Source organism: Burkholderia sp. Ax-1724 (assembly GCF_011752995.1).
Taxonomy (GTDB): Bacteria; Pseudomonadota; Gammaproteobacteria; order Burkholderiales; family Burkholderiaceae; genus Paraburkholderia.
The window spans coordinates 1-57,671 of sequence record NZ_VWWL01000020.1 but is presented as its reverse complement, the minus strand read 5'-3'; the positions used below and the strand labels follow the sequence as shown (position 1 = coordinate 57,671).

51 protein-coding genes, 3 tRNA genes and 2 pseudogenes (1 of these 56 running past the window's edge) are annotated in these 57,671 nt (G+C 63.1%); 38 read left to right on the top strand and 18 right to left on the bottom strand.

Annotation, left to right across the window (positions count from 1 at the left end):
• On the bottom strand, window positions 1–898 hold the 5' portion of the coding sequence (locus F3J19_RS22990; RefSeq protein ID WP_167046516.1) for a YicC/YloC family endoribonuclease. 26 nt of this gene lie to the left of the window's left edge; 898 of the gene's 924 nt are visible here — the first part of the coding sequence; it begins with the start codon at window positions 896–898; its stop codon lies beyond the left edge, outside the window.
• Between the two features lie 485 nt (window positions 899–1,383).
• On the opposite strand from F3J19_RS22990, the gene rph reads away from it, so the two are divergent.
• The 5 genes from rph (at window position 1,384) to F3J19_RS22965 (ending at window position 5,065) form a co-directional block, all read left to right on the top strand.
• Entirely contained in the window at window positions 1,384–2,121 is a 738-nt protein-coding gene (gene rph, locus F3J19_RS22985; RefSeq protein ID WP_167046513.1) for a ribonuclease PH, read from the top strand.
• Window positions 2,118–2,795, top strand: coding sequence for an RdgB/HAM1 family non-canonical purine NTP pyrophosphatase (gene rdgB, locus F3J19_RS22980; RefSeq protein ID WP_167046510.1), 678 nt, complete (start codon window positions 2,118–2,120; stop codon window positions 2,793–2,795). The genes rph and rdgB overlap by 4 nt, the downstream gene beginning before the upstream one ends.
• Window positions 2,792–4,021, top strand: coding sequence for a radical SAM family heme chaperone HemW (gene hemW / locus F3J19_RS22975; RefSeq protein ID WP_167046507.1), 1,230 nt, complete (start codon window positions 2,792–2,794; stop codon window positions 4,019–4,021). Before rdgB ends, hemW begins: the two co-directional genes overlap by 4 nt.
• A gap of 65 nt (window positions 4,022–4,086) precedes the next feature.
• Window positions 4,087–4,176: transfer RNA gene (locus F3J19_RS22970), tRNA-Ser, on the top strand.
• Window positions 4,177–4,762: 586 nt separating this feature from the next.
• Window positions 4,763–5,065, top strand: a complete 303-nt coding sequence (locus tag F3J19_RS22965; RefSeq protein ID WP_167046504.1) for a hypothetical protein — start codon at window positions 4,763–4,765, stop codon at window positions 5,063–5,065.
• 61 nt (window positions 5,066–5,126) lie between these two features.
• Here F3J19_RS22965 and F3J19_RS22960 read toward each other — a convergent pair whose 3' ends face one another.
• Window positions 5,127–5,357: a hypothetical protein gene (locus F3J19_RS22960; RefSeq protein ID WP_167046837.1), complete on the bottom strand. Its 231-nt coding sequence runs from the start codon at window positions 5,355–5,357 to the stop codon at window positions 5,127–5,129.
• 256 nt (window positions 5,358–5,613) lie between these two features.
• Complete coding sequence (locus tag F3J19_RS22955) at window positions 5,614–6,834, bottom strand: Bcr/CflA family multidrug efflux MFS transporter (protein WP_167046501.1); 1,221 nt, start codon at window positions 6,832–6,834, stop codon at window positions 5,614–5,616.
• 341 nt (window positions 6,835–7,175) lie between these two features.
• Here F3J19_RS22955 and F3J19_RS32740 point away from each other — a divergent pair.
• Window positions 7,176–7,688: pseudogene (locus F3J19_RS32740) on the top strand (hypothetical protein); the annotation flags it as partial.
• A gap of 130 nt (window positions 7,689–7,818) precedes the next feature.
• On the opposite strand, the gene F3J19_RS22945 reads toward F3J19_RS32740, so the two are convergent.
• Complete coding sequence (locus tag F3J19_RS22945; RefSeq protein ID WP_167046379.1) at window positions 7,819–8,208, bottom strand: hypothetical protein; 390 nt, start codon at window positions 8,206–8,208, stop codon at window positions 7,819–7,821.
• A gap of 129 nt (window positions 8,209–8,337) precedes the next feature.
• Between F3J19_RS22945 and hemL the strand changes: the two genes are divergently transcribed.
• From hemL to F3J19_RS22910, 7 genes are all read left to right on the top strand, one after another.
• Window positions 8,338–9,621: a glutamate-1-semialdehyde 2,1-aminomutase gene (gene hemL, locus F3J19_RS22940; protein WP_167046498.1), complete on the top strand. Its 1,284-nt coding sequence runs from the start codon at window positions 8,338–8,340 to the stop codon at window positions 9,619–9,621.
• Window positions 9,622–9,692: 71 nt separating this feature from the next.
• Entirely contained in the window at window positions 9,693–10,844 is a 1,152-nt protein-coding gene (gene ribD, locus F3J19_RS22935) for a bifunctional diaminohydroxyphosphoribosylaminopyrimidine deaminase/5-amino-6-(5-phosphoribosylamino)uracil reductase RibD (RefSeq protein ID WP_167046495.1), read from the top strand.
• 15 nt (window positions 10,845–10,859) lie between these two features.
• Window positions 10,860–11,492 (top strand): riboflavin synthase, encoded by a 633-nt coding sequence (locus F3J19_RS22930; RefSeq protein ID WP_167046492.1) that lies wholly within the window; start codon window positions 10,860–10,862, stop codon window positions 11,490–11,492.
• 605 nt (window positions 11,493–12,097) lie between these two features.
• Window positions 12,098–14,332, top strand: coding sequence for an alkaline phosphatase family protein (locus F3J19_RS22925; protein WP_167046489.1), 2,235 nt, complete (start codon window positions 12,098–12,100; stop codon window positions 14,330–14,332).
• A 136-nt stretch (window positions 14,333–14,468) separates the two neighbouring features.
• Complete coding sequence (locus F3J19_RS22920) at window positions 14,469–16,799, top strand: hypothetical protein (protein WP_167046486.1); 2,331 nt, start codon at window positions 14,469–14,471, stop codon at window positions 16,797–16,799.
• A 12-nt stretch (window positions 16,800–16,811) separates the two neighbouring features.
• Entirely contained in the window at window positions 16,812–17,081 is a 270-nt protein-coding gene (locus F3J19_RS22915) for a hypothetical protein (protein ID WP_240159170.1), read from the top strand.
• 90 nt (window positions 17,082–17,171) lie between these two features.
• The gene (locus F3J19_RS22910; RefSeq protein ID WP_167046484.1) at window positions 17,172–19,340 is read left to right on the top strand and encodes a phospholipase C, phosphocholine-specific; all 2,169 of its coding nucleotides are present in this window, start codon (window positions 17,172–17,174) and stop codon (window positions 19,338–19,340) included.
• Window positions 19,341–19,455: 115 nt separating this feature from the next.
• Here the strand turns inward: F3J19_RS22910 and F3J19_RS22905 are convergent, their stop codons facing one another.
• Window positions 19,456–20,619 (bottom strand): mandelate racemase/muconate lactonizing enzyme family protein, encoded by a 1,164-nt coding sequence (locus F3J19_RS22905; RefSeq protein WP_167046481.1) that lies wholly within the window; start codon window positions 20,617–20,619, stop codon window positions 19,456–19,458.
• 85 nt (window positions 20,620–20,704) lie between these two features.
• On the bottom strand, window positions 20,705–22,042 hold the full coding sequence (locus tag F3J19_RS22900; protein ID WP_167046478.1) for an MFS transporter: 1,338 nt from the start codon (window positions 22,040–22,042) through the stop codon (window positions 20,705–20,707).
• 201 nt (window positions 22,043–22,243) lie between these two features.
• Between F3J19_RS22900 and F3J19_RS22895 the strand changes: the two genes are divergently transcribed.
• The 5 genes from F3J19_RS22895 to F3J19_RS22875 all read left to right on the top strand — a co-directional run bounded on the left by F3J19_RS22895 (window position 22,244) and on the right by F3J19_RS22875 (window position 26,944).
• Window positions 22,244–23,311, top strand: a complete 1,068-nt coding sequence (locus tag F3J19_RS22895; protein WP_167046475.1) for a LacI family DNA-binding transcriptional regulator — start codon at window positions 22,244–22,246, stop codon at window positions 23,309–23,311.
• 147 nt (window positions 23,312–23,458) lie between these two features.
• A complete protein-coding gene (ribBA, locus tag F3J19_RS22890; protein WP_167046472.1) occupies window positions 23,459–24,592 on the top strand; it encodes a bifunctional 3,4-dihydroxy-2-butanone-4-phosphate synthase/GTP cyclohydrolase II in 1,134 nt (377 codons plus the stop codon).
• Window positions 24,593–24,633: 41 nt separating this feature from the next.
• Window positions 24,634–25,143: a 6,7-dimethyl-8-ribityllumazine synthase gene (gene ribH, locus F3J19_RS22885; RefSeq protein WP_167046470.1), complete on the top strand. Its 510-nt coding sequence runs from the start codon at window positions 24,634–24,636 to the stop codon at window positions 25,141–25,143.
• Entirely contained in the window at window positions 25,140–25,574 is a 435-nt protein-coding gene (gene nusB, locus F3J19_RS22880; RefSeq protein ID WP_167046467.1) for a transcription antitermination factor NusB, read from the top strand. Before ribH ends, nusB begins: the two co-directional genes overlap by 4 nt.
• Window positions 25,575–25,747: 173 nt before the next feature.
• Window positions 25,748–26,944: a pyridoxal phosphate-dependent aminotransferase gene (locus tag F3J19_RS22875; protein ID WP_167046465.1), complete on the top strand. Its 1,197-nt coding sequence runs from the start codon at window positions 25,748–25,750 to the stop codon at window positions 26,942–26,944.
• Window positions 26,945–27,090: 146 nt separating this feature from the next.
• Here the strand turns inward: F3J19_RS22875 and F3J19_RS22870 are convergent, their stop codons facing one another.
• Entirely contained in the window at window positions 27,091–28,266 is a 1,176-nt protein-coding gene (locus tag F3J19_RS22870) for a lytic transglycosylase domain-containing protein (protein ID WP_167046462.1), read from the bottom strand.
• A gap of 630 nt (window positions 28,267–28,896) precedes the next feature.
• On the opposite strand from F3J19_RS22870, the gene F3J19_RS22865 reads away from it, so the two are divergent.
• Together F3J19_RS22865 and F3J19_RS22860 are read left to right on the top strand one after the other, a co-directional pair.
• Window positions 28,897–30,465, top strand: a complete 1,569-nt coding sequence (locus F3J19_RS22865) for a UbiD family decarboxylase (RefSeq protein ID WP_167046459.1) — start codon at window positions 28,897–28,899, stop codon at window positions 30,463–30,465.
• A gap of 76 nt (window positions 30,466–30,541) precedes the next feature.
• Window positions 30,542–31,222, top strand: a complete 681-nt coding sequence (locus F3J19_RS22860) for a LysE family transporter (protein ID WP_167046457.1) — start codon at window positions 30,542–30,544, stop codon at window positions 31,220–31,222.
• Window positions 31,223–31,324: 102 nt separating this feature from the next.
• Here the strand turns inward: F3J19_RS22860 and F3J19_RS22855 are convergent, their stop codons facing one another.
• The 3 genes from F3J19_RS22855 to F3J19_RS22845 form a co-directional block, all read right to left on the bottom strand.
• On the bottom strand, window positions 31,325–32,290 hold the full coding sequence (locus F3J19_RS22855) for a threo-3-hydroxy-L-aspartate ammonia-lyase (protein WP_167046454.1): 966 nt from the start codon (window positions 32,288–32,290) through the stop codon (window positions 31,325–31,327).
• A gap of 187 nt (window positions 32,291–32,477) precedes the next feature.
• Entirely contained in the window at window positions 32,478–32,771 is a 294-nt protein-coding gene (locus tag F3J19_RS22850; RefSeq protein ID WP_167046451.1) for a hypothetical protein, read from the bottom strand.
• Between the two features lie 383 nt (window positions 32,772–33,154).
• Window positions 33,155–33,316 (bottom strand): hypothetical protein, encoded by a 162-nt coding sequence (locus F3J19_RS22845; RefSeq protein ID WP_167046448.1) that lies wholly within the window; start codon window positions 33,314–33,316, stop codon window positions 33,155–33,157.
• A 293-nt stretch (window positions 33,317–33,609) separates the two neighbouring features.
• Here F3J19_RS22845 and F3J19_RS22840 point away from each other — a divergent pair, with 293 nt between their 5' ends.
• From F3J19_RS22840 to F3J19_RS22830, 3 genes are all read left to right on the top strand, one after another.
• Window positions 33,610–34,551 carry a DUF2520 domain-containing protein gene (locus F3J19_RS22840; protein ID WP_167046445.1) on the top strand — a complete coding sequence of 314 codons (942 nt, stop codon included), beginning with the start codon at window positions 33,610–33,612 and terminating at the stop codon, window positions 34,549–34,551.
• A gap of 87 nt (window positions 34,552–34,638) precedes the next feature.
• On the top strand, window positions 34,639–34,959 hold the full coding sequence (locus F3J19_RS22835) for an EthD family reductase (RefSeq protein WP_167046442.1): 321 nt from the start codon (window positions 34,639–34,641) through the stop codon (window positions 34,957–34,959).
• A 243-nt stretch (window positions 34,960–35,202) separates the two neighbouring features.
• Window positions 35,203–35,766, top strand: a complete 564-nt coding sequence (locus tag F3J19_RS22830; protein WP_167046439.1) for a YggT family protein — start codon at window positions 35,203–35,205, stop codon at window positions 35,764–35,766.
• Here F3J19_RS22830 and F3J19_RS22825 read toward each other — a convergent pair.
• Entirely contained in the window at window positions 35,751–36,716 is a 966-nt protein-coding gene (locus F3J19_RS22825) for a DMT family transporter (protein ID WP_167046436.1), read from the bottom strand. The genes F3J19_RS22830 and F3J19_RS22825 overlap by 16 nt on opposite strands.
• Before the next feature lie 87 nt (window positions 36,717–36,803).
• Entirely contained in the window at window positions 36,804–37,427 is a 624-nt protein-coding gene (locus tag F3J19_RS22820; protein ID WP_167046433.1) for a TetR/AcrR family transcriptional regulator, read from the bottom strand.
• Window positions 37,428–38,283: 856 nt separating this feature from the next.
• Here F3J19_RS22820 and F3J19_RS22810 point away from each other — a divergent pair.
• From F3J19_RS22810 to trmB, 3 genes are all read left to right on the top strand, one after another.
• Window positions 38,284–39,192 (top strand): restriction endonuclease, encoded by a 909-nt coding sequence (locus tag F3J19_RS22810; RefSeq protein ID WP_240159168.1) that lies wholly within the window; start codon window positions 38,284–38,286, stop codon window positions 39,190–39,192.
• A 179-nt stretch (window positions 39,193–39,371) separates the two neighbouring features.
• Window positions 39,372–39,445: transfer RNA gene (locus F3J19_RS22805), tRNA-Gly, on the top strand.
• Window positions 39,446–39,680: 235 nt separating this feature from the next.
• Complete coding sequence (gene trmB, locus F3J19_RS22800; protein WP_167046424.1) at window positions 39,681–40,496, top strand: tRNA (guanosine(46)-N7)-methyltransferase TrmB; 816 nt, start codon at window positions 39,681–39,683, stop codon at window positions 40,494–40,496.
• Between the two features lie 117 nt (window positions 40,497–40,613).
• Here trmB and F3J19_RS22795 read toward each other — a convergent pair whose 3' ends face one another.
• From F3J19_RS22795 to F3J19_RS22785, 3 genes are all read right to left on the bottom strand, one after another.
• Window positions 40,614–41,450 (bottom strand): undecaprenyl-diphosphate phosphatase, encoded by an 837-nt coding sequence (locus F3J19_RS22795; RefSeq protein ID WP_167046421.1) that lies wholly within the window; start codon window positions 41,448–41,450, stop codon window positions 40,614–40,616.
• Window positions 41,451–41,540: 90 nt separating this feature from the next.
• Window positions 41,541–42,134: a DUF1439 domain-containing protein gene (locus F3J19_RS22790; protein WP_167046417.1), complete on the bottom strand. Its 594-nt coding sequence runs from the start codon at window positions 42,132–42,134 to the stop codon at window positions 41,541–41,543.
• A 136-nt stretch (window positions 42,135–42,270) separates the two neighbouring features.
• Window positions 42,271–42,627, bottom strand: coding sequence for a YkgJ family cysteine cluster protein (locus F3J19_RS22785; RefSeq protein WP_205193168.1), 357 nt, complete (start codon window positions 42,625–42,627; stop codon window positions 42,271–42,273).
• 228 nt (window positions 42,628–42,855) lie between these two features.
• Between F3J19_RS22785 and F3J19_RS22780 the strand changes: the two genes are divergently transcribed.
• Together F3J19_RS22780 and F3J19_RS22775 are read left to right on the top strand one after the other, a co-directional pair.
• A tRNA-Leu gene (locus tag F3J19_RS22780) sits at window positions 42,856–42,940 on the top strand.
• A 173-nt stretch (window positions 42,941–43,113) separates the two neighbouring features.
• Window positions 43,114–44,334: an integrase arm-type DNA-binding domain-containing protein gene (locus tag F3J19_RS22775; RefSeq protein ID WP_167046414.1), complete on the top strand. Its 1,221-nt coding sequence runs from the start codon at window positions 43,114–43,116 to the stop codon at window positions 44,332–44,334.
• A 219-nt stretch (window positions 44,335–44,553) separates the two neighbouring features.
• Here the strand turns inward: F3J19_RS22775 and F3J19_RS22770 are convergent, their stop codons facing one another.
• The gene (locus F3J19_RS22770; protein WP_167046410.1) at window positions 44,554–45,921 is read right to left on the bottom strand and encodes an amidase family protein; all 1,368 of its coding nucleotides are present in this window, start codon (window positions 45,919–45,921) and stop codon (window positions 44,554–44,556) included.
• Window positions 45,922–45,932: 11 nt separating this feature from the next.
• Window positions 45,933–47,015 carry a tartrate dehydrogenase gene (locus F3J19_RS22765; RefSeq protein WP_167046829.1) on the bottom strand — a complete coding sequence of 361 codons (1,083 nt, stop codon included), beginning with the start codon at window positions 47,013–47,015 and terminating at the stop codon, window positions 45,933–45,935.
• Between the two features lie 118 nt (window positions 47,016–47,133).
• Between F3J19_RS22765 and F3J19_RS22760 the strand changes: the two genes are divergently transcribed.
• The 10 genes from F3J19_RS22760 (at window position 47,134) to F3J19_RS22715 (ending at window position 57,148) form a co-directional block, all read left to right on the top strand.
• A complete protein-coding gene (locus F3J19_RS22760) occupies window positions 47,134–48,033 on the top strand; it encodes a LysR family transcriptional regulator (protein WP_167046407.1) in 900 nt (299 codons plus the stop codon).
• A gap of 175 nt (window positions 48,034–48,208) precedes the next feature.
• Window positions 48,209–49,435 carry a GAF domain-containing protein gene (locus F3J19_RS22755; RefSeq protein ID WP_167046404.1) on the top strand — a complete coding sequence of 409 codons (1,227 nt, stop codon included), beginning with the start codon at window positions 48,209–48,211 and terminating at the stop codon, window positions 49,433–49,435.
• A gap of 99 nt (window positions 49,436–49,534) precedes the next feature.
• A complete protein-coding gene (locus tag F3J19_RS22750; RefSeq protein WP_167046401.1) occupies window positions 49,535–50,830 on the top strand; it encodes an MFS transporter in 1,296 nt (431 codons plus the stop codon).
• Between the two features lie 83 nt (window positions 50,831–50,913).
• Window positions 50,914–51,801 carry a polysaccharide deacetylase gene (locus F3J19_RS22745; RefSeq protein ID WP_167046399.1) on the top strand — a complete coding sequence of 296 codons (888 nt, stop codon included), beginning with the start codon at window positions 50,914–50,916 and terminating at the stop codon, window positions 51,799–51,801.
• A gap of 51 nt (window positions 51,802–51,852) precedes the next feature.
• The gene (locus tag F3J19_RS22740; protein ID WP_167046396.1) at window positions 51,853–52,149 is read left to right on the top strand and encodes a hypothetical protein; all 297 of its coding nucleotides are present in this window, start codon (window positions 51,853–51,855) and stop codon (window positions 52,147–52,149) included.
• Window positions 52,146–53,192, top strand: coding sequence for a GTP-binding protein (locus F3J19_RS22735; RefSeq protein ID WP_167046393.1), 1,047 nt, complete (start codon window positions 52,146–52,148; stop codon window positions 53,190–53,192). The genes F3J19_RS22740 and F3J19_RS22735 overlap by 4 nt, the downstream gene beginning before the upstream one ends.
• A 404-nt stretch (window positions 53,193–53,596) precedes the next feature.
• Window positions 53,597–53,737, top strand: coding sequence for a hypothetical protein (locus tag F3J19_RS22730; protein ID WP_167046390.1), 141 nt, complete (start codon window positions 53,597–53,599; stop codon window positions 53,735–53,737).
• Window positions 53,738–54,783: 1,046 nt separating this feature from the next.
• Window positions 54,784–55,317 (top strand): PAAR domain-containing protein, encoded by a 534-nt coding sequence (locus F3J19_RS22725; RefSeq protein ID WP_167046387.1) that lies wholly within the window; start codon window positions 54,784–54,786, stop codon window positions 55,315–55,317.
• A complete protein-coding gene (locus F3J19_RS22720) occupies window positions 55,314–56,042 on the top strand; it encodes a VRR-NUC domain-containing protein (RefSeq protein ID WP_167046384.1) in 729 nt (242 codons plus the stop codon). Before F3J19_RS22725 ends, F3J19_RS22720 begins: the two co-directional genes overlap by 4 nt.
• A gap of 17 nt (window positions 56,043–56,059) precedes the next feature.
• Window positions 56,060–57,148 (top strand): type VI immunity family protein, encoded by a 1,089-nt coding sequence (locus F3J19_RS22715; protein WP_167046382.1) that lies wholly within the window; start codon window positions 56,060–56,062, stop codon window positions 57,146–57,148.
• A gap of 408 nt (window positions 57,149–57,556) precedes the next feature.
• On the opposite strand, the pseudogene F3J19_RS22710 reads toward F3J19_RS22715, so the two are convergent.
• Window positions 57,557–57,671, bottom strand: a pseudogene (locus F3J19_RS22710) (IS5/IS1182 family transposase); the annotation flags it as partial.

Sequence of the window (57,671 nt, the reverse complement as noted above, 5' to 3'; positions counted from 1 at the left end):
GCATCTGCTCGATCAGGAGCTTCAGCGTCATCGACGAATCCGCGAGTTCCTTGGCCGCCGCCTTCGAGCCGAGCGTGTTCGCTTCGCGGTTCAGCTCCTGCATCATGAAGTCGAGCCGCTTGCCGACCTTGCCGCCCTTCTCGATCACGTGACGCGTTTCGTTCAGGTGCGCGGTGAGGCGCGACAGTTCTTCGGCGATGTCGATGCGGATGCCGTACATCGTCACTTCCTGGCGAATCCGTTCGTTGATCTCCTCGCGCGAGACGATCGTCGCGGCCGCGTCGGGCGCGGCGATGCCGAGTGCTTCCTGCAGACGCTCGACGATCTTCTGCTGATGCCGCGTGATCAGCTCCGGCACGAGCGGGGTGATCTTCGCGACGATCGCCTCCATTTCGGTAACGTTGGCGAGCAGCATGTTCGCGAGTTGCGCGCCTTCGCGCGCGCGCACGTCGATCAGGTCGGCGATGGCCTGCTTGCCGCAGGCGAGCACCGCGTCGCGCAGTGTCTCGGGCGCGATGCCGCTTTCGGCGAGCACGCCCGGCCAGCGCAGAATTTCACCGGTGCGCAGACGGCCGGCTTCAGGGAACGTCGAAAGCACCGTGCGTTCGAGCAGCGCGAGTTGTTCGAGCGCGTCGCGGTTGAGCGCACCCGCGTTCGCCGACTGCTCGCTGCGCTGCAGATTCACGCGGATGTCGACCTTACCGCGCGACAGCTTGTTCATCAGCATTTCGCGCAGCGTCGGTTCGACGACGCGCACGTCTTCCGGCATGCGGAAATTCAGATCGAGAAAGCGCGAGTTCACCGTGCGCAGTTCGACCGACACGCTCACGCCGCCAGTACCCGAGGCCGCCACGAGTTCGCGCGTGGCGCTCGCATAGCCAGTCATGCTGTAGATCATCGTATTTCTCGCGATTGCGGCCATGCGTTCGACGCCGGCCTGAGAAGCGGATCGCCCGGCGTGTACGAGACGCGAGGCGGGGAACCGGCATTATCCCATTTTTGCTCGCGCCGCCCGCCCGAAGCGGGCGCGCAAGCGGGCCGGCATGCGCTCGCAGGAGGACAATCGGAGCGACGGCATGGTTGCGAACCGTTACGCGCGGCAGCACGTCGTTGCGTGCGAACGGCATGCGAACGTTCGGTGCGAACGCTCGTCGAAAAGCAGGACGATATGCCGCCGGCAACATGGCGCGCTTGCGCTCGCCGCAATCGCATTCCTCATGCGAAGCTGCGTTTGCCCGGCATCGGTTTTTGCTCCGGTTGCCATAGGAGCCTCCCCGCACGTGGCCTCGCGCATCGTTCGCCCGCGTCGCCGCGCCACCCGATCGGCGGTAAAATTGCGCCTTTCCCCCGCCTTCCTTCCGACCTCTTTCGACCCTATCCGACATGATCAACGACACCCGCCGCCCCAGCGGCCGCCAGGCCAACCAGTTGCGCGACGTGCGCATCACGCGTCATTACACGAAGCACGCCGAGGGCTCGGTGCTGGTCGAGTTCGGCGACACCAAGGTCATCTGCACGGCGAGCGTCAACGAAAGCGTGCCGCCGTTTCTGCGCGACCGCGGCCAGGGCTGGCTCACCGCCGAATACGGCATGCTGCCGCGCGCCACGCATACGCGCAGCGACCGCGAAGCCGCGCGCGGCAAGCAGACCGGCCGCACCCAGGAAATCCAGCGCCTGATCGGCCGCGCGCTGCGCTCGGTGTTCGATCTCGAGAAGCTCGGCGCGCGCACCATCCATATCGATTGCGACGTGATCCAGGCCGACGGCGGCACACGCACGGCGAGCATCACGGGCGCGTTCGTCGCCGCGCATGACGCGGTCGCGAAACTGCTCGCGACGGGCCGCATCGAAAGCTCGCCGATCAGCGATTACGTCGCGGCGATCTCGGTCGGCGTGTACGACGGCATGCCGGTGCTCGACCTCGACTACGACGAGGACTCGCAATGCGACACCGACATGAACGTCGTGATGACGGGCTCGGGCGGTTTCGTCGAAGTTCAGGGCACCGCGGAAGGCGTGCCGTTCTCGCGCGATGAAATGAATGCGCTGCTCGATCTCGCGAGCGACGGCATCGACACGCTGATCGCAAAGCAGAAGCAGGCGCTGGGAGTGCAGCAGTGAACGACGCGCGCAAGGACGGCGGCACGCCCCGCGCCAACGGCGCCAACCCGGCGGGCGCGCCGTTGCACATGCCGCTGAAAAAAGTCGTGCTCGCCTCGAACAACGCGGGCAAGCTGCGCGAATTCGCGGCGCTGCTCGGCGCGGCCGGCATCGAACTGATCGCTCAAGGCGAGCTGAACGTGCCGGAAGCGGAAGAGCCGCATCCGACCTTCGTCGAAAACGCGCTGACCAAGGCGCGCCACGCGGCCAGGCTCACCGGCCTGCCCGCGCTCGCCGACGACTCGGGCCTCTGCGTGCGCGCGCTACGCGGCGCGCCGGGCGTCTATTCGGCACGCTACGCACAGCTTGCCGGCGGCGAGAAAAGCGACGCGGCGAACAATGCACGGCTGGTCGACGAATTGCGAGGCGCGAGCGATCGCCACGGTTACTACTACTGCGTGCTCGCGCTCGTGCGTCACGCGGACGACCCCGAGCCGCTGATCGCCGAAGGCCGCTGGCACGGCGAAATCCTCGACGCGCCGCGCGGCGAACACGGCTTCGGCTACGACCCGTACTTCTATCTGCCGTCGCTGAACGCGAGCGCCGCCGAACTCGAACCCGCGGTGAAGAACGCCAGCAGCCATCGCGCGATCGCGTTGCGGCAACTGCTCGCGCGTCTGTCGGAGGAAGCGTGATTCCGATCAAGCCAACGCCGGCCGACGTCGGCAACGGCGTCATTCAGGCATTCACATCGCCGGGCAGTATCCGGCTGACCTCGCTGCCTCCGCTTGCGCTCTACGTGCATTTTCCGTGGTGCGTGCGCAAGTGCCCGTATTGCGATTTCAATTCGCACGAGTGGAAAGGCGAGACGTTTCCGGAGCACGACTACCTCGACGCGCTGCGCGCCGATCTCGAGATGGCGTTGCCGCTCGTGTGGGGCCGTCAGGTGCATACGGTGTTTATCGGCGGGGGCACGCCGAGCCTGCTGTCGGCGGCGGGACTCGAGCGCATGCTGTCGGACATTCGCGCGCTGCTGCCGCTCGACGCCGATGCCGAAATCACGCTCGAAGCGAACCCCGGTACGTTCGAAGCGGACAAGTTCGCGCAGTTTCGCGCGAGCGGCGTGAACCGGCTCTCAGTGGGCATCCAGAGTTTCAACGAGGCGCATCTGAAAGCGCTCGGCCGTATTCACGACGCGGCCCAGGCGCGCCATGCGGTCGAAGTCGCCGCGACCACATTCGAGAATTTCAACCTCGACCTGATGTTTGCGTTGCCGCAGCAGACGCTCGCCGAATGCCAGACCGACGTCGAAACAGCGCTGTCGTTCGCGCCGCCGCATCTGTCGCTGTACCACCTCACGCTCGAACCGAACACGCTGTTCGCGAAGTTCCCGCCCGCGTTGCCCGACGACGATGCGTCGGCCGACATGCAGGACTGGATTCATCAACGCACGGCCGAGGCCGGCTACGAGCGCTACGAGGTGTCGGCGTATGCGAAGCCGCATCGGCGAAGCAAGCACAACCTGAACTATTGGCGTTTTGGCGACTATCTCGGCATCGGCGCGGGCGCGCATACGAAGCTGTCGTTTCCGAATCGCGTGCTGCGCCAGGCGCGCTACAAGCATCCCGCGACGTTCATCGAGCAGGCGAAGGCCGGCGCGGCCGTGCAGGAAGAGCACGAGGTCGGGCCGCGCGATCTGCCGTTCGAATTCATGCTGAATGCGCTGCGGCTCGTGGAGGGGTTTCCGGTGCATCGCTTCGCCGAGCGCACCGGCCTTTCGATGACCACGATCGAGCCGGCGTTGCAGGAAGCCGAGCGGCGCAAGCTCATCACGCGCGATCACGAAAAGATCGCGCCGACACCGCTCGGCCAGGCGTTCCTGAACGATTTGCAGGCGCTGTTTCTGAAGGATGCGCGTTAATTCGCGGTAGCCGAGGCCCAACCGGGCTCCGCGACCGGCAATTTTCAGGTTACAATTTGCGGTTTGGAGGTGTGGCCGAGTGGTTTAAGGCACCGGTCTTGAAAACCGGCGAAGGAGCAATCCTTCCGTGAGTTCGAATCTCACCGCCTCCGCCAGTTTTGATCGATGAAACCCCGTAGATCGCGAGATGTGCGGGGTTTTGTTTTTGCTGTCCAGCATCGAGCACGAACTCGTTTCCAGCCCATCCCTGACCGATACCGGGATTCGCGCGCCTTCTGGATGCCTCCATACGTCGGCCTGCCCATATTCGGGCGTTCGCCATTCGAATCATGGCGTGTTACAGGCGCTCCACTTTCATCCCAATCCCATAGCAAAACACTGGAACCGCCTGGTAGGCTGAGATCCCGATAAAAATGGAAATGATGGGAATTTCTCAGTGATCCAGATCAATAACGATGACGATGGTGTTCGTGTTGTACTGAGTGCTCCGCAACTGGCCGCAGTACTAACACGCCAGTCGATCAGCCCGACGGAAATGCAAGGTCACCGTTGTTCTTCGGCATAAGGCATACAACGGAATGCCATATTTCATTCTTACCGCCTATCTGGATATCTAATTGAGGGGAATATTCAAATGAATCCAATCAAGGAAATCCTTGCTGCGAGAGGTCCAACGATGATCAGAATTTCCAGCATTCTGGATTATTCGAATGACCTGTCCCAGGTGTTGAAAAATTCGGCTTGACCCCGGATGGCGCTGCGCTGGTAGCGCAGGATAGAGCCAACGCAATTGCTATCCTCACGCATCTTCTCTGGAAAGGACAGGCCTACGACTACGAATGCATGGACAGCAGGAAGGCAGCCGAACTAGCTGAAAGAATAATTTCCGAAAACGAATCTACTGATAGCAGATATTTTTCGAACAGGACATCGGCACTGTCGAATTCATGGAACGGCCTGACAGATTCAACATTTGACTCAGGCATTGTCGTAAGTAGTGAAGATGGACAATATTTCTGCATCTGGCTTGAAGACGAGGATTGACTCGGCAAGGGAGTGGCAAATACATCGCTCGAAGCCCCACTCCACTCACCCACCGCCCCCCTCACGCGCCAGCCATCTCCAGCTTCTCGCGCGCATCGGCGCAACGGCGATTCAGATCGCGATGCATCAACTGCCCTTCGAGCAGAGCCGATACATCCGTCAACCCGTAATCAAAGCGCAAGACGTATTCGATGTCGGTGTAATCATAATAAGCGCCGCTATCCGCCAGCCTTTGCGCTTCGGCGAATGCAGCGTGTTGCCGCTCGCCGTTCATCAGGTCTTTGATCGCCATGATTGCCGCTCCGAGGAACAGTGGCTTCATCATAGCAACGCAATCCGAAACTCACGGTGGCGCGCGCGCAACACCAGGTGTTTTCCGTAGATGCACATCATCGCGTCACACGCAACACCTCAACACAAGACAGGAGCGGCAACGCATACGGCACACCACGCCGACACCGCGCTCCGCCCACGGTGCATCCGCGCAATGGCGCCCGTACCAGCTTCGCAAAGCGCCCACGCAATAGTCAGCGTGCCCTCAGCCACGCTCACGCCGCCGCGACAGGCGCCTTCGGCCGATGCCGGCGAATCACGAGCATCCGTCCGACGTAACACAAGGTTCCGGCCACGCCGACCACGACCCCCATCCCCTGCGGCGAGCCGTCCTGCCACAAGCCGACCGCGATACTCGACAACGCGCCGAGCGCGAGCTGCACCGCGCCGAACACGGCCGCCGCCGCGCCCGCGTTGACGGGATAGCGATGCATCAGATCGGTCGTGCAATTGGCGGTCAACAGGCCCACCACGCCGACCACGAAGAACAGGCCGAATACGATCGACCACAAGCCGCCCAAACCGGTCAGCGAGACGATGCTGACGAACAGCGACGCGACGAAGCTCACGGTCGCCGCGAACGAAATGATCCGCACCGGGCCGAGCCGGCCGACCAGCCGCGTGTTCATGTAATTGCCGAACATGATGCCGGCGATGTTCAGCGCGAACAGAAAGCCGTAATGCTGCGCCGATACGTGGAAATACTCGATGTACACGAACGGCGTCGCCGTGATGTACGCGAACATCGACGCGAACGCCATGCCGCCGCACAGCATATGCCCCCACGCGACCGGATCGCGCAGCAACGCGCCATACGCGCCGAACGACTTGAGCAGCGCCGACTGCGCGCGCTTCTCGCGCGGCCACGTCTCCGGCACCTTGAGGTAGGCGGTCACCGCGCACGCGCTGCCGAACAGCGTCAGCAGGACGAAGATCATGCGCCAGCCGCCGAGCAGCAACAACTGTCCGCCGATCAGCGGCGCGAGCAGCGGGCCGATCGACGTGACGATCGCGATCATCGACAGCACGCGCGCGGCGTCGGCCGGCTCGTGCGCGTCGCGCGCGATCGCCCGCGCGAGCACGGAGGCCGCGCCCGCGCCCAACGCCTGCACGAAGCGGAACGAGACCAGCGAGCCGATCGAGAACGACAGCGCGCACGCGATGCTCGCCAGCGCGAACATGGCGATGCCGCCGAGCAGCACCGGCCGGCGGCCATACGTGTCCGACAGCGGACCATAGAGCAGCATGCCGATCGAGAAGCCGGCCATGAAGCTCGTGAGCGTCGACTGCGCGGCGGCGGTGCTGACCGCGAAGGCCTGCGCGATGGTCGGCAGGCTCGGCAGATACATGTCGACGGAAAGCGGCCCGCATGCGGCCAGCGCACCGAGCAGCAGGATCAGCCGGCCATCGGGCCGGCGCTTGACGACGTAAGACATGGGGAAATCCGGATGGAGCCGCGCGGACATCGGCCGCGCGACGGGCAAAGCGGGGCCGTAACAGCCTGATGGCCCCGATTGTACGCGACGGTCGAACGATCACCGCCGCCCGCGCCTCGCCGCGTGAGCAATCGGCCACCATGGCCGCCGCACCGGCCCGGACGGCGGCGGCGGCCGTGGTAACGCTGCGCCGCAAGCGCCGCGCCGATCGGTTAAGCTGCCGCGTGCACGTCCTGCCGCATCACCGTCCTGCCGCATCACGAGACGCAGCCGCGAGCGCCGAGCCTCGCACGCGCGAAGCGCTGCGGCCCGACGCCCATCCATCCTGTTTCGAGCTTGCGATGACCGCTTTCCTGCTGATCTGGAGCCCCAAGAAATGGCCGTGGCCCGAGCTGCCCGACATCGCGAAACGCGTCGCCGCCGGGGTCGCCGTGACCGATGTATGGGGCTGCGGCTTTGCACGCGGCATCCTGCCCGGGGATCGCGTGTTCCTGCATCGCGTCGCTCAGGAGCCGAAGGGCATTTTCGGCTCGGGCTACGTGACGCGCGCCCCCTACGAAGTGCCGGACGCGTCGACCAAACGCGGCTATCGCCTGTGCATCGACTTCGTCTACGACTGGCTCGTCGATGCGCACGAGGCGCCGGTGATTCCGCGCGAGCAGCTGCGCGTGCATCCGTTCTCGGTGCAAACATGGGACGCCCAGAGTTCGGGCACGATCATCAAGCCGATCGCCGAGGGCGCGCTTGAAAAGCGCTGGGCCGAGCTGACTGGCAAGCGCAAGCCGCCAAAGCTCGACACGCCGGTTGGGCGGACACGCTCGACGAAGGTCACGGCGCATGCAGCCGCAGCGCAAAAGGCGACGGCGAATGCCGCTGGCGGGAAATCCGCCGCGACGCGGACGAGCGGGAGCGCGAACAAGCGCGAAAGCGGGAGCGAAAGCACGGTACAGCCGGCCCGCGCCGGAACCCGCCACGCCCCGGCCGTCAAAACGCCTCGCGCCAAGGCCGTGCCACGCAAGACCGCGACAAAACGCGCAGCGGAAGATTGAACCCAGCCAGAACGAAAACCATCCGCCTCACCTCGCACAGTCCAACCCAGTCTCGCTCGCTCACGCGCCAGCGGCCAGCACCACGCCTCACCGAACCACAACGGAACGAAACGCCTAACCGGTACTCGAACGAGGCATCGAACCCGGCATCGAACCCGGCATCGAACCCGGCATCGAACCCGGCATCGAACCCGGCATCGAACCCGGCATCGAACCCGGCATCGAACCCGGCATCGAACCCGGCATCGAACCCGGCATCGAACGAAGCGCATCCGCCGAGGCCGATAAAAGCCCGCCGGCGCGCAACCGGCAAGCCCGTCTGCACAGCCCGTCCACGCCGACTCCGGTACAATTTCCCCACCTATCCCGGCATCGCGCGAATCGCCCGCGGGAATCACCCGCAGGCCCTCTGCGCCGCTGCGCAACCCCAATTCCAGCTATTCCAGCCATCGTCATGTCCAGAAACGAAACCCTCTTCGAACGCGCGCAACGCACCATTCCCGGCGGCGTGAACTCGCCGGTGCGCGCCTTCCGCTCGGTCGGCGGCACGCCGCGCTTCGTCGAGCGCGCGCAAGGCCCCTACTTCTGGGACGCCGACGGCCAGCGCTATACCGACTACATCGGCTCATGGGGGCCGATGATCCTCGGCCACGTGCATCCGGAAGTGCTCGAAGCGGTGCAGCGCGTGCTCGCGAACGGCTTCTCGTTCGGCGCGCCGACCGAATCGGAAATCGAGATCGCCGAGGCAATCTGCAAGCTGGTGCCGTCGATCGAACAGGTGCGCATGGTGTCGAGCGGCACCGAGGCGACCATGAGCGCGCTGCGTCTCGCGCGCGGCTTCACGAACCGCAGCCGCATCGTCAAGTTCGAGGGCTGCTATCACGGCCACGCGGACAGCCTGCTCGTGAAGGCCGGCTCGGGTCTGCTGACCTTCGGCAACCCGACCTCGGCGGGCGTGCCGGTCGACATCGCGAAGCACACCACCGTGCTCGAATACAACAACATCGCCGCGCTCGAAGAAGCGTTCAAGGCCTTCGGCAACGAGATCGCCTCGGTGATCGTCGAGCCGGTCGCCGGCAACATGAACCTCGTGCGCGCCACACCCGAATTCCTCCAGACGCTGCGGCGCCTGTGCACCGAGCACGGCGCGGTGCTGATTTTCGACGAAGTGATGTGCGGCTTCCGTGTCGCACTCGGCGGCGCGCAGCAGGTCTACGGCATTACGCCGGACCTCACCTGCCTCGGCAAGGTGATCGGCGGCGGCATGCCGGCGGCAGCGTTCGGCGGCCGGCGCGACATCATGGCGCATCTCGCGCCGCTCGGCGGCGTCTACCAGGCGGGCACGCTGTCGGGCAATCCGATCGCGGTCGCGGCCGGCCTGAAGACGCTGCAACTGATCCAGGCACCCGGTTTCTACGACACGCTCGCCGCGCGCACCACGCGTCTGACGCAAGGTCTCGCACAGGCGGCGCGCGAAGCAGGCGTGCCGTTCGCGGCCGATGCCATCGGCGGCATGTTCGGCCTCTACTTCCGCGAGTCGATCCCGGCGAGCTTCGCCGAAGTCACGCAAAGCGACGTGCCGCGCTTCAACGCGTTCTTCCACAAGATGCTCGACGCGGGCGTGTACTTCGCGCCGTCCGCGTATGAAGCGGGCTTCGTATCGAGCGCGCACGACGACGCGGTGATCGACGCGACGCTCGACGCCGCGCGCGGCGCGTTCGCGGCGCTGAAGGGTTGAAAAGCCCAATGCCTGAAGCAGCAACAGCCGCCACAACAGCAACACCCAGCCACCGTAGCCAACGGACACCGATGTTTTCGCAAACCGATTTCGTCCATATGGAACGCGCGCTCGCACTCGCGAAGCGCGGCATGTACACGACCGACCCGAACCCGCGCGTCGGCTGCGTGCTCGTCAGGAATGGCGAGGTGATCGGCGAAGGCTTCACGCAGCCGGCCGGCCAGGATCATGCGGAGGTGCGCGCGCTGAAGGACGCACGCTCGCGCGGTCATGATCTGCGCGGCGCGACCGCCTACGTGACGCTCGAACCGTGCAGCCACTTCGGCCGCACGCCGCCGTGCGCGAACGCACTGATCGAAGCGCAGATCGGCCGCGTCATCGCGGCGATGGAAGACCCGAACCCGCAGGTCTCCGGCCGCGGCCTCGCCATGCTGCGCGACGCCGGCATCGAGGTGCGCTGCGGACTGCTCGCCAACGAAGCGCAGGAGCTGAACATCGGCTTCGTGTCGCGCATGACGCGCGGCCGTCCGTGGGTGCGCATGAAAGTGGCGGCGTCGCTCGATGGCCGCACCGGCTTGCCGTCGGGCGAGAGCCAGTGGATCACGAGCGCGGCCGCGCGTGCCGACGGCCATGCATGGCGCGCGCGCGCCTCGGCCATCCTGACCGGCATCGGCACCGTGCGCGAGGACAATCCGCGCATGACGGTGCGCGCGGTCGATACGCCGCGCCAGCCGCACCGCGTGCTGATCGACAGCCAGCTCGATGTGCCGCCCGACGCGCAGATTCTCGCCGGCGCGCCGACGCTGATCTTCTGCGGCCATCTCGATCAGCGCCTCGCCGAACGCGCGAGCGTGCTGCGCGATCGCGGTGCCGAAATCGTGTCGCTGCCGAACGAGGCCGGCAAGGTCGATCTGCCTCGGCTGCTCAGCGTGCTCGGCGAGCGCAGCGTGAACGAGCTGCATGTCGAAGCGGGCTACAAGCTGAACGGCTCGCTGCTGCGCGAAGGCTGCGTCGACGAACTGCTCGTGTATCTCGCGCCGAGCCTGCTCGGCGTGGACTCGATGAGCATGTTCAACCTCGCCGCGCCCGACCTGCTCGAAAAGCGCGTCAAGCTGAACTTCCACACGATCGAGCGGATCGGCGACGATCTGCGGATTCTCGCGCGCTTCGCGGCGCATACCGTACCCGGGACCGATCACACGTCCCCTTCCGTTTCGAAATGATCAAGGACTAGCACGATGTTTACAGGAATCGTCGCGGCAGTGGGCCGCATCGAATCAGTCAAACCGCTCGGCACGGGCGGTGACGCGGGCGTGCGTCTGAACGTCGAAGCCGGCGGCCTCGACCTCACGGACGTGCAGCTCGGCGACAGCATCACGATTCAGGGCGCCTGCATGACGGTAGTCGCGATGACCGGCCACTCGTTCGAAGTGGACGTATCGCGCGAAAGCCTGAACCGCACGGTGGGACTCGGCGCAACCGGCGAGGTCAATCTCGAGAAAGCGCTGCGCGCGCACGACCGGCTCGGTGGGCATATCGTTTCCGGCCACGTCGACGGGCTCGGCACGGTCACGCGTTTTGCGCCGGTCGGCGAATCGCATGAACTGCGCATTCTCGCGCCGCGCGAGATTGGACGTTACCTCGCGTATAAAGGCTCGATTACAGTCAATGGGGCGAGCCTCACCGTCAACTCGGTTGAAGATCGCGACGAGGGCTGCGAGTTTTCGATCAACCTGATTCCGCATACCGTGCAGGTGACTTCGCTCAGGCATCTGGGTGAAGGGGTGCGGGTGAATCTGGAGGTGGATCTGATTGCGCGATACGTGGAGAGGATGCTCTCGACGTCTCAGGATAACGAATCGTTGAAGTGATTCGTTTCCGGTGAGCCGGCGCACTGCTCCCGGCTCATCGAAATCCCCCGAACTGACCACGGTCCAGCAACACCCGCATTTCTGACGGTACACGACCATTCCCCGTGGTTCGTATATCGGCACGCCATCAGAAGATGGCCTCTTCAACGCATCTCATCTTGCGCCCCCTGGCGCAAGCGGGTTGCGGCAAGAAAAGGCCGTCGAAGAACTTCTCCATCAGCACCCCATATCTTCCCCGCTCAATCTCGAGCAAAACTTGCAACGCAGTAAATTGATTAGGAAACCAGATAAACAGGAGCCTGTTTTTTGTCTCTTTGTCCGATAGTCGGACTTGCGATCCGAAGCCGCTTCGCCCATTCAGAAAACCACTGGTGAAACAACGGCATAGCGGAAAGCGTAAACATCAGGAATACCGACATAAGCCTGTATCGCGCGTATCGCGGAGCGAATCAAACGCTCAACACAATCTACGAAATATCCCGTCAAATATCTCGTCTACACCGTCACATTCGCGTCAATCGCGATTCGTATGCTTGCGCTCCTTAACGACCCCAACAGGCACAAGCATGAGAATCGACCACCCTCTCCGGAAGCAACGACACCTCATGCGAACCGGCGCCACAGTTTGCGCATTCGTGCTCGCAAGCGTGCTTGCCGCCTGCAGCGGATCGGGCAACAACAACACGCCAAGCGCGTCGAACAGCACGACGCCCGGCAATGGACAAAGCGCAACCGCTTCCACTCCCAGCGCGTCGACCCAGGCCAACCGTGTCCTCGTGATCGGCCTCGACGGCGCGACGTATAACGCGGTGCAAGCCGGGATCGCCAACGGCACGCTGCCCAATCTGTCGAAACTCAATATCGGACTGGCCTATAGCGGCGGCATGGCCGCCACCAACAACCAGACGCCGAATCTGGATACGCCGTCATGGGCCACGCTGCTCACCGGCAACTGGGCCGAAAAGCATCAGGTCTATAGCGATGCGCCGAATTCGCTGATTGCCGGCAGCACGATCTTCGACACGATCAAGGCCAACGGCAACGGCCTGAACGGCGCAGCCGTGGCATCGAGCGGACTGGCTCAAATGCTCTCGCCGATCCACAGCGACGGCAATCTCGATACCTTGACGGACTGCTCGCAAAACTCATCCGTCGCGCATTGCGTGACGGACGGCGCGCTGGCGCTGATCGGCAACGCGAGCTATGCAACCGTCGTCGCGCAATATCACGACGCAGAAGACGCTTCGGAAAACTACGGGCCGAATTCCACGCAATATCTGAGCGCCCTGCAATCGCTCGATGCGAACGTCGGTCAACTGGTGGCCGCCACGCAGCAGAATGCCGGCAGCCAATGGCTCGTTATCGTGACTTCCGGGCACGGCCTAAGCGCGAACGGCAGCGACGACGGCCTGCCGCTCGAACCCGAATCGACCGCGTTCATCGGCATGAACCAGCCCGCGAATGCAGCCGGTGCCAGTGTCGGCGCCACCGTGCCGCCCACGCTCAATGGCTTGTACTCGTATGCGAGCATCGCCGATGTCACGCCCACGATCCTGTCCTTTCTCGGGCACGCACCGAGCGCCGCGAACTATCTGCTCGATGGCGCGCAACTGCTCGGCGCGAGTCCCGTCACCGACCTCACCGCGACGATCAATTCGAACAACACGTCGGCAGTCAACGTGACGCTCAATTGGATCGCGCCGTCGGGCGAAGCCATCACGATCTACCGCAACGGCACGCAGATCGCCTCGCTGCCCGCAGGCACGGCCACGTATACGGACCACGGTCTGGGATCGTATCTGGTCGCAACGGGCGCCTATCAGCTTAACTACACCGTGGTGGCCGCCACCGCACCGACATCGCTCCTCACGACATCGATCTCGTATGTCGTTCCCGTACCGCTGACGGTCTCGACCACGGGCCTGCAGGAGTACTATCCGATGGGTTCGGCGAATCTGAACACGACGCCCGAAACGGACTACTTCAACAACAGCACGCTGGCGCCGTTCAAGCCGGACCTGATCGCCAACGGCGTGAACAATGCCGGCACCGCCTATCCCGACCCGTTCGGCGGCAATGCACTGGAAGTGACGCCGGCCAATGTCGACGCCGCCAGTTACGACGGCTATCTGCTCGCGCCGAACAGTCCCTCGCTCGACGTGGTGAACCAGGCCATCCAGTCCGCCGCGCTCACCAATGCGCCGACGAGCACGGCCACCGGCGGCGCGTTCACGATCGGCTTCTGGTACAAGGCGCCGGTCTGCCCGGATTCGGGTGGCGTGCCGATCTTCGGCAACAAGAACGGCTATGCGACCTCGGGCGCCGAACCCGGCATTCTTCTCGGTTCGTTCGGCTGCGGCTTCGATTTCGTGTCGAGTGCGCAAAACAGCTCCACCTACCGGTCGGATACCAAGACCTCGCCCGGCACCTCGTACTCGGCCGGCAACTGGCTCTATGTCGCGATGGTCATGAACCTGAACCAGTACGAACTCGACAACGCCGGCGATGCGGGTTCGGCCCAGATCCTCTACCTCTGCGACCCGGCCGTCAGTTCGACGAACTGCACGAAGATCTCGACCAGCGTGCCGGCCGCGGTGTTCACGGCCGGCTTGCTGAACGGTCTGAACGGCGTGAACAGCAACACCAGCGAGATCGGCTTCGGCATGGGCGAGGACGGCACCGGCCTGTTCGCGAAGAACAAGGGCTATGCGATCAACGCGGCCGACTACGTGCCGATCGCCTTCTCCGACGTCTCGATGTGGACACGCGCGCTGAGCCAGACCGAAGTGCAAAACCTCTATCAATCGAAGGTTCCGCTCTCCACCCTGCTGTCGAAGTAAACAACAACGCGCGGACGACCGGTCCGTGCGGCACACGAAGGGCAAGCATGGAAACACCTGCTTGCCGCTCTCGCCGCGCGGCCGGACGTCCCCGATCACCACGCGCCGAACCCCTTCATCGAATCCGACAGTCATCATGAAATCCAGCGCAATCGCGTCACTCAGCAAGCTCCTGGCCGGGGGAAGCCCGCCGGCTTCCCTGCCCTTCGCGCCCGCCACGCGCACACAGCGGCGCCTGCTGCGAGGCGCGTGCGCGCTCATGATGGCGGGTGCGCTCGCCGCATGCAGCGGCGGTGACAACAGCGGCGGTGGCGGCAATTCCCAGGGCAGCAGCGGTACCTCGGGCACCTCCGGAACGTCGGGCACTTCAGGAACGTCCGGAACCTCGGGCACGCCCGGCAACACCACGCCGACCAACCGCGTGCTGCTGATCGACCTCGACGGCGCGACCTACGCCGCCGTGCAGGCCGGCATCGCCAACAACACGCTGCCGAACCTCGCACACTTCGGCATCCAGCTCGCCTATAGCGGCGGTGTCGCGGGCGCGGCCAGCCAGCAGCCGAATCTCGACGGACCGTCCTGGGCCACGCTCCTGACCGGCGCCTGGGCCAACCGCCACCAGGTCTATTCGAATGCGCCCAATCAGGCCGTTCAGGCCGGCACGCTGTTCGACATGACCAAGGCGGCCGGCAGCGGACTGAACGGCGCGGTGGTCGCCGGCAGCAGCCTCGCGCAGATGCTCGCGCCGATCCAGACCAGCGGCCATCTCGACACGCTCACGGACTGCTCGCCCAGCACGACCGCCGCCGATTGCGTGACGAGCGGCGCCCTCTCGCTGATCGGCAAGCCGGCCTACTCGACGGTCGTGGCGCAGTACGGCGACGCCGAAACCGCGGCGAACGATTTCACCGCGAGTTCGGCGCAGTATCAGAACACGCTCGCGCAACTCGACGCCGACGTCGGCCAACTGGTCAACGCCACGGCCGCCGCCTCGGGCAGCCACTGGCTGATCGTCGTGACGTCCGGGCATGGTCTCAATGCGAGCGGCAGCGCGGACGGTCTCGCGCTCGAACCGGAATCGACCACCTTCATCGGCATGAACCAGAGCGCCAATACGGGGACCGCCAACCTCAACGCCGCCGTGCCCGCGTCCGAGGCGGGGCTGTATGCGTACGCCAGCATCGCCGACGTCACGCCGACGCTGCTGTCCTTCCTCGGCGCATTGCCGTCGGCGGCGAACTACACGATGGACGGCGCGCAACTGACGGGTGCGCAGCCCGTGACGCAACTCGCGACGACGATCAACCAGAACGACACGACATCGGCCAACGTGACGCTCAACTGGACGGCGCCGTCGGGCAGCGCGCTCGCGGTCTATCGCAACGGACAGCAGATCGCCTCGCTGCCCGCCGGCGCGACCACCTACACGGACACGGGCCTGTCGCAGTACCTGATCGCCACGGGCGCCTACCAGCTCAACTATGCGGTGAGCGCCGGCAGCGCGCCGCGCGCCGTGCTCTCGCAGCCAGTGTCCTTCGTGCAGACGCCGAAGCTGTCGGTCTCGACGACGAGCCTTCAGGAATACTATCCGATGGGCTCGACGAATCTGAATACGACGCCCGAAACGGACCACTTCAATAACAGCACGCTGGCGCCGTTCCAGGCCGATCTGATCGCCGCCGGCGTGAACAGTGCCGGCACGGCCTACCCCGGCCCGTTCGGCGGCAACGCGCTCGAGGTCACGCCGGTCAATCTCGACGCGAACGGCTACGACGGCTACCTGCTCGCGCCGAACAGCCCCTCGCTCGACGTGGTGAACGAAGCGATCCAGTCCGCGTCGACCACCAATTCGACGACCGCGGCGAGCGGTGGCGCGTTCACGATCGGCTTCTGGTACAAGGCGCCGGCCTGCCCCGATGCGGGTGGCGTGCCGGTCTTCGGCAACAAGAACGGCTATGCGAGCTCCGGCGCGAAGGCGGGCCTCGTGCTCGGTTCGTTCGGCTGCGGCTTCGACCTCAACGTCGCGGACGGCACGAACCGCACGGACACCACGGGTTCGCCCGGCCATCCGTACAGCGTCAACACGTGGATCTATGTCGCGATGGTCGGCAACCTGAATCGCTACCAGCCCGATAACGCCGGCGACACGGCCAACCAGATCATCCTCTACCTCTGCGACCCGAACGTCAGCGGCAGCACCTGCACGGGCGTCCCCGCGACGATCTCTTCCAGCATGACGATTTCCGCAATCAACGGGGTCAACAGCAACACCAGCGAAGTCGGCTTCGGCTTCGGCGAGGACGGCACCGGCCTGTTCTTCAAGAACAAGGGTTATGCGATCAACGCGGCCAACCTCGCGCCCGTCGCCTTCTCCGATGTCTCGATGTGGAACCGCGCGCTGAGCCCGTCCGAAGTCCTCAATCTGTTCGAGTCCCAGGCACCGCTGTCCTCGGTTTTGCCGCAATAAGGAGCTACAGGCATGACTACCCTCTCTCTCACCGTTTTTTCCCGGGCCGGCCTGCGCCTGTGCGGCCTGACCGTCGCCTGCGCCGCCGCGCTGGCGATGGCCGGCTGCAGCGGCGGAAGCGACAGCAACGCGCCCGCCGCCGCGGCCAACACGTCGACCAGCGGCACCGCCGCGACGCAAACCGCAATCGTCGCGGCGCCCGCGTCGGGCCCTTGCGCGGCGAGCGGCACGACGGTCATCCCGACGCCGGGGCTCAACACCCAGCTCGACTGCGCGCCCTGAACCGGGCCGCCGATCCGCCGGGGCCGGACTGACAATGTCCGTTTCCGGCACGCCGTCCAACGAATCAACCGTATCAACCAGAGAGTCATCATGACCAGAATGGACCGCCGCAGTTTTCTGCGCTCGATGGCCGCGGGCATCTCGCTGAGTGCCTTGCCGCCGGTCATCCAGCGCGCCCTCGCGATTGCGCCGAACAACGCCACCGGCACGATCAACGACGTCGAGCACATCGTCATCTTCATGCAGGAAAACCGCTCGTTCGACCACTTCTTCGGGCTGCTGCCCGGCGTGCGCGGCTTCAGCGACCGCCTGACGATTCCAACGGTCAACGGCTCCGTCTGGAACCAGACGGGCGTCTCGGGCACGCGAATCCAGCCGTACTACCTGAACCCGAGCCTCGGCGACGGCGTGGTCACGGGCGGCGATCACGGCTGGGCCACCCAGCATTCGTGCTGGAACAACGGCGCCATGTACGCATGGCCGCAAGGCAAGGGCGCGAACCAGTCGATGGGCTACCTGAGCCAGAACGAACTGCCGTTCTACTGGGGGCTCGCAAACGCGTTCACCATTTGCGACCACTATCACTGCTCGGTACACGGCCCGACCTTCCCGAACCGCCTGTTCCTGCAGACCGGCACCAACGGCGCGGTCGCCAACCAGCTGGTGTGCGACACGCAGACGTCGACCCTCGTGCTCGCCGCGCCGACCACCACCGACCTGACGTGGACGACCACGGCCGAACGCCTCGCCGCCGCCGGCGTGAGCTGGAAGGTGTACTGGTATCCGCCCGATCCGGCGGTGACCAACATGAATGCGGCATTCCACAACTTCCGCGTCTGCAACCAGCAGCTCAACACGGCCTACGGCACCAACGCGACGTACACGCCGGCCATGGACGCGGTCAATCCGCTCGCCCCCGGCATTGCCAATACGATGCCAGACGGCGGCTTTCTCGCGTCGCTCGCCAACGACGTCGCGAACGGCACGCTGCCGCAGGTCAGCTGGGTCCATGCGCCCGAAGCCTATTACGAGCACCCGGGCTCGTCGTCGCCGGGTCAGGGCGAATGGTATTCGCAGCAGCTGCTCGAGATCCTGACGTCCAACCCCGAGGTCTGGAGCAAGACCGTTCTCCTTATCAATTACGACGAGAACGACTGCTTCTTCGATCACATGCCGCCGCCGTGCGTGCCGTCTCCGAATGGGTCGGGCGGCTATTACGGCAAGTCCACGGTATCGACGGAATACGAGTACTTCACGATGTCGTCGGCCGCGGCCGATCCGAACTCGCCGAGCGGCGCCGTGATCGGCCCGGGCGTGCGCGTGCCGATGCTGGTGGTCTCGCCGTGGAGCGTGGGCGGCTACGTGAATTCTCAGGTGTTCGACCATACCTCGACGCTGCGCTTCATCGAGCAGCGCTTCGGCATCGAGGAAACCAACATCACGCCGTGGCGTCGCGCGGTCATGGGCGACATGACCTCCTGCTTCAACTTCCAGAATCCGGTCACGGTGGTGCCGACCCTGCCCGCGGCCCCCACCCAGGCTGCGGCCAACGCGCTCTATGCGAGCCAGGACGCAGCCGGCGCGGTGCCGGCCATCACCTACGGCAGCGCGGCCTTGCCGACCCAGTCGCAGATGCTGCGCCCGTCGAAGGCCCTGCCGTACCACCTCCATACGAGCGCGAACGTCGATGCGGCGAGCGGCTCGGTGTGGCTGATCTTCAGCAATACCGGCACGCAGGCGGCGGTCTTCCACGTCTACGACAAGCTGAACCTCAACAACCCGCCGCAGCGCTATACGGTGGAAGCCGGCAAGGAAATCTCGGACGCGTGGGCGGCCGTGAAGAACAACGCCGGCAACTACGATCTGTGGGTGTGCGGCCCGAACGGCTACAACCGCGAATTCACCGGCAACGTCAACGACATCGCGAGCGGCGCCAATCCCGAAGTACGCGTGTGCTACGACCACCAGAACGATGCCGTCTATCTGACGATCATGAACAGCGGCTCGGCGGCCATCACCGTGACTGTCGCGGCCAACGCCTACCGGACGGATGGCCCGTGGACCTATACGATCGACCCGGGCATGCAGGTCGAGCCGTACTGGACGCTGTCGGATCAATACAACTGGTACGACTTCACGGTCTCGGCGCCCACCGCCGCGAACGGATCGGGCAACACTAACTTCATGCGCCGCTTTGCGGGCCGCCTGGAAAACGGCCAGGACGGCGTCAGCGATCCGGCCATGGGGGTGGCCGTGTAAGCGGTAGTCGGCGGTTCATGCACGAAGAGAGCCCGGGAGCGCGGCATCGCGCCCCCGGGCTCTTGCATTTGCACAGCCGACATCCGCGTGCCGCCGCGCATCGGCGCCGGACGTTTTACTGATCGACCACGAACCCGTCGAAATGCGGACGCATCGAAATCGGCTTGACGAGCGGCGGACGGATTTTTTGCGCGTCGGGCAGCAGGTTCATGCCGAGCCCCGGCCCGCTCGGAATATCGACGAAGCCCTGCTTGGGCAGCGGCACCTGATCGACGATGTCGCTTCCGAGGTGCTTGCCGGTCGACTCGAATACACCGGCCTCGAAGCCCGTTGCATATTCCTGAATCGCGAAATTGGGAATCGCCGCGGCGATCTGCAGGCAGGCGGCGAGCCCGATCGGCGACAGCGGATTGTGCGGCACGACCTGCACGTGATGCGCTTCCGCCATCGCGGCGACCTTCTTCGCGCCCGTAATGCCGCCGCACACCGCGACGTCGACTCGCGCATACTCGACCGCATTGCGCGCGAGCAGCGCCTGGAACTCGTAGATCGTGCAGAAGCGCTCGCCGGTGGCGATCGGCACGCGGATGCGATCGGCGACACGCGCCATCGCGTCGGCGTTTTCCGGGCGAATCGGATCTTCGACGAACATCGGCGTATCGACTTCGATGCCATTGGTGAATGTCACCGCCTCGGCCGGTGTCAGGCGGCGATGCAGCTCGACGAGCAGATCGACGCGATCGCCGACGACTTCGCGCATGCGGTGCACATTGTCGATCGCATCGTGCATCTTGCGGATATGGGTCTTGAAGTAGACCTGATCGTTGCCTTCGTCGAGGAACGGATTGATGTGGCCGAACGCGTTATAGCCCGCTTCCATCTTGCGCTGGCATTCTTCGAGCACTTTCTCGATGCTGCTTTCGTAGATGTGCCCGTAAATGCGCGCCTTCTTGCGCGCCGGGCCGCCGAGCAGTTCGTAGATCGGCACGTTGAGCGCCTTGCCCTTGATGTCCCACAGCGCGATGTCGATGGCGGAGATCGCCGCGTTGATCGCGAGCCCCTGGAAGTAGCTGAAGCGATGCATGACATTCCAGTGATGCTCGATGTCGAATGCGCGCTTGCCGACCAGATATTCGGCGAAACGCTGGACCGCGGTGCCGGCGGCTTCGATATGCCCCCAGATGCCGGCTTCGCCATAACCCGTGATGCCTTCGTCCGTGTCGATGCGCACGAACATGAACTGGCCGACGTGCAGCGGCTCAACCTTGGTGATCTTCATTTCCACTCCTATGTTCACGACCCTCGGGTCTCCGAAAAGCTCGATGTGCTTGATGGGTTTGATGGATCGGCGAATCGACCTTCGCCTATAGCGAAGCGGCCGCGGCGGAACCCGCCTCCATGCCGCTGCCGTCTTGCGGTTCTTCCAGCGGACGCCCCTTCGTCTCCGGGCCGAGCGCGACGGACACCGCCGTGATGACGCCGAGCGCCACGACATACCACGCCACCAGATGCGGCGAACCCTCTCCGACGGCCAGCAGCGCGACGGCGATCATCGGCGCGATGCCGCCCGAGATCGGCGAGGTCACTTCGCGAGCCAGCGAAAAACCGGTGTAGCGCACGCGGGACGGGAACATCTCCGCGAGCCAGGGGCTCTGCGCCGCGGTCATCATCGTCTTGGCGAGCGAGGACACGAGGAACAGTCCCGTATAGATCCAGACCAGCTGGCCGCTCTGGAGCATCGCGAAGAACGGGAAAATCGCGAGGCCGGAGATCAGCGCGCCGCCCATGTAAACCGGCTTTCTGCCGATGCGGTCCGACAGCCAGCCAAACAGCGGCACCGTGATGAATTGCAGCGCGGTACTCCACATCAGCGCGGTCACGATCGTGTCGCGCGACATATGCAACTGCTGCGTGACATAGACGATCACGAAGGACTCGTAGATGTACGCCAGCGAGTTGTCGCCGAGACGGGCGCCCCACGCGCACAGCATCGGCCGCAGCGAGGTTTTCAGCACTTCGGTGACGGGTGAGCGCACCACCGCGTTGTTGCGGCGCAATTGCTCGAACACCGGCGTTTCCTTGAGCCGGCTGCGCAGTAGCAGACCGAGCGCCACGACGACCGAGCTCAGCAGGAACGGGATGCGCCAGCCCCATGCCTCGAAACTGCCTTTCGACATCGACGAAGACGCATGGAACGCCACCAGCGACATCAACAAACCAAGCGCCACGCCCGTATAAGGCAGCGAGCCGTATAAGCCGCGCCGCTTCGCGGGCGCGTATTCGATCACCATCAGCACCGCGCCCGCGTATTCCGCCCCCGAGCCGAGCCCTTGCGCCGCGCGCAGCACGCACAGCAGCAGCGGAGCCCATACGCCGACCGCGGCGTAGGTCGGCAGCAGACCCATTAGCGTGGTCGAGCCGCCCATCAGCAGCAGCGTGATGATGAGCACCGCCTTGCGCCCGATGCGATCGCCGAGACGCCCGAAGATGACACTCCCCGCCGGCCGCACGATGAAGCCGATCGCGAAGCTCGCGTAGGCCAGCAGCGTGCCGGTGAGGTGGTCGAATGAAGGGAAAAACAAATGATTGAAGAGCGTCGCTGCCGCCGTGGCGTACAGATAGTAGTCGTACCACTCCACCGCCGTTCCCACGATCGCGCTCAGGGTCGCATTCCGGACCGCTCGCCGGATTTCCGGCGTCATACGTGCCGCACTTTCCACGTATCACCTCTTTCTTGATGTACGCCGCACCGACGCGACGCACTGTCTCTCTCCATCGGGGCCAGCGCCCCCATTTCCCGGATTCGTCCCTCCGCCGGCGATGGCCTAGCATTCGGAAACGTTTCCGGAAACGTTTCCGAATGCTAGGCGTTATAAAATGCCGTGTCAAGAGGAGAAAAAACGATGAGTGACAACATGCCGGGCGATCCGAAAGCGCGACCCGGGATCAAGGCCGTGGCGGCGTTGGCGGGCGTCGGCATTGCGTCGGTGTCCCGCGTGCTGTCGGGTCAGCCGGGATCGAGCCCGCAACTGACGCAGCGCGTGCTGGAAGCGGCCCGCACGCTCGGCTACACGCCGAACGCATTGGCGCAGGGCCTGCGCCGGAAGACGACCCGCTCGATCGGCTTCGTCGGCTCGGACATCACCAACCCACTGATCGCCTCGATCGTGGGCGGGGCCGAGAGCGTGCTCAGCGTGGCGGGGTTTTCCGTTCTGCTAACCAATTCGGGCGGCGTGGCGAGCGTGGATGCCGAACGGATCGAACTGCTGATGCAACGGCAGGTGGACGGCTTCCTCGTGCTGCCGGCCCTCGAAGACGATCCGGCCACGCTCGCGGCGCTGCGAGCCACCAAGGCGCCGATCGCGCTGATCGACCGGACCTTGCCCGCGGACATTCCGGCGCATTACGTGCTGTCGGACCATCAGCGTGGCATGGGCGATGCCGGGCGCTATCTGCTCGAAAGCGGACATCGGCGCATCGGCCTCGTGGTGGGGCGCGACGTACGGCCGACGCGGGAGAGAATTCGCGCCATGGAAGCGGCCTTCGACAGCTTCGGCGTGAAGCGCGACCTGATCGTGCATCACGGAACGCTGTCGCCAGAACACGGCAAAGTGGCGCTCGATGACATGCTCTCGGCCAAACGTCCGCCGAGCGCCATCGTGCTCGGCGGCAACCAGTTGCTCGAAGGGGCGCTGGAGTCGGTTCATCGGCTCGGCTTGCAGCTCGGCACCGATCTGTCGCTCGTCAGCTGCGACGACGTTCCGCTGAGCCGGTTCCATCAGCCCGCCATCGCAACCGTGATGCGCGACGCTTCGCTGCTTGGCGCCAAAGCCGCGCAGATCCTGCTTGCGCACCTCGAAACGCCGGGCGAGCCCGAGACCGTGAATCTCCCGACCTGGTTCGAAGCGCGTCCGAGTTGCGGCCCCCATGACGCCCCCGCCCCGGTGCGAACGAAGTCGGCCAGAAAGTAGACAGCCCGTGTAATCCAGTCATCAGGAAAGGCCCAGCGCGGGCCGACCCGCTGCCAGTCGGCTAATCGGCCTATGTCGTCCGGCGGAGGCGACTTGGCCACGCGCGTGGCGTAAAATACGCGCTTTCCCGAAAAAGTCTCCCCCAACATGACGCTCGCCTCCACCCAAGAGATCATCGCCGAACTGAAAGCCGGCCGGATGGTGATTCTCGTCGACGAAGAAGACCGCGAAAACGAGGGCGATCTCGTGCTCGCCGCCGAGTTTGTCACCCCGGAAGCGATCAATTTCATGGCCCGCTACGGCCGTGGCCTGATCTGCCTGACGCTGACCCAGGAGCGCTGCAAGCAACTGAACCTGCCGCTCATGACGTATCGCAACGGCACGCAGTACGGCACCGCGTTCACGGTCAGCATCGAGGCGGCCGAAGGCGTGACCACCGGCATTTCAGCGGCCGACCGCGCCCGCACGATCGCCACCGCGGTCGCGCCGGAAGCGAAAGCCGAGCACATCGTGCAGCCGGGCCACGTGTTCCCGATCATGGCCCAGCCCGGCGGCGTGCTGGTGCGCGCCGGCCATACCGAAGCCGGCTGCGACCTCACGGCGCTCGCGGGCCTCGCGCCGGCGGCGGTGATCTGCGAAATCATCAAGGACGACGGCACGATGGCACGCCTGCCGGACCTGCTGGAATTCGCTAAAGAACACAACCTGAAGGTCGGCACGATTGCGGATCTGATCCACTACCGCAGCCGCACCGAATCGATCGTCGAGCGCATCTGCGAGCGCACCATGCAAACGGCGCACGGCGCGTTCCGCGCGGTCATGTATCTGGACCAGCCGAGCGGCCAGCCGCATCTCGCGCTCGTGCGCGGCACGCCGAGCCCCGAGCACGACACGCCGGTGCGCGTGCACGAGCCGCTGTCGGTGCTCGATCTGCTCGAAGTCGGCGAATCGACCCATTCGTGGACGCTCGACGCGGCCATGAAAGAGATCGCCGAGCGCGACCTCGGCGTGATCGTGCTGCTCAATTGCGGCGACTCGAAAGACCATCTGATCGACGTCTTCAAGGCGTTCGACTCGAAGGAAAAAGCCGACGCGCTCAAGCGCCGGCCGGTCGATTTCAAGACCTACGGCGTCGGCGCGCAGATTCTGCGCGAACTCGGCGTCGGCAGGATGCAGGTGCTGTCGAATCCCCGCAAGCTCGGCAGCATGTCGGGTTACGGTCTCGAAGTCACGGGCTTCGTGCCGATGCCCGGCAGCAAAACGCAGGCCCCGCAAGGCTGATCGCGCCCTCCACGCGCCCACTCATCAACTACGGAATTCACATGGAAATCGGACAATACCAACCGAATCTCGACGGCGACGGACTGCGCATCGGCATCGTCCAGGCGCGCTTTAACGAACCCGTCTGCAACGGCCTCGCGGACTCCTGCATCGAAGAACTCGAACGCCTCGGCGTGACCGGCGAAGACGTGCTGCTCGTCACGGTGCCGGGTGCGCTGGAAATCCCGCTGGCGCTGCAAAAGCTCGCCGAAAGCGCGCAATTCGACGCGCTGATCGCGCTCGGCGCGGTGATTCGCGGCGAGACGTACCACTTCGAACTCGTCTCGAACGAGAGCGGCGCGGGCATCACGCGCATCGGCCTCGACTTCGGCATCCCCGTCGCGAACGCGGTGCTGACCACCGAGAACGACGAGCAGGCTGTCGCGCGCATGACCGAGAAGGGTCGCGACGCCGCTCGCGTGGCCGTGGAAATGGCCAATCTCGCGGTCGCGCTGGAACAGCTCGGCGGCGACGACGAGGAAGAAGACGAAGACGACGAGGAAGAGGCATGAGGAGCGCACGCCGACGCTCCCGCGAACTGGCCACGCAGGGGCTTTACCAGTGGCTGCTGTCGGGCTCGCCCGGCGGTGAGATCGACGCGCAGCTGCGCGGCGCGCAAGGTTACGACAAGGCCGACCACGAACATCTCGACGCGATCCTGCATGGCGTGATGCGCGACTCCGAGACGCTCTCCGCCGCGATCGCGCCGTGCCTCGATCGCCCGATCGAACAGCTCTCGCCGGTCGAGCGCGCGGTGCTGCTGGTCGCCGCGTTCGAACTGAAGAATCACGTCGACATTCCGTACCGCGTGGTCATCAACGAAGCGGTCGAGCTGACCAAGACGTTCGGCGGCTCGGACGGCTACAAGTACGTGAACGGCGTGCTCGACAAGCTGTCGGCGCAACTGCGCGCCACCGAAACGCAGGCGGCTCGCAAGAGCTGAGCGCGGCGCACGCGGGGCCATGCCATGCAGCGGGCCCCTGCCGCGCCTCACTGCCCAGGGCGAAGAATCTCGATCGCCCGCCCGGACGCCGCTTCGCCCCTCGATGAGCGCATCATCGGCTGGGCGAAGCGGCGTTCTGCTTCTGTTTCTGTTCCTGAACCGGATCTGACCGTATGAACTCCGTGACCGAACCCCTCGTGCGGCTTGCCGCGCGCGTCGACGCCATCCAGCCTTTCTACGTGATGGAGCTGGCCAAGGAGGCCGCGCTGCTCGAACGCGCGGGGCGCGACATCATCCACATGGGCATCGGCGAGCCCGATTTCACCGCGCCCGAGCCGGTCATCGAGGCGGCCGCGAATGCGCTGCGCCGCGGCGTCACGCAGTACACGAGCGCGCTCGGCCTGCACGCGCTGCGCGAGGCGATCTCGGCGCATTACGCCGGGTTCTACGGCATCGACGTCGATCCGGCGCGCATCGTCGTCACGGCCGGCGCGTCCGCCGCGCTGCTGCTCGCGTGCGCGGCGCTCGTCGATCGCGACGACGAAGTGCTGATGCCCGACCCGTGCTATCCGTGCAACCGCCATTTCGTGATCGCCGCCGAAGGCAAGCCGGTGATGGTGCCGAGCGGCCCCACCGCGCGCTTCCAGCTCACCGCCGCCGACGTCGAGCGCCTGTGGGGCGAACGCACGCGCGGCGTGCTGCTCGCTTCGCCGTCGAACCCGACCGGCACGTCGATCGAACCGGCCGAGCTGGAGCGCATCGTCAAGGCCGTACGCACGCGCGGCGGCTTTACGATCGTCGACGAGATCTACCAGGGCCTGAGCTATGACGCGCAGCCGGTGTCGGCGCTGTCGTTCGGCGAAGACGTCATCACCGTCAACAGTTTCTCGAAGTACTTCAACATGACCGGCTGGCGCCTCGGCTGGCTCGTCGTGCCGCCCGGGATGGTCGGCGCGTTCGAAAAACTCGCGCAAAACCTATTCATCTGCGCGTCGGCGCTCGCGCAGCATGCGGCGCTCGCCTGTTTCGAGCCGCAGACGCTCGCGATCTACGAGGCGCGGCGCCTCGAATTCAAGCGGCGCCGCGACTTCATCGCGCCGGCGCTCGAATCGCTCGGCTTCTCGGTGCCGGTGATGCCCGACGGCGCGTTCTACGTCTACGCCGATTGCCGTGGCGTCGCGCATCCGGCCGCCGGCGACAGCGCCGCGCTCACGAAGGCAATGCTGCACGATGCCGGCGTCGTGCTGGTACCGGGTATGGATTTCGGCACGCATGCGCCGAGGGAGTCCATCCGGCTGTCGTATGCGACCGCTTATCCGAAGCTCGAAGAAGCGGTCGAGCGGCTCGCGAAGCTGTTCGGGCGGTCCTGAGTTCGGGCTCCGGGTTAGCGTCACACGACCACGCCCCGGTTCGACTGGATGCCCAGACGCAAAAAGGACACCTCACGGGTGTCCTTTTTTGTGTGTCAGCCGGAGCTTGCCGGCCAACCGAAGCACGAGTCTCGACAGCGCCGAACTCAAGCCCCCATTTCAGACGCCGATGCCACATGGCGCGTCGCATCGTCCTGTTCGGCCGGTTGCGTGTGCACCGCCGGCGTCGTCGGCGTCAGCGCGTGACCGGTTTGCAGCGTCACCTGCACGCGCTTGCCGTTGCCACCAGCGGCAGCGGCCGCCGGATTGGCCGACGCGGTCAGGACCGGCGCCTGCGGCGCATTGATCGGCACCTTGCGGCCGCGGGCGACGTCGCGCAGACGGCCGCGCTCGGCCATCACCTTGGCGCCGTAGCCGCCATCGTCCTGGCTGGTCGAGCCGACGTAAAGGCGCAGGCCGCCCGCCAGCGAACCGCCGCGCGCGATGCAATCCTTCAGCACCAGCGCGCCGACCTTGATGTTCGCGAGCGGTTCGAGCGCCGCGCCCTCGCCGCCGAAGTACTGGAATTTGTCCGAATGCACCTTGGACATCACCTGCATCAGGCCTTGGGCGCCGACGCCGCTTTCGGCGTACGGGTTGAAGCCCGATTCGATCGCCATCACCGAGAGCAGCAGCAGCGGATCGAGGCCGACTTCGCGGCCGGTGTCGAACGCGGCTTTCACGAGCTCGCTGACGGGCTCCTGAGCGACGCGATAACGCCGCGCCAGATACGACGCGACCAAATCCTGCTCGCGGCCCGAAACGAGCACGCGGTCGTCGCGCGCGTCGGCGGACACGCGTTGCGAGGGAATCAGGCGGGCCAGTGCGCTGACGCTTTGCATCGTGCGCGGGTCGAGCCCGTTCAGCGTCGCGACGCCCATGCTGTTGGAACTGGGACCGTCGAAAGCACTGTCGAAGCTTGTATTGCTGGCGGTCAGCGTCGTGCCGCCGTCGTTCGCGGCATCGCCATTGCCCTGCGAGTTGGCCGACAGCGTCTCGTCGGCGGACGCGCCGGCAGTTGCCGGCGAGCCGATCGACGGCAGCGGATTGCCCTGCAGCAGGCGCGCGGGGCCCGCCTGGACGGCAGCGGAAATAACCGGCATCAGCCGCGCGGCGAGCACGCCGCGCCAGGTCGGCATCAACCACAGTGCGAGAGCCAGCACCACGGCGAGGCCGCCGACAATGCTGAACAGGTGATGACTCAGTCGCGTCCCGCGACGCAGCGCACCACGTACAACCTGTGCAATGCGCTCATCGGGACGCCACGATAACCAGGCGTTCATTCAGATCTCCCATCTTGCATGATCCGCGAACGCCGCCGGAGGGAACAGGCGGTGCTACGTGTTCGCAGAGTCAGGACATCGCGTGCACTGTCTGGTTGGGCAGCAGCGACGTCGGGAAAACGGCAAATACCGTTGGTGGGGAGCCATCTCAAAAAAAGCCTGCATGCAGGCCAGGCTCCCACGCGAAAAACCAGCGTTCATCGACGCTGGCGAGGACTTCATAAGGCCGTTCGTACCCTGCGGGGAGCGGAAACGGTGACGCGTTGCGTCTCAAGGAACCGGGGGCAGCGGTAAAAAGGTTAATGCCCCTCAACCAATGTGGACGGATTCTATGCACGGTTTTATAGATCGTCAACACTATAGAATTCAAAAATTATAACTATTTGTAATTATGAACCGCCCTGAGAGGGCTGGGAACCGCGTGGAATACGCGTTTTGGGATATCTCACCCTGGCCGTTTCGGCCAGGCCATCTGGCTGATCTACGTGCGCCGGCCAACGCAGGTAAAATCGACAATCGCTTTGGCCGGGGCAACCCGGCACGCCGCCGGTTTTTACCGCCGGCTGCCGCCCCCTGTGCCGTTATTTACCTTGCATACTTGCCGCTCGCGCGGCCCCTGAACCGTCACAGATGAAATACAAAGACCTGCGCGATTTCATCGGCCGCCTCGAAACGATCGGTGAACTGCGCCGAATCTCGCAAAAGGTGTCGCCGAACCTCGAAATGACCGAACTGTGCGACCGCGTGCTGCGCGCCGGCGGCCCCGCCCTGCTGTTCGAGAACACCGAACGGCATGCGTTTCCGGTGCTCGGCAATCTGTTCGGCACGCCGCGCCGCGTCGCGCTCGGCATGGGAATCGATGCGCAGTCCGGCGACGGCGACACCGCGGCGCTCGAGTCGCTGCGCGATGTCGGCCGTCTGCTGTCCGCGCTGAAGGAGCCGGAGCCGCCCAAGGGGCTCAAGGATGCGGGCAAGCTGCTCTCGCTCGCGAAGGCCGTGTGGGACATGGCGCCGAAAACGGTCAGCGCGCCGCCCTGCCAGGAGATCGTCTGGGAAGGCCACGACGTCGATCTCGCCCGCCTGCCGATCCAGACCTGCTGGCCCGGCGACGCCGGCCCGCTGATTACATGGGGTCTGACCGTCACGAAAGGCCCGAACAAGAGCCGACAAAACTTAGGCATCTATCGCCAGCAGCTGATCGGCCGTAACAAAGTCATCATGCGCTGGCTCGCGCATCGCGGCGGCGCACTCGATTTTCGCGAGTTCGCGCTGCGCAATCCGGGCCAGCCATATCCGGTGGCCGTGGTGCTCGGCGCGGACCCCGCGACGGTGCTCGGCGCGGTCACGCCGGTGCCGGACACGCTGTCCGAATACCAGTTCGCCGGGCTATTGCGCGGCGGACGCACCGAACTCGCGCAGTGCCTCACGCCCGGCGTCGATGGTTTGCAGGTCCCCGCGCGCGCCGAGATCGTGCTCGAAGGCTTCATCTATCCGCAGGAGGGCACGCCCTCGCCCGCTCCGGCAGGCGCGCCGCCGCGTCCGTCGAAGGGTGCCTCGGCCATGTACGAACATGCGCTCGAAGGCCCGTATGGCGACCACACCGGCTATTACAACGAGCAGGAGTGGTTTCCGGTCTTCACGGTCGAGCGCATCACGATGCGCCGCGACGCGATCTATCACTCGACCTACACCGGCAAACCACCGGATGAACCGGCGGTGCTCGGCGTCGCGCTGAACGAGGTGTTCGTGCCGCTGCTGCAAAAGCAGTTCACCGAAATCACCGACTTCTATCTGCCGCCCGAGGGCTGCAGCTACCGCATGGCGATCGTGCAGATGAAGAAGAGCTATCCGGGCCACGCGAAGCGCGTGATGTTCGGTGTGTGGAGCTTCCTGCGACAGTTCATGTATACGAAGTTCATCGTGGTCGTCGACGAAGACGTCAATATCCGCGACTGGAAGGAAGTGATCTGGGCAATCACGACGCGTGTCGACCCGACGCGCGATACGGTGCTCGTCGATCGCACGCCGATCGACTACCTCGATTTCGCGTCGCCGGTGGCGGGGCTCGGCTCGAAGATGGGGCTCGACGCGACCAACAAATGGCCTGGCGAAACCGACCGCGAATGGGGCCGCCCGATCGTCATGAACGACGCGGTCAAACAGCGCATCGACAACCTGTGGAGCGAGTTGGGCCTCTGAGCCGAGCCACTCCGGGTTGGGCCTCCGGGCCGCGCCTCGCACAACAAACAACGGAATGGATGGAGCGGTCGCCCGGATGCACGCCTTCTCAATGATGTCGGACGGATTTTTTCTGTCGCTGTCGCTGTGTCTCGACATCGGTCTCGTCAACGTCGCGATCATTTCGCTGACGCTGTCGCACGGTTTCCGGCCGGGCTTCTGGCTCGGCCTCGGCTCCTGCGTCGGCGACCTCATTTACGCGGCGCTCGCGCTCGCCGGCATGGCCGCGCTGCTGCAATTCGAGTCGGTGCGCTGGGTCGTGTGGATCGGCGGCGCGGCGATCCTGCTGTTTCTCACGTGGAAGATGGCGCGTGAAGCCATGTTTCCGGCCACCGCCCCCGCCGTCGCCGGCGAAGGCGACGCCCGTGCGCCGCATCTGTCGGCGTGGCGCGGTTTTCTGCGCGGCGTGCTGCTCGCGGTATCGTCGCCGTCGGCGATCCTGTGGTTCGCCGCGGTCGGCGGCGCGCTGATCGCAAAGGCCGGCGCAACGAGCCCGCAGACCGCATTCGTCTTTCTTGCCGGCTTCTTTCTCGGCGGGCTGTGCTGGACGCTCTTTATCTGCGGGCTCGGCAGCCACGGGCGCAAGCGCGCCGGCGCGGGCTTGCTGCGCGCGTGCCATGTGTTGTCGGCGCTGCTGTTCGCGTATTTCTCGTACAACGTGATCGTCAACGGATATCACGATCTGATCGTGCAAGGCGCCGCGCACGTGGCAAGCTGAAGCGTCCCTCAGGCAGATAAAAAAACGGCTCGCGAGGCCGGTTCGGCTTGCGAGCCGTTTCAGGTTTCACCGCGCCCTGGCGCGGCGCTTATGCGAGATAGCCTACGCGAGATACTGCGCGAGCTTCGGCAGATCGACATTGCCGCCGCTCACCACCACGCCGACGCGCTTGCCCTTCACCGGCACGATGCCGTTCATGACCGCCGCCGCCGCGAGGCAACCGGTCGGCTCGACGACGATCTTCATGCGCTGCGCGAAAAAGCGCATCGTCTCGATCAGCTGCGCGTCGCTGACCGTTTCGATCCGCGCGACGAGCTTGCGGATGATCGCGAACGTGTAATCGCCGAGATGCGTGGAGGCGGCGCCGTCGGCAATCGTGCGCGGCGTGTCGATATGCACGATCTCGCCGCGCGCGAGCGATTGCTGGCCGTCATTACCGGCTTCCGGCTCCACGCCGATCACCGTGCAGGCCGGGCTCAGCGCCGCCGCCGACAAGGCGCTGCCGCCGATCAGCCCGCCGCCGCCAAGACACACGAACAGCATGTCGAGCGGCCCGGTCTCGTCGATCAGCTCTTTCACCGCCGTGCCCTGCCCAGCGATCACGTGCGGATGATCGTACGGCGGAATCAGCGTCATGCCGCGTTCTTCGGCGAGCCGCCGGCTGATCTCCTCGCGGTTTTCCTTGTAGCGGTCATAGGTGATCACTTCGCCGCCGTAGCCCTTCGTCGCGGCGACCTTGGCCTCGGGCGCATCGTGCGGCATCACGATCGTCGCGCGGATGCCCGCGAGGCGCGCCGACAGCGCGATGGCCTGCGCGTGATTGCCCGACGAAAAGGTCAATACGCCCGCCTTGCGCTGCTCCGCGTCGAAATGAGAGATCGCGTTATAGGCGCCGCGAAACTTGAACGCGCCCATACGCTGGAAGTTTTCGCACTTGAAGAACACGGACGCGCCCGTGAACTCGTCGAACGTGCTCGACGTCAGAACAGGGGTACGGTGCGCGACGCCTTCGAGACGCGCGGCGGCGTCGAGGACATCATCGAAAGTGGGAGCGGGAAGCGCTTGCATCGGCGGGACTCTCCAGAGCGGTGGCGAAACAGCCATTTTCCCAGCTTCGTCGATGCTTTGGAACGGCACTTCGCCGGCGCGAGCACCGAGGTAAGCGCGAAAGCGCAAGCCAACGCGGCAATAAAAACGGCGTAACCCGGCCCGAGGCCGGCGTTACGCCGTCGATATCCTGACTGCCTCGCTGCGATTAGCGGCGATAGTAGCCGTGACCGTAGTAACCACGGTAGTAGCCGTGACGATAGTACGGGCGGCCGTACCCGTAGTAGCCGCCCACGACCACCGGCGGCGGGGCGACGACGACCGGCGCATACACCGGCGGGGGCGGCGGCGCGTAATAGACCGGCGGGGGAGCCGCATACACGGGATACGCCGGCGCGATCGGCACCCCAATGCCGATACCGACGGAAACGTGCGCTTCGGCGGCCCCGGCAAGTCCCAGGCCGAGTGCGGCTGCAACGACAAACGGAACGATCTTTTTCACTTTTCTTCTCCTAGCGCGGCCTGCCAAGGTCGCCGACTGCGCATGCCTCGCATGCTTTAAAACCAATGTATCGAAAAAGCCCCAGTCTATCTGTTCGCATTTGTTGCAAATTGCAATTGGCGGCGCGAACGGTGCTGACGACACCCGCAAACGCACGCGCGAAGGCCCTCGCGAGACGGACAAAACAGGCTAAAAATCAAGAAGTTGGACGGGGCCAGGCGGCTGCGCCCCGGATAGGCGGCCGCGGCGGCAATCCTGAATTCACGTTTCAGTAATCTTTGATTACAAATTCGCTTCAATCCTGACAGCGGAAAAAATTGCCCATAAAAAATGCCCGGCCGATCCATCAGGCGGGCATTTTCTCACCTGCGCGGGTCGCGCGCCTAGCCGACCTTCACGTACACGAATTCGCGGGACACGTTCGGCGGAACGTAGGCGCCGCTGATCCGCACGCGCGGCGTCAGGCGCTTTTTCTGATCCCACCAGCGACGGCGTTGCGCGCGCGTCAGGAACCGCAAGTGTTTTCGGTAAGCAAAAATATTCATTCCGACTCTCCCGAATCTGACTGCAAACAAAGTACGAAAGAAGTACGAAACAGCAACGGCCAAACCGGCTCGTGAACCGCTCATCCGGCTCCTCGACGCGAGGAGCCCACTCGAGCCCCATTCTGAGCAGTTTTCGGACCTGCGAGCGCGGCGCCGCCCGATGAAGGGCCGCGCCCGCCATATGGCGCGCCAACTGAGCCGCCGAAACACGAAGGGGCCGGATCGCGCCCCGGCTGGCGGATCGGCGATACTGCTGTTTTCCCGTTCAAACGATCCGTCAGGAGCACGCGACCATGTCCCAGTCTTCCTTGCCGCGCATCGGCTTCATCGGCGCGGGGCGGCTCGCGCGCTGCCTCGCGCTGAGCTTTTCACGCGCCGGCTACCCGGTTAGCGCAGTGGCGAGCCGCTCGGCCGATTCCGCGCGCCGGCTCGCCGCGCAGATCGAGCATTGCGCGGCATCCGACGATCCGCAGCAGGTCGTCGACGCCGCCGATATCGTTTTTTTAGCCGTTCCCGATGACAGCATCGGTACGACAGCGCACACACTCCGCTTCGCCGCCGCCCCCGACGCCGCGAGCCGCCACGGCAAGGCGCTCGTGCATTGCAGCGGCGCGTCGCCGGTGGAACTGCTCGCGCCGGCACGCGACCAGGGCGCGGCGATCGGCGGCTTTCACCCACTCTACCTGTTCGGCGGCGAGCCCGCCGACCTCGACCGGATCGCGGGCTGCTCGGTGACGATCGAGGCCGACGGCACGCTCAAGGACACGCTGACCGCCCTCGCCGTCGCGTTGCGCTGCCATCCGCTGTCGATTCCGCCAGGCAGCCGCATGCTCTATCACGGCGCGGCGCACTATGCGGCGAGCTTCGCGCTATGCAGCCTCGCCGAATGCGTCGCGCTGTGGCGCACGCTCGGTTTCGCCGAAGACGACGCGCTGCGCGCGCTGCTGCCGATGCTCGCCGGCACGATCGAGACCGCGCGCGACAAGGGTCTGCCCAACGCGCTCGCGGGCCCGGTATCGCGCGGCGACACCGGCGTCGTGCAGAAACAGCTCGCGCTGTTCGAAGGGCTCGGCGGCGACCACGCCACGCTTTACGGCCTGCTGACGCGTCGCGCGGTCGCCCTCGCGCAACGCCGCACGAGCCCGCCCGCCACGATTGAAGCGATCTCCGAAGCTGTGGAAGAATCGCTGAGCCGCTCGCTGAATCGGGCCGCGGCAGGTGCAAGCGTCAAGTAAGCCGTGATAATGTGACGGCCGGCAGGCACGGCGCGAAGCAGCGGCGCACGGGTGCCGCGCTTCGGGATCAACAGACGAGAACGCACAATGATCAAGGTCAGCATCCTCTACCCGTATCGGGAAAACGGCCGCTTCGACATGGACTATTACTGCGCCACGCACATGCCGCTCGCGGCGAAGCTGTTCGGGGCGGCGCTCAAAGGCTGGTCGGTCGACGCGGGCCTCAACGCCGGGCCGCCCGGAACGCCGCCGCCGTACGTGGCGGCCGGTCACTTCCTGTTCGACAGCGCGGAGGACTTCTATAACGTATTCAAGCCCGCGTCCGAGCCGTTGCTGGCGGACATCCCCAACTACACCGACGGCGGCAACGGCACGATCCTGATCAGCGAGGTGCGGGTTTCCGTGTGATGTCGCGCAGACAGCGGGGAAGCGGCGGCGCGCAATGAGGCCGCCTCCGCGTGACGCAGGGCAACATCGCGCGACGCACCACATGCCCGGCTCGCGCGGCCATTCGCAACAAACGCTGTACGACGCGCCGTTTCGCAAGAAAGACGCGTGCAATTCCAGATCAACCGCCGGCGCGCTCCGATCGGGCGACGCCGGTAGCCCGCGGCCGGTCGGCGGCCGTCATCAGAAGCATAAGGACACAAGATGTTTGGCGATATCGCCCGTTTTCTGCTCAATACCGTCTTCACGCTATTCGGCGCGGCGCTGCTGTTGCGCGCGTGGTTGCAGGTCGTGCGCCTGCCGCCCTACAACCCGGTGTCGAACGCCGTGATGCAAGCCACCAACTGGATCGTGCTGCCGCTGCGGCACATTCTGCCGAGCACGCGCAACATCGACTGGGCAAGCGTCGTAGCAACGCTGATCGCGGCGATCCTCTACGTCGTGCTGATGGTCGTTCTGACCGGCGCGGACCCGCGCGCGCTCGTGCCGACGCTGCTGATCGTCGCCGTGCTGACCGCGATCAAATGGGCGCTGAATCTGATCATCTGGATGACGATCCTGATGGCGCTGCTGTCGTGGCTCAATCCGCGTTCGCCCGCGATGCCGATCCTGTATCAGCTGACCGCGCCGTTTCTGAATCCGCTGCGCCGCGTGCTGCCGCAACTCGGCGGCATCGATCTGTCGCCGATCCTGCTGTTCGTGATCGTGCAGGTACTGCAGATGGTGGTCACGCGGGCGGCGGTGCAACTGACCTATTTCGTGATCTGAGCTCGCTGCCGCAGATAAAGGTTGTTGAGAACCAGCGCCGACGCCGTCAGTGCCGCGCCCAACACCTGTGCTTTGTTCGGCACGACGCCCGCGAGTGCCGACACCACGAAGGTGGTCACCGGCACCACGTCCATGAACAGCACGCCGTTCATCGGCCCGAGGGTTCGGTTGCCGGAGATCCAGCACAGGATTGCCACAAAGCCCGCAATCGGCCCCATGTAAATCAGATGCGGCGTGACCGCCCGTAGTGCCGCGAACGTGGGCGCGCTGACGACGCGCGTCACGACGAGCAGCACGTTGACGCCGACGATCGTGCTCAGGCCGAGCCACGTCGTGATCGTCGTGTACTTGAGCGCCGACCAGCGGGTGAAGTACGCGGAACCGAAGGTGTAGATCACCCAGCAAAGCGCACCCAGCACGATCAGACCGCTTGCCGCGTAGTGCTGCGGCTCGAGCAACGCCGCCCTCAGGTCGCCGCGCGTGATGACCAGTGCGACACCGGTGAACGAGATAACGACACAGACCAGTGACGGCAGCGGGGGCGCGGACCTGCGCACCAGCGCATTGACGAGCAAACCCATCATGGGCTGCGTCGCCATCATGATCGACGCGTTGAGGGCGCCCTGCTCACCGCTGAGTTGCTGCCCGAGAAAGACAAACGAACCAAAGCCGCAAAAGCCGACCGACCCGAGCAGCCAGGCAATCGGCAACGACTCGCCGTCCGCACGAAACGCAACCGGGCCCTCGCGGTACAACAGCAGTAACGCGAGGGCCACGCCTGCGATCAGGTAGCGGAGCGAAGTAAACGTAAAAGGGTCGATGCGACGCAGCGCATCGGTCATGACGGGAAACATCACGCCAATCAGAATGGTCGCGACGAGGCACGCGGCCACGCCTTTCCAGTATCGGGCAGAAGGCGCAGCGGAAGCCGAAGCAGTCGATGTATTCATGAACGATCGTTCTCAAAATAGACAGAGACTTCGGCGGCAACCGTTTGCGCGGTAGGCCACCGGCTAACTAACGTACCTGGGAATGCTTTACGTCAATGCGCGCAATGCCATATCCACGATCGAGGCGAGCGCGACCTCGTTCATGTCGACTTTGCCGAGCACGCGTATTCCTTGCACGATGCAAAGTAGAAAGCGGCCGACTTCCTCGGCGTCGAGATGCCGGTCAAATTGACCTGCCTGCTGGCCCCGCGCTATCGCGAGACTGAACTGTGTGGCGATGCGCTGCAACGTCGCTTCGATATGCGGACGCAGAACGTGGTCGCCCGGCAGAAGTTCGATTACGGCGTTGGTAATGAAGCAGCCGTGCCGCTCCGAGAGATTCGCGCTCACCCGGGTGTAATGCAGGAGCGCTTCGCGAAGTGCCTCGCGTGGCGGCGTGTCCGCAGCCAACTTTTCCTTCAGTCGCGCAACCGCGCCGTCCGCATAACGATCGAATGCCGCGACCAGCAAGCCATGCTTGTCGCCGAACGTTCTATACAGGCTGCCTCGAAAAACGCCGGTCGCCTCGCACAGCACGTCGACAGGAGTCGCGTGATAGCCCTGCTCCCAGAATACGCGCGCCGCCGCGTCGACCGCGTGGTCGACGTCGAATTCTCGTGGCCGTCCGCGTTCGGCGGCACGGTGAGGACGATGAGTATCAGATCGATTCATGCAAACGATAATAGGACTATTCAGTCTCAAAATCAACGTCCAAAAAATTTCCTGCATTGCTTCAGTCAATTTGCGAATCGGGTCGATGGTCAGTGACGTGAAATCGTTGTAGTGTTGAATCCCGTCCAGGCGCGGACGATCGCGGCAACGCGACACCGCTATTCATTCAGTTGTGGCGGTCGGCACGAAATAAGAAATTCACCACGACGAAATCAGATCGTAAGCAATGACGCGCGACGTCATCGAGGCCAAAGCAGTGCTTGAGCAATACGCCGTATCGAACAACCAGAAGCAACGGGGTTTCAGATGGATCTATCGACCGAGCGGTACGAAGAAATCGTTCACCTGCTATACGAGGCAGTCACGGAACCCTCAGGATGGCCAGGCTTTTTTACGTCACTCGGTGAGGCTATCGAAGCCAGCGCGGTTTACATAAGTGACATGCCGCGCGATTCGCGTGAGCACATTGCATTGCATGACCGGCCCCAGCGAGTCGCGACGGTAATGGACATGATGGTCAAAACGGAAAGAACGACTCCGGCGAGGACGTCGGCGAGATCATGCCCGCCTTGCGTCGGCGTGGACGCAGTGAGTATCAGATCGAGAAGAGTCACGAGCCAGAACAGGCATCGAACCCGACGAAGCGAGTCAACAAATATGACGGCCAACGCCGTGTGAAAAGGCTGCAGCGATACCCGTTTCGCACAACAGCTCGACCGGTACTCAACGGACACGCTTCGTGCGAAGAGGCCGGCAAAGATTACTCGACACACCTGAACCTGCCCCTTGTTATGATTCATCGATTACCAATCAATGAATCGTTACCGCCATGCCTATTCCCGGGTTTCAGGAACTCATGCTGCCGCTGCTAAAGCTAGCTGCCGATCAGAAAGAGCACCGACTACGTGACGCCACCGAAATGCTGGCAATTGCGTTTGGATTGACTGACGACGAGCGGAACAAAATGCTTCCTAGCGGCACATTCCCTGTGTTCGACAACCGCGCGGGTTGGGCACGCACCTACCTGAAACAAGCCGGACTGCTTGAATTGCCGAGGCGTGGTTATTTCAGGATCACACCTCGCGGACTCGAAATGCTCGCACAGCAGCCTGCGAGGATCGACATCCCGTTGCTGAATCAATTCCCGGAGTTTGTCGCCTTTCGACAGAAGCGAGTTGACTCAACCCAGAATGAGCCGAGTACCGACCCGCTGGTTCAGGACGCGCCTACCCCGGCTGAGACCACGCCGGAGGAATTGTTTGCTCAGGCGTATCAGCAGTTGCGATCCAATCTTGAGGCGGAACTGCTCGACCAGATCAGGAACGCGACGCCCGCGTTCTTTGAGCGTCTGGTCATCGATCTTCTGGTAGCAATGGGGTACGGCGGTTCGCGCCAAGACGCGGGAAGCGTTCTTGGTCAGAGCGGTGACGGGGGCATCGACGGAACCATCAAGGAAGACAAGCTCGGCCTCGATGTGATTTACGTGCAGGCCAAGCGCTGGGACAGCACGGTTGGACGCCCCGAAATCCAGAAATTCGCAGGCGCCCTGCAAGGCCAGCGAGCCAATAAAGGGGTATTTCTCACCACGTCGAACTTCAGCCGTGAAGCCCGTGATTACGCAAGCGTTATTACATCGAAAATCATCCTCGTGGATGGCGCTCTGCTGGTGAAGCTCATGGCCGATCATGGCGTGGGAGTGTCGACCGCCAGCACCTACGAGATCAAGAAAATCGATACGGACTATTTCGAGGGCGATTCGATCTGAACGCAGAAGGCCCCGTTCAATCCCCCCATGAAGCCACAATGCTCGGCGATCGAAAACCAAAGCCAGCAAAATCACAAGCAATGACAGCATGAGCACGCCGAGCAGTGACCGTCTCCACGCCAGCGCCCAAGCGACACCCCTGCCCAAACCACCAAAATCCCTGTAAAATCGCGCATTCTGCGGGCGTCGTATAATGGTAATACCCTAGCTTCCCAAGCTAGAGCCGTGGGTTCGATTCCCATCGCCCGCTCCACTTTCCGGCTGAACATTCAGCGGAATCCAGCAAGAGCCGCCTCCCTGAAGGCGGCTTTTTTGTAGTGACATGGCGGACGAAGCGCGCCGCCAGCATCGCTGGCCATCCCGCAAGCCGCAGCGCGCTGCATATGCCGGATCCGCGCTTGGCCGCACCGCGCGGCGCGCATTGGCGGCAAACAGCGCACGGCTCGCCACGCAGGCCGTCAGGCCCTCACCCTTGCAGCACATCGACGATGATCCACGATCCCAACGACTCCGGCCTGCCGGACGAACTCCCGGCGCCCAGCGGCAACCACACGTCCCATGCGGATAGCGCCGACAACACGCTCGACGACGCACACGACACGGAAGGCGCGAGCCCGGAAGAAGCACTGCATCGCCGCCGCATCCGCAGCTTCGTCACGCGCGCGGGGCGCGTCTCGACCGGTCAGCGCCGCGCGCTCGACGAGTTCGGCCCGCGCTTCGTTGTGCCCTTCTCGCCGCAGCAGCCCGACTGGAGCAGCGTGTTCGGCCGCGCGGCGCCGCGCGTACTTGAGATCGGCTTCGGCATGGGCGCGACCACCGCGGAAATCGCGGCGCAACGTCCCGGCGACGATTTCCTCGGCGTCGAAGTCCACGAGCCCGGCGTCGGTGCCTTGCTGAAGCTGATGAGCGAGCAGTCGCTCGCGAACATCCGCATCATCCAGCACGACGCGGTCGAAGTGCTCGAACAGATGATCGCGCCGGACAGCCTCGACGGTGTGCATATCTTCTTCCCGGACCCGTGGCACAAGGCGCGCCATCACAAGCGCCGGCTGATCCAGCCGAAGTTCGTCGCGCTGCTCGTGTCGCGCCTGAAGCCGGGCGCGTATCTGCATTGCGCGACCGACTGGCAGAACTACGCCGAGCAGATGCTCGAAGTACTCGGCGCCGAGCCGCTGCTCGATAACACCACCGACGGTTATGCGCCGCGGCCCGACTATCGTCCGGTGACGAAGTTCGAGCGGCGCGGTTTGCGGCTCGGCCACGGCGTGTGGGATCTCGTGTTCCGCAAGCGCGGCGCGGCGTAAAGCAAACGCGCGACGGTCATTCGCCGCCGGCAACGCAAAAAGGTCCGCATACGCGGACCTTTTTTACATGGCGCAAGCGCCGGATAAAGCGAAATCGCAAACCGCGGGCGATAACCCTCAATCCCCCCAGCCCAACCCGCCGCTATAACCGATCAGCAGAATCAGCAAACCGAAGCCGATCCTATACCACGCGAACACCGTGAAGTCGTGCGACGCGACGTAACGCAACAGCCAGCGCACGCAGATAAACGCGCTCACGAAGGCGGCCACGAAGCCGAGCGCGAAGCTGCCGAGCGCGTCGGTGGTGAGCAGGTGCCAGTCCTTGTACAGCTCGTAGGCGGTCGCGCCGAAGATGATCGGAATCGCGAGAAAGAACGAGAACTCGGTGGCGACGCGGCGCTCCAGACCGAACAGCATGCCGCCGATGATCGTCGAGCCCGAGCGCGAGGTGCCCGGGATCAAGGCGAAGCACTGTGCGAGACCGACCTTGAGCGCATCGAGCGCGCTCAGATCGTCGATGCTGCGCACCCGCACCGCCGCTTCGCCGCGCGCACGCTGGCGCGCCTCCGCCCACAGGATCACGACGCCGCCCGCGACGAGCGCGAACGCGACCGGCACCGGCGAAAACAGCGCCGCCTTGATCGACTTCTCGAACAGCAGGCCGAGCACGATCGCCGGAATCGTCGCAATGATCACGTTCAGCGTGAAGCGACGCGCCTCGGGCTTGCCCGGCAAGCCCACGATCACGCTGCCGATGCGCCGCCGAAACTCCCAGCACACGGCGAGAATCGCGCCGAGCTGGATCACGACGTCGAAGGTTTTGGCGTGGTCGTCGGAGAAGTCGAGCAGGCTGCCGACGACAATCAGATGCCCGGTGCTCGACACCGGCAGAAACTCCGTCAAACCCTCGACGACGCCGAGAATCAGCGCCTTGCAAGCCAGTAGCCAGTCCATCCGTGCCCCTTTATCGCGGTAGGTTGTCGCAACGATCGGGGCCCGCAGGTCATCCTCGGCACGCGCGGCCCCACCGGCCGCGCGTGCATGTCATTTTTCGACGATCTGCACGCGTATGCCGTTTGTAAGGATTGTGATTGTACCGGGTTCGTAGTGGACGCCGGCAAATTGCAGCTGCTCGGGCTTGAAGGTGTAGATCGGATAGTTGGTCAGCAGCTGCGTCGCGAGCAGTGCGGCCGCGGCGTTGATCTGCTGCGTATAGGCCTGTGCCTGGCCGTTCACGCTGACGTTATCGACGCTCGGCGATTTGAGGATCACCGAGCGGCTCGCCGGGTCGTACGCGAGTTCGCTCGACAGCGTGAACACGCCGTCCACCGGCTGTTGCAGGAACGGGCTCGCAAAGCGCGCATCGAGCTTCACCGAGACGCGGTTCGCATCGGGCAGCATGCCCACCACCGGGTTGCTCAGCGCGACGTCGAACACCTGCGACACCGTGCGCTGATACGGGAACTTGCGCTGCACCGCTTCCTGCACCTGCTGCTGCGAGAACGTGTAGTGCGACGGGATGAACGGAAACGTCGGGCTCGCGCAGGCCGCGAGCGACACGGTGATGCCAAGCGCGCCGCAGCCGGTCAGCGCCGCGCGCAGAAAGCGGCGCCGGGTGGGCGCTGCGAGTCGGGTCATGCGAAATCTCCTGGGGAAGGCTGGCGGGCCGTCGGCTTGGGTGGGCGGATGCGATGAACGCGGTTTCCTGGTTTCTTGATTGAGTATCGAAGTGAATAGCGGAAGCGAGCAGCGGGTCGAACGAAGCGCGCCACCGCTACGAAGCGGACAGCGCCTGCGGCCCGGTCAGCGCTTCGAGCCGGGTCAGCCATGCGAGCGCTGCGTCGCGATTCGCGCCGCACATTTCGAGCTGCGGCTGCAGACCCGAGCAGCACGCGGGCCGCTCGGGCTGGCCGAAAATCGCGCAACGCAGATCGTCGCCGAGCTGCACGCAGCGCACGCCCGCGGGCTTGCCGTTCGGCATCCCCGGAATCGGACTCGAAATCGACGGCGCGATACAGCACGCGCCGCAATCGGGACGGCACGCGTGCCCGGCCACCCGAAACGGAGATTCGCGCGTCGCGGTATCGCTCGCTCCGACACTCGCCGACCCGGCGCTATTCAAACCTTCCATCACGTCATTCCTGAACTCGAAAACCGGCAACGCATTACCAGACCCGCATTGTGCCATCGCAATCCCGTGCGGCCTTTTTTGCATTTTCGCGCGGGGTCTGAGTGGGCTTGAGCCGATGCCGACGCTACGCGGCGAGCGAAAGCAACTGGCTTGCTCGTCGGACGATTTTCGGCCATAATCTACGTCTTCCTCACGCGCGGTCATTCCGCTACGCGCGCTGCAGAATCTGCCCAGGTGGTGAAATTGGTAGACGCAGGGGACTCAAAATCCCCCGCCGCAAGGCGTGCCGGTTCGATTCCGGCCCTGGGCACCAGAAGCTGTTCCGGCGAGAGCTGAAGAATTCCGGGAAACCCCGCTAGATCAAGGTCTTGCGGGGTTTTTTATTCTTCGGCGATCCGACTTGATTCAGTGACAGCCGGTGGTATCTGGTGGTATTTTTGGTGGTATCTGGCTTGTTTCTGGGTTTTCCCAGCGGGAGATACCACCATGTCGCTCACCGATGTGCAGGTTAGGAACGCTCGCTACAACCCCGAGGGAACCGGCAATCGCCTCGCGGACAGCGGTCGCATGTATCTCCAGCTCGACAAGTCCGGCGCGAAATACTGGCGAATGAACTTCCGGTTTGCCGGCAAGGACAAGACGCTCGCTCTCGGCGTCTATCCGGACGTGTCGCTCGCGGCAGCGCGAAAAAAGCGAGACGAGGCCCGCGAAAAGCTGACGGCGGGATTGGACCCAAGCAATGTCAAGCGCCTTGAGAAACGCGCTGCCAGACTGGCAGCAGCCAACTCCTTCGAGGCGGTCGCGCGGGGCTGGATGGACGAGCGCAAGAGCAGCGTCGAGCCGGCCCAGCACGTCAAGACTCTCGCCCGTATGGAAAACGACGTGTTCCCGTGGCTTGGCAAGCGTCCGATCACTGACATCGATGCACCGGATATTCTGGCCGTACTGAAGCGCGTAGACAGCCGTGGCGCTCGCTTCACCGCCCATCGTGTGCGCAGTGAAATCAGCCGGGTATTCCGGTACGGCATCAAGGAAGGACATTGCAAGGCCGACCCCGCTCGGGATCTGGTCGGCGCCATTCCACCGGCACAAACAACCCACTTCGCTTCGATCACTGAGCCAACCAAGGTCGGCGAGATGCTGCGCGCCTTCGACGGATTCTCCGGCACCTTCCCTGTCCTCTGCGCACTCAAACTTGCGCCGCTACTGTTTGTCCGGCCTGGCGAGCTTCGCAAGGCCGAATGGTCTCAAATCGATCTGGACAAGGGCGAATGGCGCTACCTCGTCACCAAGACTGAAACTGAGCATCTGGTGCCGCTTTCCAGGCAGTCGATCGCCATTCTGCGCGAACTGCACGCACTCACCAGTGCCGGCAGCTATGTCTTCCCTGGCGCGCGCGATCGCAAGCGGCCAATGAGCGAGGCCACGATCAATGCAGCACTGCGCAGACTCGGCTACGACACGCGCACGGAGATCACCGGACATGGCTTTCGTGCGATGGCGCGCACGATCCTGCATGAAGAGCTCGATCAGAAACCAGAAGTGATCGAACATCAGCTCGCGCACGCAGTGCCGGACAACCTTGGCACAGCCTATAACCGCACAAAGTTCGTCAAAGAGCGCCGGGCAATGATGCAGAAATGGGCCGACTATCTGGATCGGCTCCGTTTGGGTGCGGAGGTCATTCGTATTGGTGATCTGCTCTAGAAATCCTGGACACAAATGAGTGTTAGTGTTTCGGAGCAATTTTCCCCATGACACGGGTGGTTGGCGATGAAGCGCAAGCAATACTCGGTGGAGCAGATCGTGGCGGCGCTCAGGCCAGGTGAACTGGGCATGCCGATGGCGGATCTGGTTCGGCCGTCCGTGTGAATCTCAACCCCGCCTTGAACACGGAAATTCTGACACCCCCACTCCGCTCAGCAATCAGGTCTGGTCCGCGATAACTTTCTCCAGCGCGCCTCCTGCACGCAACAATCGTGACTCATGCGAAGCAGGCGCGCACAACAGAAAGCTGGTTGGCAGCCCCGCCTCCCCCAACCCGTTCGGCAACGCCAACCCGCAGGTGTTCAACATACTGCCCAGAATGGTATTGCAGATCGTCTTCAGATTGACCTGTGCGAACAGATCATCGTTCGCCGCCAACGGTTCGATCGGTGGCGCGACGTGCGGCACAGTGGGCATGACGAGCAACGCGTTGCCGAGGCTCGCCCATAACGAGCGTCGCAATGCCAGGCGGCCGTGCAGCAATGCATCGAGGTCGTCCTGACGGGCATCCTTCGCCTTCATGATCCGCGCATATACCGTAGGATCAATCTGCGTGCAGGAAGGCCCCTCCAGCAGCGCCTGATGCGAGCGATATGCTTCGATGCTGGCAATGTTCCCGTGCCGCGCAATCAGCTCCCGGATGCCGGTCAATTCGGGCACGTGCTGCCAGCGCACGGTCGCGCCAGCATCCTTTGCCCGTTCCAATGAAGCGATGAAGTTGCGCCGCACCGCGGGTTCGAGGTCGTCGAGAATTGCATTCTCCGCAACCACCAGCGTCAGCGACGAGACGTCAATCGGATCGGGCTCGGGCGAGACGATGCGTTCGCCGCGCAACGCAAGATCGAGCAGATAGCAGTCGGTCACGTCGTGGGCGAACACGCCGATCGTGTCGAGCGTCTTCGACAGCGGGAAGACCTGTCGCGTATCGATCCAGCCTTCGGATGCCTTGAAGCCGACGAGACCGTTAAAGGCAGCGGGCGTTCGCACGGAGCCGCCCGTATCAGTACCGATCGCGACCGGCACCAGCCCGTCGGCAACTGCGACAGCGGAACCCGAAGACGAACCGCCCGGCACACGCGGTACGTCAATCGAGCGCGGATTCGGTGGCGTACCGAAATGCGGGTTGAGACCGAGCGCCGAATAAGCGAACTCGGACAGATTCGTCTTGCCGATCGTGACCATGCCCGCGGCAGCGAGATGCCGGACCATCGGCGCGTCCTCGACAGCCGGCGCGGCATGTCGGTAAATATTCGAGCCGGCGGTGGTCACGAGTCCTGCGACGTCGATGAGATCCTTCCACGCAACCGGCACACCGTCGAGCGGACCGCGCGGACTGCCGCTCCGGTATCTTGCGGCGCTTTGCGCCGCTTCGTGCCGCGCGCGCTCGAAACAGACCGACGTGAAGACGGCCGGATGCGCCGCCTGTTCGATACGTTCGATGACGCGTTCGGTCAACTCTCGCGCATCGAGCGCGCCCTGGCGGAGCAAGCGCCCCAGTGCCGCAGCAGTCTGCGGTCGGTCGGGCATCGGCGCCGACGTCATGCTTCGAGTGCCGCTGCGATGGCCATACCGACCTCGGTCGTACTGGCGTTGCCTGCAAGGTCCGGCGTGCACGGCCCCTCGACCAGCACGGTTTCGATCGCCTTGACGATCGCATCGTGTGCTTCGCGGTAGACACCCTGGCTGTCGCCGAGGAAGTCCAGCATCATCGCGCCGGACCAGATCATCGCAATCGGATTGGCGATATTCTTGCCATAGATATCCGGCGCTGACCCGTGAACCGGTTCGAACAGCGAAGGAAACTGACGCTCCGGATTCAGATTCGCGGACGGCGCGATACCGATGGTCCCCGCGCAAGCCGGCCCGAGGTCCGACAGGATGTCGCCGAACAGATTCGACGCAACAACCACGTCGAATCGATCAGGACTCAGCACGAAGCGTGCGCAAAGAATATCGATGTGATACTTGTCCCAGCGAACCTCCGGATACCGCTTCGCGATTTCCTCGACGCGCTCATCCCAGTACGGCATCGTAATCGAGATGCCGTTCGACTTGGTCGCGGCGGTCAGGTGTTTCTTCGGGCGACTCTGCGCGAGCTTGAACGCGTAATCCAGAATGCGGTCGACACCGTGACGCGTAAATACCGTTTCCTGCACGGCGAATTCTCGCTCTGTGCCCTCGAACATACGGCCGCCGATCGACGAGTACTCGCCCTCGGTGTTTTCGCGCACCACATAAAAATCGATTTCACCCGGCTTACGGCCCGCCAGAGGACTCGGCACACCGGGCATCAAACGCACCGGCCGCAGATTGACGTACTGGGAAAAATCGCGGCGGAATTTGAGCAGCGAGCCCCATAGCGAAATATGATCCGGTACCACCGCCGGCCATCCGACCGCACCAAAGAATATGGCTTCGCACTGCATCAACTGCTGCGCCCAGTCACTCGGCATCATTTCGCCATGCTTGGCATAGTAGTCGCAGCTGGCCCAATCGAAGACCTCGAATTCCAGTCCGATACCGAATCGCCGCGCCGCTGCCTCGAGCACGCGCAGCCCTTCGGGCATGACCTCTTTTCCAATGCCGTCGCCGGCAATAACTGCGATCTTGTGAGTTTTCATCGAAGGCTTGAGTTGTGATGTGATTGGCCGGGTTCGATCGATCCCGAAAGAAACCCAATAATAGCGCGCACAGTCGGCGATACAATCATCGTCAGTGTGACTCCATCGATTACGAAAAGTGGACAATCTTCCTTTGTTAGACGATTTGCGTCTTTTCTGCATGGTGGTACGTAAGGAAAGTTTCGCCGCATCCGCACTTGAGTTAGGGGTTTCCCGAGCATTGATCAGTAAAAGGATTGCCGTTCTCGAGAAACTCCTCAACGTCAGGTTGCTACACCGAACAACGAGAAAAGTGTCGCTCACCGAGAGCGGGCACATCGTCTACCTATGGGCTCACAGGCTTCTCGAAGACGCAGAACAGATGGTCGAGGCGATTTCGCTCGCCAAGGTCTCGCCGCGCGGCTTCCTGCGTATCTGCACGAGTTCGGGATTCGGACGCAATCATGTGTCGCGGGCAATTTCGGCAATGGCGCAGCAATATCCGGAAATCGAATTCCAGTTGGAGCTTCTCGATAGACCGGTCGACATCATTCGCGAGGGATTCGACCTCGATATCCGCATTAGTGCCGTACACGAGAAGAGTCTGATTGCACGCATGATCGCGCAGAACGTTCGCGTGCTTTGCGCGTCTCCTGCTTACCTCGATAAAGCCGGAACGCCGAACACGCTGCCCGATCTTGCGTCACACAAATGCATCGTCATCCGCGAACGTGACCTGGAATTCGGCCGTTGGCGTCTGGACGGGCCTCACGGTGTCGAATCGGTGCGTATCGGCGGCCCGCTTTCGGCGAACAACGGCGAGATCGCGCATCGATGGGCCATGGACGGCCACGGCATCATCCTGCGCTCGATGTGGGACGTCGGGCCCAGCCTCAAAAGTGGCGAGCTGAAACGTGTGCTGCCCGATTACCATCAGGATGCGAACGTCTGGGCGGTGTATCCATCGCGTCTTTCCACGTCGGCGAAAGTGCGCGTGTGCGTGGAGTTTCTTCAGAAATGGCTGGCGTCGAATGTGTGAGCCTCGACGGCCTACAACCACCGATGGCGGCCGCATGTACGGCCCAATTCATATAGGACGGCGTGTTCGAATGCGGTAATTGTCTACGGAGCGTGTTCTCTCGTTTCACAGATCAACGATTACGTTGCGAGTCGTGATCACTATAATCATTAGCATTCAAACAGGGAGACATGCCGTGAGCAACACGATCAAGCAATTAGCAAGACTTTCCGAACTGAAGAAAATCGGTTTTCTGACCCCGTCGTCGAATTCGGCGCTCGAGCCGGTGACAGCGGCAATGACCGGACAGATCAGCAATAGGGTCTCGACACACTATAGCCGCGTCCCGGTAAGATCTCTCACGCTCGGAAACGACGATATCGGTCAATTCAAGACGGACACCATGGTCGAATCGGCCGCGCTGCTCGGCCACGCGAAACTGGACGCCATTCTGTGGAACGGCACCTCGGGCAGCTGGACAGGCAAGGGCCTTGAGGCAGATCAGGAAATCGTCGAACAAATCCAGCACGCCACCGGCATCCCGGCCTCGACGACGTCTCTCGCACAACTGGAAGCCTTCAGGCACTACGGCATCAAGCACTATGGCCTCGCTGTCCCCTACGTCGAAGAACCGACGAACAAGATCGTCGAAACTTACGGAAAAGAAGGGATCAAGGCTGTCAAAACCGCGCGTCTCGAACTGACGGAGAACGTAGTGATCGGCAATGTGCCGTTCGACCGTATCAGGCAACTGCTGCGCGATGCGGATTCTCCGGACGCGGAATGTATCGTCGTAGCCTGTACGAATTTGCCGGCCACGGTCGTGGTCGATGAAATGGAAGCGGAACTGGGCAAGCCGATCTTCGACAGCATCGCCGTCACGCTGTGGAAGGCACTGCAGATGACGTCGATCGACACGCCCTTGCATGGCTGGGGCAAGTTGTTGAGAGACGATCCGGTTCTCGCACAGCTCGAACCTGTCATGGCGTCGCTGCGCGAAGCGACTGGCGCTAGCCGCACGACGTTACGCATTGACGTTCCCGCGCACAACTGCCATGTGGACACCGTTTGCGCGGAGTCGGTCGCAAAGGGCATTCCTCCACTGAAGCTGAACTCTTCGCTGAATCAGCGCAGCCTTGCCACGGTTCAATGGCTCGAGAGAAATCACAAGCCGCTGGTCCAGGACGACTGCGCCAATGCTGAATTCAAGCCGCCTCAGGCGCTGATGGACATCTACGGCGTAAAAGCACAAATGCTGATCGGTATGCAGTCCAAAGACGGCAATACGATGGGCTGGATCTCGGTCCACAACGTCGGCAGCACACGCCAATGGCGCGACACCGACGTCGCCGCGCTCGAATCGGCCGCGCAACAGGTACAAAGCGTGCTGCAAAAGAGCGGCTGGGCAAGCTTCGGATCCTGAGGCGAACCGAAGGTGGCCGTCGTACGAACGGCCACCGGTGAAAGGAATCTGCATCATTCATTATGTACTCCAAATAATATAACCATGGAGATGAAGTTCATGAGTACGTCGACCAAGACGATTACAGATCAAGGCAAGACAGCGGTACGATGGAAGATATTCTTCGTACTGCTGGTACTGGTCGCGATCAACTACATCGATCGCGCGTCACTGTCTGTGGCGATGCCGTTGATTTCGAAAGATTTCGACATCGACCCTGCGATCCAGGGTCTCCTGTTCAGTTCGTTCTTCTGGACTTACGCGCTTATGCAGGTGCCGGGCGGCATGCTTGCCGACCGCTTCAAGCCGCGGATCGTGATCACCGTCGCCGCTGTCTGTTGGGGGGCATGTCAGGCGATTGCCGGCCTGTGCACCAACGGCACCACGCTGCTCCTGACTCGCTTCGGGCTTGGTGCTGCCGAAGCGCCGATTTATCCGTCCGGCGGCAAATTGAACCGGATCTGGATGACGCGGCACGAACGGGGCCGCGGTGCAACGCTACTTGATGGTGGCGCACCGCTTGGTGCCGCGCTCGGTGCACTACTGATCGCCTCGCTGATCGGTGCATTCGGCTCGTGGCGAATTGCATTCGCGATCGCCGGCGTGGGCACCGTGCTGGCGGGCCTCTTCGCATGGTATTTCATTCGCAACGATCCGCGCGAACACCCCGGCGTCAACGAGGCCGAGGCACTTTACATCGAGCGGGCCCATGAAATCGAGGCGGCAGAAGAGCCAACGGAAGTCAGCGGCAGACGGCTCGATCTGTTCAAGTACCGCTCGGTATGGCTGATGTGCGCAGGCTATATGTGCGCGAACATCGTGTTTTACGGCTTGCTGACATGGATGCCGAATTACCTCAGCAAGGTGCATGGATTTAATATCCAGCAGATGGGAGGCGCCAGTTTCATCATCTTCGGCTCGGGCTTCGTTGGCGAACTGGTAGGTGGATTCCTGTCCGACAAGTGGAAGACCGCGGGAGGCTCCCCGAACAAGGTGATGCGAACCCTGCTCGGCTTCGCTGCGATTATCGTGACCGCAGCGGTGTTTTCCGTCGCCTATTCGACGGGACCGGTGCTGACCGTCGTGCTGCTGTCGATCACGCTGTTTTTCCAGCGCTGGACCGGGCTTTACTGGAGCATCCCGTCGCTGATCGGCACACGCGACAAGGTCGGTCTGCTCGGCGGACTGATGAACCTTGGCGGCAACATCGGAGGTGTGCTGGTACCACTCGCCGTCGGCATAATCGTGCAACTGACAGGTTCGTATTTTCTTGCGATGATGGTATTCGCGGGTGCCGGAGTCGGGTTGCTGCTTTGCTCAATATGTATCGATTTCGGCAATAAGATTCCGGTCTGATTCAAGCAACTGCGGCACACGCGACGAACCACGTCGTTCGTTGCTGTGCGGCCAATGTGTCCATTGAAGGAGAGCAAGGGAAAATGAGCAAGGAAATACTCGTAGCTTTCGGTGTCGATGTCGATGCGGTTGCCGGCTGGCTCGGCTCGTATGGCGGAGAGGATTCGCCCGACGACATTTCCCGCGGCCTCTTTGCCGGGGAAGTCGGTTCCATGCGCATCCTGAAGTTATTCGAGCGCGAGAACATCAAATCGACATGGTTCATACCGGGCCATTCGATCGAAACATTTCCTGAGCAGATGAAGGCTGTCGCCCAGGCCGGACATGAAATCGGTATCCACGGCTATAGCCACGAGAACCCGATCGCGATGACCCGCGAGCAGGAAGAAGCCGTGCTCGACAGGAGTATCGAACTGGTAACGGCGCTGGCTGGTCGCGCGCCGACCGGTTACGTCGCGCCCTGGTGGGAGTTCAGTCCGATCACGAACGAGTTGCTGCTCGAGCGTGGCATCAAATACGACCACAGTCTGATGCACAACGACTTCCACCCGTACTACGTGCGCGTCGGTGACTCGTGGACCAAAATCGACTACAGCAAGCATCCGGACACGTGGATGAAACCGCTCGTGCGCGGCCATGAAACCAATCTGGTCGAGATTCCCGCCAACTGGTATCTCGACGACCTCCCGCCGATGATGTTCATCAAGAAGTCGCCGAACAGCCATGGCTTCGTCAATCCGCGCGACATCGAATCGATGTGGCGTGACCAGTTCGACTGGGTCTATCGCGAGCATGAGTACGCTGTATTCCCCATTACGATCCACCCGGACGTATCGGGCCGTCCGCAGGTGCTATTGATGCTCGAACGGCTCATTGCGCACTTCAAAGGCCATGAGGGCGTGCGCTTCTGTACGTGCGACGAAATCGCCGACGATTTTCTGCGGCGCTTTCCCCGTCAGCAGACTGCATGAATATGCGCAATGCAGCCGGTCTTGACCTCGCGCTAACGATGGAGCGCTAGTATGTGCGGTGCGTGCGGATTGTTCGGTGGCGGCAGTCATTGGTCGAATGCGACGCTGCCGCATGACGAGGGTGGCGTGCGGCGCCAGCGCTATCTGCAGACGGCACTGGCAAACCGGATTCTCGTGCTGTTCCGGCTGCGGCTCGACGACTTCCACGGCCAATCGTTCGTGCTGACGTCGCCGACAGGTGCCTCCGAGATCGTCAATGACTTCGCGCAAGTGTGGCACACGGCGGAACGCATGCTCGGAAAGCCTCTCGATCCGCTAACGCTGTTCGACGGGAGTGAGCCACTATGAGCACAGCCTACGATGTGATTCCCGTCACGATAGTCACGGGTTTTCTCGGCAGCGGGAAATCGACACTGCTCTCGGATGTGCTAACGGGCGAGGTTGCGCGCGACACAGCAGTGCTGGTCAACGAGTTCGGCTCGGTCGGGCTCGACCAGATGCTCGTCGGCACGGTCGATACGCGTACGGTGCTGCTCGACCAGGGGTGCTTGTGCTGCGCGGTACGCGGCGAATTGAAGGACAGTCTCGTCGATCTGTTTTCGAGGCGAGCGCGTGGCGAAATCGCGCCTTTTTCGCGGCTTGTCATCGAGACAAGTGGACTGGCAATGCCTACACCGATCATCGCCACGCTGCTGTCCGATCCGTTCGTGAGCAAACACTACGTGCTTCATGCTACGGTAACGGTGGTCGACGCCGTCAACTTTGCGGATCAGCGTGACCGGCATCCAGAGTGGCTGGCGCAGGTCATCGCGGCCGATCGGATACTCGTCAGCAAAGCCGATCTCGCCGGCCCTCGCGAATTGCAAGTACTGCGCGATACGCTCGCGTCGCGCAACCCGGCCGCCGACATAGTAATTCGCGACGCTGCGACGAATCCAACCGACTTGCTCGCATTATTGACCAATCCGGCAAGCAGCGACGATCTGATCCGGCGCGTCGGCGAATCTGTGCGTGTTTCGGCCAATGCAAACACGCTCGGTGGCCGCTCCCGGGGGACACTGATGCATCGGGAAGAACTGTCTGCAACGCACGTCGAATCGTGTTGCCTGACCTTCGACAAGCCGCTCGATTGGGTTCCGTTTACGCTTTGGCTAACACTGCTGTTGAACCGGCACGGCAGCCGAATCCTGCGCGTAAAAGGCGTAGTGTGGATGCGGGGATTCGATAGTCCCGCCGCGATTCACGCTGTCCATCATCTGGTCCATCCCGTTATCCACCTCGATCCCTCCCAAAACGTGCCACGCGTGTCGGTCATCGTGTTTATTGTTGAAGACCTCGATTGTGCCAAGCTTTCCGACTCGTTTGAGCGCTTCATGGAGCGCCTTGGTTAGCGATATGTCGCCGAGCATAGAGATTATGGAGAAACTCGTGAACGGTACGCTAATACAACGTCCCGCAATTACTTGCACTCTTACCCTGGATGTTATTCACGGCCTTGTGAACAAAAAAGTGGAACAACCAAAGCTTCGCGGTTCTTCCCACCGAACTCGCGCCCTGATATCTGCCTGCCACCCGGTTTCCTGCCCTGTCCCGCCCCCAGCTCCCAAGGTCGCACGGGCAACCGCGCGCTTTGGATTCTCGCTGACGCAATGCGCCAGATGAAGGCGTAAGCACCAGCGGGCATGACTCGCGGTTTCATTCCCCCCTTCCTGTGAGGACTCCCGGCCAAGTCTTGTCCTGGCAGATTCGGGCAACACTACGGCCAGGACTTTTTTTGAATTTTCGGGAGTCAATCATGCAAACCCAGATCGAAACCCACTTCGACAACGAGCAGTCCATCGTAACCGTGCCGTACCTGACAAAACCCACGCTGAACTCGCCGTCTTTCCCCTTGCATGTTCAACAATGCCTTCCAGCGTATAACCCTTCTTTCTGACAGCACCGATCAACGCCCGCATCTCTTTCATTGCATCGGTAATCGGGATGCGCTACTCGGCCTCCGGTTTGACCGGTAACGACTCGATAGAGTGGATCAATTCATCCCACTGTGCCCGCGTATAGCTCTTCGCAATCGGCATGACTCACTCCAGATCACTCCCAGCATCTCATCCTCCTCACATGGGAAAGACCTGTCAATACCAGTTTTCCGGGCGAAGCTACTTCACCGGAACAGTACAGAACCCGGCAGATCGAACCGGAATAGAAGGAATATTTTTGAGCTGTCGTGCATGAACAACGATCCTGACTGGACGTCCCGCAGACAGCCACCGCGACCGCACCGACACGAGACATATCAAAGATCTATATCCAGACCGGCCGGATGTACGTGATGCACTCACGGACTATCTTTCGTATTCGACTGACTCGCAACCGGTCGCCCGTATATCTCCAAAACGACGGCACTGATTCCGCGAACATGAAGGGCTGATGGAACAGCGCCCATCTCACGGATTCAGGACATGAAATTGACGAACTGGGTCAGCCAGCCTCGCAGACTCCCGACAGTCAGTTATCCGACACGACCGGACCATCGCGCAGAATCGTTCCGTACCGCGTGCAGACTCGATCCATTTGTCTCGCAGACTATGTGGCGCGACTCGCGAACAGCTGAACTCCCCGGTGCAGACATATCCGGCCAACCTAACCAAAAGCGTTTACGCAAGAACATCAGAAACGATATAAAACAAGGAATCGCAGGAAAGGCTACCGCCGGTTTTGGGCGCCATGCATATGGCGACATCTACCCACTAACGTTGATGGCGCCGGGAGAGGCCGTTGATTCCGTCGCCTGATGCGAACGCATGTCGATCTCGGTGACAAAGGACGTTACTGTATGGCAAAGGAAATTGCCCCTCTCAAACTACGTACCGCCAGAAGGGAGTTCGTTCGCCCCACTCGGACAATCGGCAACGTCGATACGTTGGCCGCGAGAAAACTCGCCATGCTACATTCCACAGACAAATCGCCGGGAAGGTATGCAAAATGGGTTTTGCGTTCATCCGCGAGGGAGATACGACCTCGCATGGCGGCAAGGTTCTAGCTTGCACGTCGACCAATATCGTTCATGGAAAGCCGCTCGCCCTCCTCGGCGATATGGTGTCTTGCCCAAAGTGCGGCGGAGTCTTTCCGATCGTGACCGTCAAACCGTTGGGGATGACCTTCGGGGGCCGCCCCGTCGCGTCCGAAGGAGACAAGACGGCCTGCGGCGCCTCTCTTATTGCAACGCAGGCTGTCGCTACTGCGGCACCAACCGGTGGACAGGGAGGCGCGGCGGGTGCCGGTCGCAACATCATGCCCGAAACCGCTACTAACCAGGACGGTACGCACCGGGGACGCTTCCAGGTCCTTGACGATAGCACCGGCCAAGCGATCCCTAACCATCCGTACACCGTTACATCATCGACGGGGCAAGCGGTCACGGGGAGAACAGATGCGAACGGCTACACCGACTGGCTTGAGGACCACACGTCATCGTCGCTGACCTTCGAGCATCCTGGCGGATCGAGCGGCGCATGACCGATTACGCACAAGAGTCCGGCATTGGGTCCACAGGACCAGGCGCAGGAACCACGAACACTGTTCGGTTGCGCCCGAACTCCCTAGATCCGAAGGATCGCCAATTCCTCTGCTCCGCGATCTGCAAGTGCAACGCCACGCCCTCTATCGGCATCAGCGGCCAGCGGCTAAAGCAGCAATGCGTGAGCGGGCGGCTGAGAGCAATGGATTCGGCGGTCGACCATCAGAGCCCGTACAAGCCCGAGGTCAACTACGATATGACTCAAGATCCACCGGCACCGATTATGGACAGCGCGGTCATCACTAAGGCACATGATTGGCTCCCCGGGTGGATCCAGAAGTATTGGCCAGGCGGCCTGTCGGGCTACACTCCAGGAGTCGGGAACATCCGCCGACCGGATGCGGTAATCGTCAATGACCCATCGTTGCCACCGACACAGGACAATCTGAAGAACGTGGTGGAGTTGAAGTTTCCGCCAGACGCAATTGACCTCAAACAGCAGGCCGCGTACGAGGAAATCGCAGGTGACCCGGGCAAGGTAGCGACCATGGGGCCGGGCGACTGCGGATGCTCAGACGACAAGTCGCAGGAAGACTCCGAGACATCATCGGCACGGTCCTTTGCGTCGCAGATCGGCAAGCTCTTCAGCCAAGGCCTGAACGGCTACGTGCATGGCACACCAGGCGGAATGCCTCCTCCCCCTGTGCCGTTCCCTGTACCCTGATCAACGAGCGAAAGACAATGAGCAGCAACGATTTTGAAGAATGGGCGCGGGACCCGAAGCGGGCAGGCACCCTTCCTTATGCGGTGTTCGAACCGAAGCACCCGCACAATGGCGTCGGCGCAGCACTAACCGTGCGTGCGTGCCTGTATTTCAAGGACGGCTACACAACCGACAAGCGCCAGGCGATTGCCCAAGCTTTCGACGCGTATCTCAAGGTCGCGCGCCAGGCCGTCGAAGAGGACGCCCAGCCGATCCGCTGGCTGTGGTTCAACGGAAAGCCAGCGCTGACATTGGATAAGGCACCAAGCCTGGCAACGCTAGCCAGGCAGGTCGGCACCGACGAAGGATTCGACGCGATCTACCTCGGCGGCGAAACCGCGCGTGAGGCTTCGTTCTGCGAATTCATGACCTTCTGCCTGGAAAAGTTTCAGGCCGATCTAGGCACCCGCGGGTTCGACGTCCTCGTGTTCACGCTGCCCATCCCGTTTGTACGCGCCACCCCCGAACCGTTTGTTGACCTATTCCAGGAAGTGGCGGTGCTGCTTAACGCGGTGCACGGGCACGCGGGACTAGCCGTTAATCTCTCACCCACCGGGCGCCCGGAGAACGAGAGCAGCGAATACTTCATGGCAAAGCAACTAGGCCCGGGGGTGGATGTCGGTGATCCGATGGCGATGAAGGTCCGCAAGCTGTCGAGCAAACTGAAGACCGTCGACTGGCTTACGCTCATTGACGGCGCGATGCTTGAACAGGTCGGCGGTCTTCGGACGCTGCGCTCTGAACTGCCTCGCGACTGGTTCCGGCTCGATGCGTGCGGCCAAGGGCTGCTGATTCGTGCGGGCGTTGCTCCGCAACCCGGAATGCCTCAAGGCGAAGATCAGCCCATCGCCCCGCCTCCCGCGTACGTGGTGCTCAACGCCGCGCTGCGCGACGTGCTGACCGACAGCGTGAGCAGTTTGCAACGCGGAACCGTCAATGGCGACGCGCCGGTGTACAACACAGCACCGAGCAGCGACGCGTGGCTACGACGTTTCGATGTCAAGTCCGATGATCTCATAAGCGCGAAGGCCGCAGTGCTGGACACTCAGAAGCTGCCGGGCATTTAACGGGAAGAGCCAGTGCGGCGGGGGCGTTTCGAGCACGCGTGGCACCCTATCGCCACGCAGCGGCACGAGCGGGATGTTAGCTATTGGACATCGGGCAGAGCGATGGGGATGGCCAAGTTGGGTCGCGTTACGCCTTTTGCATGAGGCGCGCGAGCGCGACGATTGTCTCGCTCGGTCGTGGGGCCTCTCGCGGCCAGGAGTGACCGTTCGACATCGATATGTGGATCGCCGACAATCACCCCAATCCATCACAAAGCGCCCCCCATTTAGACTACGGACATTGATCGATGTTATTCGGTTCGAAATCTGAGTTTGCCATCGAAGCCATGATCGAACCCGGTCTGGTCCCGCCGTCCGCCGTCTATGGACGAATGCAAGTATGGTGTGCAAATGCGTCGCTAGAGCGTGTTAGGCACTTTGGATAATGGGCACGGCATGAACAAGCATGAGCATAGCGAAGACGACGAAATGCAAGCCTGCCAGGGTTTCGGGCAGGCGTTCGTAGTCGCGTGCCAGTCGCCGG

Bases quoted from the DNA above. Each gene is read 5' to 3' on its own strand.
- rph (WP_167046513.1), top strand. From the start codon at position 1,384: ATGATCAACGACACCCGCCGCCCCAGCGGCCGCCAGGCCAACCAGTTG.
- F3J19_RS22960 (WP_167046837.1), bottom strand. From the start codon at position 5,357: ATGGCGATCAAAGACCTGATGAACGGCGAGCGGCAACACGCTGCATTC.
- F3J19_RS22955 (WP_167046501.1), bottom strand. From the start codon at position 6,834: ATGTCTTACGTCGTCAAGCGCCGGCCCGATGGCCGGCTGATCCTGCTG.
- hemL (WP_167046498.1), top strand. From the start codon at position 8,338: ATGTCCAGAAACGAAACCCTCTTCGAACGCGCGCAACGCACCATTCCC.
- ribD (WP_167046495.1), top strand. From the start codon at position 9,693: ATGTTTTCGCAAACCGATTTCGTCCATATGGAACGCGCGCTCGCACTC.
- F3J19_RS22930 (WP_167046492.1), top strand. From the start codon at position 10,860: ATGTTTACAGGAATCGTCGCGGCAGTGGGCCGCATCGAATCAGTCAAA.
- F3J19_RS22925 (WP_167046489.1), top strand. From the start codon at position 12,098: ATGCGAACCGGCGCCACAGTTTGCGCATTCGTGCTCGCAAGCGTGCTT.
- F3J19_RS22920 (WP_167046486.1), top strand. From the start codon at position 14,469: ATGAAATCCAGCGCAATCGCGTCACTCAGCAAGCTCCTGGCCGGGGGA.
- F3J19_RS22915 (WP_240159170.1), top strand. From the start codon at position 16,812: ATGACTACCCTCTCTCTCACCGTTTTTTCCCGGGCCGGCCTGCGCCTG.
- F3J19_RS22910 (WP_167046484.1), top strand. From the start codon at position 17,172: ATGACCAGAATGGACCGCCGCAGTTTTCTGCGCTCGATGGCCGCGGGC.
- F3J19_RS22905 (WP_167046481.1), bottom strand. From the start codon at position 20,619: ATGAAGATCACCAAGGTTGAGCCGCTGCACGTCGGCCAGTTCATGTTC.
- F3J19_RS22900 (WP_167046478.1), bottom strand. From the start codon at position 22,042: ATGACGCCGGAAATCCGGCGAGCGGTCCGGAATGCGACCCTGAGCGCG.
- F3J19_RS22895 (WP_167046475.1), top strand. From the start codon at position 22,244: ATGAGTGACAACATGCCGGGCGATCCGAAAGCGCGACCCGGGATCAAG.
- ribBA (WP_167046472.1), top strand. From the start codon at position 23,459: ATGACGCTCGCCTCCACCCAAGAGATCATCGCCGAACTGAAAGCCGGC.
- ribH (WP_167046470.1), top strand. From the start codon at position 24,634: ATGGAAATCGGACAATACCAACCGAATCTCGACGGCGACGGACTGCGC.
- nusB (WP_167046467.1), top strand. From the start codon at position 25,140: ATGAGGAGCGCACGCCGACGCTCCCGCGAACTGGCCACGCAGGGGCTT.
- F3J19_RS22875 (WP_167046465.1), top strand. From the start codon at position 25,748: ATGAACTCCGTGACCGAACCCCTCGTGCGGCTTGCCGCGCGCGTCGAC.
- F3J19_RS22870 (WP_167046462.1), bottom strand. From the start codon at position 28,266: ATGAACGCCTGGTTATCGTGGCGTCCCGATGAGCGCATTGCACAGGTT.
- F3J19_RS22865 (WP_167046459.1), top strand. From the start codon at position 28,897: ATGAAATACAAAGACCTGCGCGATTTCATCGGCCGCCTCGAAACGATC.
- F3J19_RS22860 (WP_167046457.1), top strand. From the start codon at position 30,542: ATGCACGCCTTCTCAATGATGTCGGACGGATTTTTTCTGTCGCTGTCG.
- F3J19_RS22855 (WP_167046454.1), bottom strand. From the start codon at position 32,290: ATGCAAGCGCTTCCCGCTCCCACTTTCGATGATGTCCTCGACGCCGCC.
- F3J19_RS22845 (WP_167046448.1), bottom strand. From the start codon at position 33,316: ATGAATATTTTTGCTTACCGAAAACACTTGCGGTTCCTGACGCGCGCG.
- F3J19_RS22840 (WP_167046445.1), top strand. From the start codon at position 33,610: ATGTCCCAGTCTTCCTTGCCGCGCATCGGCTTCATCGGCGCGGGGCGG.
- F3J19_RS22835 (WP_167046442.1), top strand. From the start codon at position 34,639: ATGATCAAGGTCAGCATCCTCTACCCGTATCGGGAAAACGGCCGCTTC.
- F3J19_RS22830 (WP_167046439.1), top strand. From the start codon at position 35,203: ATGTTTGGCGATATCGCCCGTTTTCTGCTCAATACCGTCTTCACGCTA.
- F3J19_RS22825 (WP_167046436.1), bottom strand. From the start codon at position 36,716: ATGAATACATCGACTGCTTCGGCTTCCGCTGCGCCTTCTGCCCGATAC.
- F3J19_RS22820 (WP_167046433.1), bottom strand. From the start codon at position 37,427: ATGAATCGATCTGATACTCATCGTCCTCACCGTGCCGCCGAACGCGGA.
- F3J19_RS22810 (WP_240159168.1), top strand. From the start codon at position 38,284: ATGCTGCCGCTGCTAAAGCTAGCTGCCGATCAGAAAGAGCACCGACTA.
- trmB (WP_167046424.1), top strand. From the start codon at position 39,681: ATGATCCACGATCCCAACGACTCCGGCCTGCCGGACGAACTCCCGGCG.
- F3J19_RS22795 (WP_167046421.1), bottom strand. From the start codon at position 41,450: ATGGACTGGCTACTGGCTTGCAAGGCGCTGATTCTCGGCGTCGTCGAG.
- F3J19_RS22790 (WP_167046417.1), bottom strand. From the start codon at position 42,134: ATGACCCGACTCGCAGCGCCCACCCGGCGCCGCTTTCTGCGCGCGGCG.
- F3J19_RS22785 (WP_205193168.1), bottom strand. From the start codon at position 42,627: ATGGAAGGTTTGAATAGCGCCGGGTCGGCGAGTGTCGGAGCGAGCGAT.
- F3J19_RS22775 (WP_167046414.1), top strand. From the start codon at position 43,114: ATGTCGCTCACCGATGTGCAGGTTAGGAACGCTCGCTACAACCCCGAG.
- F3J19_RS22770 (WP_167046410.1), bottom strand. From the start codon at position 45,921: ATGCCCGACCGACCGCAGACTGCTGCGGCACTGGGGCGCTTGCTCCGC.
- F3J19_RS22765 (WP_167046829.1), bottom strand. From the start codon at position 47,015: ATGAAAACTCACAAGATCGCAGTTATTGCCGGCGACGGCATTGGAAAA.
- F3J19_RS22750 (WP_167046401.1), top strand. From the start codon at position 49,535: ATGAGTACGTCGACCAAGACGATTACAGATCAAGGCAAGACAGCGGTA.
- F3J19_RS22745 (WP_167046399.1), top strand. From the start codon at position 50,914: ATGAGCAAGGAAATACTCGTAGCTTTCGGTGTCGATGTCGATGCGGTT.
- F3J19_RS22740 (WP_167046396.1), top strand. From the start codon at position 51,853: ATGTGCGGTGCGTGCGGATTGTTCGGTGGCGGCAGTCATTGGTCGAAT.
- F3J19_RS22735 (WP_167046393.1), top strand. From the start codon at position 52,146: ATGAGCACAGCCTACGATGTGATTCCCGTCACGATAGTCACGGGTTTT.
- F3J19_RS22730 (WP_167046390.1), top strand. From the start codon at position 53,597: ATGCAAACCCAGATCGAAACCCACTTCGACAACGAGCAGTCCATCGTA.
- F3J19_RS22725 (WP_167046387.1), top strand. From the start codon at position 54,784: ATGGGTTTTGCGTTCATCCGCGAGGGAGATACGACCTCGCATGGCGGC.
- F3J19_RS22720 (WP_167046384.1), top strand. From the start codon at position 55,314: ATGACCGATTACGCACAAGAGTCCGGCATTGGGTCCACAGGACCAGGC.
- F3J19_RS22715 (WP_167046382.1), top strand. From the start codon at position 56,060: ATGAGCAGCAACGATTTTGAAGAATGGGCGCGGGACCCGAAGCGGGCA.